43 protein-coding genes, 1 tRNA gene and 3 CRISPR repeat arrays (1 of these 47 running past the window's edge) are annotated in these 57,671 nt (G+C 45.4%); of the genes, 23 read left to right on the top strand and 21 right to left on the bottom strand.

Annotation, left to right across the window (positions count from 1 at the left end):
- The 3 genes from B9N78_RS08750 to B9N78_RS08740 form a co-directional block, all read left to right on the top strand.
- On the top strand, nt 1-1,687 hold the 3' portion of the coding sequence (locus B9N78_RS08750) for an anaerobic carbon-monoxide dehydrogenase catalytic subunit (protein ID WP_085101402.1). Its footprint begins 326 nt before the window's first position; 1,687 of the gene's 2,013 nt are visible here — the last part of the coding sequence; its start codon lies off the left edge, out of view; the stop codon is at nt 1,685-1,687.
- 138 nt (nt 1,688-1,825) lie between these two features.
- On the top strand, nt 1,826-2,593 hold the full coding sequence (locus B9N78_RS08745) for an HPP family protein (RefSeq protein ID WP_085101400.1): 768 nt from the start codon (nt 1,826-1,828) through the stop codon (nt 2,591-2,593).
- A gap of 154 nt (nt 2,594-2,747) precedes the next feature.
- The gene (locus B9N78_RS08740) at nt 2,748-4,385 is read left to right on the top strand and encodes a sigma-54-dependent Fis family transcriptional regulator (protein WP_212637018.1); all 1,638 of its coding nucleotides are present in this window, start codon (nt 2,748-2,750) and stop codon (nt 4,383-4,385) included.
- A 114-nt stretch (nt 4,386-4,499) separates the two neighbouring features.
- Here the strand turns inward: B9N78_RS08740 and B9N78_RS08735 are convergent, their stop codons facing one another.
- The 3 genes from B9N78_RS08735 to B9N78_RS08725 are packed head-to-tail and all read right to left on the bottom strand — an operon-like array spanning nt 4,500 to nt 6,776.
- Nucleotides 4,500-5,231, bottom strand: coding sequence for an amino acid ABC transporter ATP-binding protein (locus B9N78_RS08735; RefSeq protein WP_085101398.1), 732 nt, complete (start codon nt 5,229-5,231; stop codon nt 4,500-4,502).
- 51 nt (nt 5,232-5,282) lie between these two features.
- Nucleotides 5,283-5,939 (bottom strand): amino acid ABC transporter permease, encoded by a 657-nt coding sequence (locus B9N78_RS08730; RefSeq protein WP_085101397.1) that lies wholly within the window; start codon nt 5,937-5,939, stop codon nt 5,283-5,285.
- Nucleotides 5,940-5,990: 51 nt separating this feature from the next.
- Complete coding sequence (locus B9N78_RS08725) at nt 5,991-6,776, bottom strand: ABC transporter substrate-binding protein (RefSeq protein ID WP_085101395.1); 786 nt, start codon at nt 6,774-6,776, stop codon at nt 5,991-5,993.
- Between the two features lie 679 nt (nt 6,777-7,455).
- Here B9N78_RS08725 and B9N78_RS08720 point away from each other — a divergent pair.
- The gene (locus tag B9N78_RS08720) at nt 7,456-8,847 is read left to right on the top strand and encodes an NAD-dependent succinate-semialdehyde dehydrogenase (RefSeq protein ID WP_085101394.1); all 1,392 of its coding nucleotides are present in this window, start codon (nt 7,456-7,458) and stop codon (nt 8,845-8,847) included.
- A gap of 48 nt (nt 8,848-8,895) precedes the next feature.
- Here B9N78_RS08720 and B9N78_RS08715 read toward each other — a convergent pair whose 3' ends face one another.
- Genes B9N78_RS08715 through B9N78_RS08685 form a run of 7 tightly spaced genes read right to left on the bottom strand, consistent with a single transcriptional unit; the run spans nt 8,896 to nt 17,534 of the window.
- Nucleotides 8,896-10,308 carry an NADH-quinone oxidoreductase subunit N gene (locus B9N78_RS08715; protein ID WP_085101392.1) on the bottom strand — a complete coding sequence of 471 codons (1,413 nt, stop codon included), beginning with the start codon at nt 10,306-10,308 and terminating at the stop codon, nt 8,896-8,898.
- Between the two features lie 15 nt (nt 10,309-10,323).
- The gene (locus tag B9N78_RS08710) at nt 10,324-11,781 is read right to left on the bottom strand and encodes a complex I subunit 4 family protein (RefSeq protein WP_085101390.1); all 1,458 of its coding nucleotides are present in this window, start codon (nt 11,779-11,781) and stop codon (nt 10,324-10,326) included.
- A 7-nt stretch (nt 11,782-11,788) separates the two neighbouring features.
- Nucleotides 11,789-13,693 carry an NADH-quinone oxidoreductase subunit L gene (nuoL, locus tag B9N78_RS08705; protein WP_085101389.1) on the bottom strand — a complete coding sequence of 635 codons (1,905 nt, stop codon included), beginning with the start codon at nt 13,691-13,693 and terminating at the stop codon, nt 11,789-11,791.
- A gap of 4 nt (nt 13,694-13,697) precedes the next feature.
- The gene (gene nuoK, locus B9N78_RS08700; protein WP_085101387.1) at nt 13,698-14,003 is read right to left on the bottom strand and encodes an NADH-quinone oxidoreductase subunit NuoK; all 306 of its coding nucleotides are present in this window, start codon (nt 14,001-14,003) and stop codon (nt 13,698-13,700) included.
- Nucleotides 14,000-14,611 carry an NADH-quinone oxidoreductase subunit J family protein gene (locus B9N78_RS08695; protein ID WP_085101385.1) on the bottom strand — a complete coding sequence of 204 codons (612 nt, stop codon included), beginning with the start codon at nt 14,609-14,611 and terminating at the stop codon, nt 14,000-14,002. Before B9N78_RS08695 ends, nuoK begins: the two co-directional genes overlap by 4 nt.
- Complete coding sequence (gene nuoI, locus B9N78_RS18555) at nt 14,608-16,152, bottom strand: NADH-quinone oxidoreductase subunit NuoI (protein ID WP_425429859.1); 1,545 nt, start codon at nt 16,150-16,152, stop codon at nt 14,608-14,610. Before nuoI ends, B9N78_RS08695 begins: the two co-directional genes overlap by 4 nt.
- A complete protein-coding gene (locus tag B9N78_RS08685; RefSeq protein ID WP_085101381.1) occupies nt 16,149-17,534 on the bottom strand; it encodes a cytochrome ubiquinol oxidase subunit I in 1,386 nt (461 codons plus the stop codon). Before B9N78_RS08685 ends, nuoI begins: the two co-directional genes overlap by 4 nt.
- A gap of 332 nt (nt 17,535-17,866) precedes the next feature.
- On the opposite strand from B9N78_RS08685, the gene B9N78_RS08680 reads away from it, so the two are divergent.
- Genes B9N78_RS08680 through nuoH form a run of 6 tightly spaced genes read left to right on the top strand, consistent with a single transcriptional unit; the run spans nt 17,867 to nt 26,127 of the window.
- Nucleotides 17,867-18,280 (top strand): NADH-quinone oxidoreductase subunit A, encoded by a 414-nt coding sequence (locus tag B9N78_RS08680; protein ID WP_085101379.1) that lies wholly within the window; start codon nt 17,867-17,869, stop codon nt 18,278-18,280.
- Complete coding sequence (locus tag B9N78_RS08675) at nt 18,256-20,703, top strand: NADH-quinone oxidoreductase subunit B/C/D (RefSeq protein ID WP_170921401.1); 2,448 nt, start codon at nt 18,256-18,258, stop codon at nt 20,701-20,703. Before B9N78_RS08680 ends, B9N78_RS08675 begins: the two co-directional genes overlap by 25 nt.
- An 8-nt stretch (nt 20,704-20,711) precedes the next feature.
- Nucleotides 20,712-21,212, top strand: a complete 501-nt coding sequence (gene nuoE, locus B9N78_RS08670) for an NADH-quinone oxidoreductase subunit NuoE (RefSeq protein ID WP_085101377.1) — start codon at nt 20,712-20,714, stop codon at nt 21,210-21,212.
- Between the two features lie 4 nt (nt 21,213-21,216).
- On the top strand, nt 21,217-22,578 hold the full coding sequence (locus B9N78_RS08665; protein ID WP_085101375.1) for a complex I 51 kDa subunit family protein: 1,362 nt from the start codon (nt 21,217-21,219) through the stop codon (nt 22,576-22,578).
- 2 nt (nt 22,579-22,580) lie between these two features.
- Nucleotides 22,581-25,136, top strand: coding sequence for an NADH-quinone oxidoreductase subunit NuoG (gene nuoG, locus B9N78_RS08660; protein ID WP_085101373.1), 2,556 nt, complete (start codon nt 22,581-22,583; stop codon nt 25,134-25,136).
- Between the two features lies 1 nt (nt 25,137).
- Nucleotides 25,138-26,127, top strand: a complete 990-nt coding sequence (gene nuoH / locus B9N78_RS08655; RefSeq protein ID WP_085101371.1) for an NADH-quinone oxidoreductase subunit NuoH — start codon at nt 25,138-25,140, stop codon at nt 26,125-26,127.
- Nucleotides 26,128-26,216: 89 nt separating this feature from the next.
- On the opposite strand, the gene B9N78_RS08650 is transcribed toward nuoH, so the two are convergent.
- A complete protein-coding gene (locus B9N78_RS08650) occupies nt 26,217-26,594 on the bottom strand; it encodes an IS3 family transposase (RefSeq protein ID WP_137982518.1) in 378 nt (125 codons plus the stop codon).
- Between the two features lie 261 nt (nt 26,595-26,855).
- Nucleotides 26,856-27,245: a CRISPR direct-repeat array (repeat unit 36 nt; unit sequence GTCATAACCCATACCGATATGGATCTCTCTTTTGAG).
- A gap of 380 nt (nt 27,246-27,625) precedes the next feature.
- Here B9N78_RS08650 and B9N78_RS08645 point away from each other — a divergent pair.
- Complete coding sequence (locus tag B9N78_RS08645) at nt 27,626-28,756, top strand: AAA family ATPase (RefSeq protein ID WP_085101367.1); 1,131 nt, start codon at nt 27,626-27,628, stop codon at nt 28,754-28,756.
- Nucleotides 28,757-28,826: 70 nt separating this feature from the next.
- Nucleotides 28,827-29,217: a CRISPR direct-repeat array (repeat unit 36 nt; unit sequence GTCATAACCCATACCGATATGGATCTCTCTTTTGAG).
- 240 nt (nt 29,218-29,457) lie between these two features.
- On the opposite strand, the gene cas1 is transcribed toward B9N78_RS08645, so the two are convergent.
- The 3 genes from cas1 to B9N78_RS08630 all read right to left on the bottom strand — a co-directional run bounded on the left by cas1 (nt 29,458) and on the right by B9N78_RS08630 (nt 33,354).
- Nucleotides 29,458-32,082 carry a CRISPR-associated endonuclease Cas1 gene (cas1, locus tag B9N78_RS08640; RefSeq protein WP_085101365.1) on the bottom strand — a complete coding sequence of 875 codons (2,625 nt, stop codon included), beginning with the start codon at nt 32,080-32,082 and terminating at the stop codon, nt 29,458-29,460.
- 5 nt (nt 32,083-32,087) lie between these two features.
- Nucleotides 32,088-32,366 (bottom strand): CRISPR-associated endonuclease Cas2, encoded by a 279-nt coding sequence (gene cas2 / locus B9N78_RS08635; protein WP_085101363.1) that lies wholly within the window; start codon nt 32,364-32,366, stop codon nt 32,088-32,090.
- A 115-nt stretch (nt 32,367-32,481) separates the two neighbouring features.
- A CRISPR array of direct repeats spans nt 32,482-32,798; the repeat unit is 36 nt; unit sequence GTCATAACCCATACCGATATGGATACCTCTTTTGAG.
- Between the two features lie 469 nt (nt 32,799-33,267).
- A tRNA-Leu gene (locus tag B9N78_RS08630) sits at nt 33,268-33,354 on the bottom strand.
- Between the two features lie 215 nt (nt 33,355-33,569).
- Here B9N78_RS08630 and B9N78_RS08625 point away from each other — a divergent pair.
- The 8 genes from B9N78_RS08625 to B9N78_RS08590 all read left to right on the top strand — a co-directional run bounded on the left by B9N78_RS08625 (nt 33,570) and on the right by B9N78_RS08590 (nt 44,780).
- Nucleotides 33,570-34,253, top strand: coding sequence for a DUF554 domain-containing protein (locus tag B9N78_RS08625; protein ID WP_085101361.1), 684 nt, complete (start codon nt 33,570-33,572; stop codon nt 34,251-34,253).
- A gap of 69 nt (nt 34,254-34,322) precedes the next feature.
- Nucleotides 34,323-36,518, top strand: a complete 2,196-nt coding sequence (locus B9N78_RS08620; protein ID WP_085101359.1) for a SpoIIE family protein phosphatase — start codon at nt 34,323-34,325, stop codon at nt 36,516-36,518.
- Nucleotides 36,515-37,363, top strand: a complete 849-nt coding sequence (locus B9N78_RS08615; RefSeq protein WP_085102325.1) for a hypothetical protein — start codon at nt 36,515-36,517, stop codon at nt 37,361-37,363. Before B9N78_RS08620 ends, B9N78_RS08615 begins: the two co-directional genes overlap by 4 nt.
- Before the next feature lie 38 nt (nt 37,364-37,401).
- Nucleotides 37,402-38,001, top strand: a complete 600-nt coding sequence (locus B9N78_RS08610) for an LOG family protein (protein ID WP_085101358.1) — start codon at nt 37,402-37,404, stop codon at nt 37,999-38,001.
- A gap of 250 nt (nt 38,002-38,251) precedes the next feature.
- Nucleotides 38,252-39,451 (top strand): ornithine--oxo-acid transaminase, encoded by a 1,200-nt coding sequence (gene rocD / locus B9N78_RS08605; RefSeq protein WP_085101356.1) that lies wholly within the window; start codon nt 38,252-38,254, stop codon nt 39,449-39,451.
- Between the two features lie 124 nt (nt 39,452-39,575).
- The gene (locus B9N78_RS08600) at nt 39,576-43,721 is read left to right on the top strand and encodes a hybrid sensor histidine kinase/response regulator (protein WP_245805504.1); all 4,146 of its coding nucleotides are present in this window, start codon (nt 39,576-39,578) and stop codon (nt 43,719-43,721) included.
- Nucleotides 43,722-43,729: 8 nt separating this feature from the next.
- A complete protein-coding gene (locus B9N78_RS08595; protein ID WP_245805503.1) occupies nt 43,730-44,251 on the top strand; it encodes a hypothetical protein in 522 nt (173 codons plus the stop codon).
- 106 nt (nt 44,252-44,357) lie between these two features.
- Nucleotides 44,358-44,780, top strand: coding sequence for a hypothetical protein (locus tag B9N78_RS08590; protein WP_085101352.1), 423 nt, complete (start codon nt 44,358-44,360; stop codon nt 44,778-44,780).
- A 15-nt stretch (nt 44,781-44,795) separates the two neighbouring features.
- On the opposite strand, the gene B9N78_RS08585 is transcribed toward B9N78_RS08590, so the two are convergent.
- Nucleotides 44,796-46,958, bottom strand: a complete 2,163-nt coding sequence (locus tag B9N78_RS08585; RefSeq protein ID WP_085101350.1) for a PAS domain-containing hybrid sensor histidine kinase/response regulator — start codon at nt 46,956-46,958, stop codon at nt 44,796-44,798.
- 153 nt (nt 46,959-47,111) lie between these two features.
- Nucleotides 47,112-48,149, bottom strand: coding sequence for a DUF1786 domain-containing protein (locus B9N78_RS08580; RefSeq protein WP_085101348.1), 1,038 nt, complete (start codon nt 48,147-48,149; stop codon nt 47,112-47,114).
- Nucleotides 48,150-48,269: 120 nt separating this feature from the next.
- Here B9N78_RS08580 and B9N78_RS08575 point away from each other — a divergent pair, with 120 nt between their 5' ends.
- Nucleotides 48,270-49,082, top strand: coding sequence for an esterase/lipase family protein (locus tag B9N78_RS08575; protein ID WP_085101346.1), 813 nt, complete (start codon nt 48,270-48,272; stop codon nt 49,080-49,082).
- A gap of 63 nt (nt 49,083-49,145) precedes the next feature.
- Here the strand turns inward: B9N78_RS08575 and B9N78_RS08570 are convergent, their stop codons facing one another.
- Nucleotides 49,146-50,735 carry a HEAT repeat domain-containing protein gene (locus B9N78_RS08570; protein ID WP_085101344.1) on the bottom strand — a complete coding sequence of 530 codons (1,590 nt, stop codon included), beginning with the start codon at nt 50,733-50,735 and terminating at the stop codon, nt 49,146-49,148.
- Nucleotides 50,736-50,771: 36 nt separating this feature from the next.
- Nucleotides 50,772-51,230 (bottom strand): chemotaxis protein CheX, encoded by a 459-nt coding sequence (locus tag B9N78_RS08565; RefSeq protein ID WP_085101343.1) that lies wholly within the window; start codon nt 51,228-51,230, stop codon nt 50,772-50,774.
- 298 nt (nt 51,231-51,528) lie between these two features.
- Here B9N78_RS08565 and B9N78_RS08560 point away from each other — a divergent pair, with 298 nt between their 5' ends.
- Entirely contained in the window at nt 51,529-52,770 is a 1,242-nt protein-coding gene (locus B9N78_RS08560) for a NupC/NupG family nucleoside CNT transporter (protein ID WP_170921400.1), read from the top strand.
- Nucleotides 52,771-52,772: 2 nt separating this feature from the next.
- The gene (locus B9N78_RS08555; RefSeq protein ID WP_085101339.1) at nt 52,773-54,512 is read left to right on the top strand and encodes a chloride channel protein; all 1,740 of its coding nucleotides are present in this window, start codon (nt 52,773-52,775) and stop codon (nt 54,510-54,512) included.
- On the opposite strand, the gene B9N78_RS08550 is transcribed toward B9N78_RS08555, so the two are convergent.
- Both B9N78_RS08550 and B9N78_RS18005 read right to left on the bottom strand, forming a co-directional pair.
- The gene (locus B9N78_RS08550) at nt 54,509-55,285 is read right to left on the bottom strand and encodes a substrate-binding periplasmic protein (RefSeq protein ID WP_170921399.1); all 777 of its coding nucleotides are present in this window, start codon (nt 55,283-55,285) and stop codon (nt 54,509-54,511) included. The genes B9N78_RS08555 and B9N78_RS08550 overlap by 4 nt on opposite strands.
- Nucleotides 55,269-55,454, bottom strand: a complete 186-nt coding sequence (locus tag B9N78_RS18005) for a hypothetical protein (protein ID WP_137982517.1) — start codon at nt 55,452-55,454, stop codon at nt 55,269-55,271. Before B9N78_RS18005 ends, B9N78_RS08550 begins: the two co-directional genes overlap by 17 nt.
- Nucleotides 55,455-55,813: 359 nt before the next feature.
- Here B9N78_RS18005 and B9N78_RS08545 point away from each other — a divergent pair, with 359 nt between their 5' ends.
- A complete protein-coding gene (locus B9N78_RS08545) occupies nt 55,814-56,878 on the top strand; it encodes an HD-GYP domain-containing protein (RefSeq protein ID WP_085101335.1) in 1,065 nt (354 codons plus the stop codon).
- 24 nt (nt 56,879-56,902) lie between these two features.
- On the opposite strand, the gene B9N78_RS08540 is transcribed toward B9N78_RS08545, so the two are convergent.
- Nucleotides 56,903-57,481, bottom strand: coding sequence for a hypothetical protein (locus tag B9N78_RS08540; protein ID WP_085101333.1), 579 nt, complete (start codon nt 57,479-57,481; stop codon nt 56,903-56,905).
- Between the last annotated feature and the right edge of the window lie 190 nt (nt 57,482-57,671).

The following is a 57,671-nucleotide window of genomic DNA, read 5'->3' as shown; positions in this document are numbered from 1 at the left end:
AACCTGCGGAGCCAATGCTGATCTTATTGTTGCCCGTAATCTGGTTCGCGCTGCGGCAGGTGGAGTTGCGGCCCATGGAGCACGTGCAAGAGAAATCATCCTGACTCTTAAAAAAGCAGCTGAAGGTGATGTGGATCTGCCCATAATTGGCAGAAATAAAGTCAAAGCAGTTGCAGATATGTTCAACCTTGATATAAAAACTAAAAGTATTGAAGAACTGGCCGGAGAAATTGCGGACATACTTTTAGAAGATTTAAGCAGAACCGTCCCCGGACCCCATAAAACACTTGAAGCTGTTGCAATCCCGGAACGCAAAAGAGTCTGGGAAGAGCTTGATCTGATCCCGGTCGGTTCATATCATGAAGTTTTCGAAGCCCTGCATCAGACAACAGTTGGTACGCAGGGAGATTGGCGCAAAGCAATGGACCAGTTCATGCGTCTTGGCATTGCTTTCTCTATGAACAGTGTTGTCGGCGGTTCCATCGCCAGTGACTGTCTATACGGCGTCCCGCAACGAACCACAGTCAAAGCCAATCTAGGCACATTAAAAACTGATACTGTTAATATTGCTATCCATGGACATGCTCCACAGATGGCAATGGAAGTGATAAAAGCTGGACGCAGTGAAAAATTTATTGAAATGGCAAAAGAAGCAGGTGCTACAGGGATACAGTTTTACGGCATCTGTTGTTCCGGACTTTCTACCTTATATAGGCTTGGCGGCGTAATCCCTCTATCCAACGCCAACGGATCAGAACTGGTCCTGGCAACAGGTGCACTGGATTTATGGCTGGCTGATATTCAGGAAGTCTTTCCCGGAATCATGGAAGTTGCCAACTGCTATAAAACCGTAGTCGTAACTACCAACGAATCAAACCGTCTGCCCGGTGCCGAGCATATCGGTTATAAACGCGATCTATCAGATCTCGATAAACTTCCTCAGCTTGCGGACCGCATCGTCACCAGAGCAATTGAAAGTTTTAAAAACAGGCGTGATGTCAAAAGACATATTCCTGAGCATGAAATTGAAGCTGAAGTAGGCTTCAACCTTGAAACCCTTATTCATCGCTATGGCTCTCTTTCTACGATTGCCTCAGCTCTTATCGATGGTAGAATCAAAGGAATCATCAACCTTGCCGGGTGCACAAATACCAGAATCGTATTTGAAAAAGCCATTGTGGATATCGTTGATATTCTGCTCAAGAACAACATTCTTGTTTTCACCAACGGCTGCGCTTCCTTCCCAATGGCCAAGCTTGGTTATTGCTCAATAAAGGGACAAGAAAAATGCGGAGAAAAATTACTGAAGTTTCTTGGTCCTAAAATGCCTCCTGTATGGCATTTCGGGGAATGCATTGACAATGCTCACAGCGTGGCAGTGTTCAGGGAAATTGCAAAATATACCGGGCGTCACATGAAAGACCTTCCGTTTGCCGAAGTCACACCGGAATGGTCCAATGAAAAAGGAGTCGGCGCAGCACTGGCATTCCGCATGCTCGGTTTCAGCTCCTATCACTGTGTTCATGCTCCTGTTCACGGCTCCCAGAAAGTTAAAGACTTCCTTTACCACGGAACAAAAGAATTAATCGGTTCATGTATGAATGTTGACACTGATCCGGCAAAAGTGGCCGAGATGATCATCAGGGATTTTGATGAAGCCAGATCAAATATATGCTGGCGGTCATAACCTTTAGAACGTAAGCGTTTACCTTTAGTCTTAATGACAGCCGCCGATCTTGGCCCGAAAAAATATAGCCTTGATCGGCGGCGTAAAAAATAGAATTTTAGTTCCATCACCGAACAGCCACAAAGCCTTGAGGGATAAATGAAATTAAAACCAGCTTCTGTTCAATTCAGGTTTTCCGGAATATGCCGCAATGATTTTTCAAAGGAATGGTACCGTCCCGGGGTAATTTCTCTGGCACGTTTAGTATGGGGATCACTTGGCGGAGGATTGCTTTTGACCTTCATTGCAATGCTTTCAAATAAAACAGGAATAGCTGTTCTCTATCCCCCTCTTGCGGCAACATGTTTTATAAACACTACTTGCGTATTTTTACGTGTTGCACGCCCCAAATCTGTCATTGTCGGTCATACGATAGCTTCAATTTGCGGTCTGTCCGGAGTCTGGATTGGAGATTTCATAAATCCGGGCGGGGAACTCATTATACCGTTAAAACTTGGAATTTCTATTTTGCTTGCAGCAGTCTTTATGCAGATTTTCGACGCCGACCACCCACCTGCAGCCGCTACTGCAGCTATTCCGGCAATTCTCCCGCTTCCCATGGCATGGTATGCACTCCCGCTGAACATGGCATGGGGAGCCACAATTACTGTCATCTTTGCATTTATATGGAACAGGATATGGTTCGAATTTCCCTCCAGAGATGCTGATAATTGTGTCAAAAACGCCGGACTGTATATGGAAAAGGCTCAAATCCTCGGTGTATCCATATGTATCGGAAGTTGTATCATTATGTGCTTCAGAATTCAGTCTCCTGCACTCGGTTTTATAGGGGTGTGCTCCATGGCTGCCGGAATCATTATTTTAGGAACACATCATTTTCGTAATGCTATTAAGTATCCAAATTAAAAGGAGGAATTATTATTAGAGAATAATTAAGGGCAGAGCATGGATTTTCAGATATTCGTAAACTGAGATATACCTACCAACCTCAAGGAATGCGCCATGCCCTGCCCTTACAACTGATCTCTAATTTCTATTCCTATTGTCAGTTGAGATAATTATGTTTAGTAATACATTCATGGCTGACGAAAAAACATTCCACTTCAGAAATGAAAAAATCCAATCTCTTTTGCTGGAAATGGGGCTGCAAAGATCCACGGATTCGCTGTTCTCGCTTATCGTAAATCGTCTGGCACAATTCCCGAACATTTCTCTCGCCAGAATATGGCTCGTTAAAAACGGTGACATATGTTCATCCTGTTCCTTGCGAAGCGAGTGCTGCAATCAGGAAAAATGTTTGCACCTGGTCGCCAGCGCAGGACAATCCGTATCAGACAATACTGTTGACTGGTCTCGGCTTGATGGCGATCACCGCCGTTTTCCCATAGGAGCCAGAAAAGTGGGCCATATTGCCGCCACAGGCTCCCCTGTAATTGTAAAATCAATTTCCAAAGATTCAAAATGGATACTTCATCCAGACTGGGCCAAACAAGAATGTATAAACGGATTCGCAGGACAGCCTATGGCTTTCCACGGGGAAACAATGGGAGTTCTCGCGGTTTTTACAAAAAGCGAAATTGCGCAGCCCGCCCTTGATATTTTAAATATTATCTCGAACCACGCAGCCGCTGCTCTGGTTAATGCAAGAGCTTTTGAAAAAATAGAAGAACTTACCAGACGGCTTGAAGCAGAAAACAACTACCTGCGCGAAGAACTTTTAAGCAGCACGACCTATGGCGGATTCATCGGCCAAAGCGCATCACTGCAAAGAATTCTCCAGCAGATTGATCTTGTTGCTTCAACAGACGCAAGCGTGCTGATACTTGGAGAATCCGGAACGGGTAAAGAGCTTGTGGCTCGTGAACTACACCAAAGAAGCGCACGCCGAAACAGACCCTTGATCAAAGTGAACTGCGCTTCCATTCCTAAAGATCTTTTTTCAAGTGAATTCTTCGGTCATGTAAAAGGAGCCTTTTCCGGCGCTGTTGCTAATAGAGTCGGGAAATTCGGCGCAGCTCATCAAGGAACACTTTTTCTTGATGAAATAGGTGAAATGCCCCTTGAGCAGCAGGCGCACCTTCTGAGAATTCTACAGGAAGGAGAGTACGAGCGTGTCGGAGAGGAAAAAACACGCAAAGCCGATGTAAGAATCATTGCGGCAACCAACAAAAATCTCAAAGAGGAAGTGGAGAAAGGGCGGTTTAGGGAAGACCTGTACTTCCGTCTTAATGTTTTTCCTATTACAGTTCCACCGTTAAGGAAAAAAAACGAGGATATACCCCTTCTGGCAAATCATTTCCTGAAGCAATTTCTTATAGACATGAAAAGACCGGTATTTCATTTCACTCCGGCACAAATACAAAGACTATCCCAATACTCATGGCCCGGAAACGTTCGCGAACTGCAAAATATTGTTGAACGTTTTGCCATTGCATCAAGTTCTGCGCCAACCAACCTTGATTTTTTTAACTGCTTGGGAACCGAAACACATCCAACTTCACAGACTCATTCATTTCTTCCAAACGAGCAGATATTAACCGAAAAGGAAATGATTCAGCTCCAGAAAAAAAATATTGAAGAAGCCCTTAATCAATGCAGAGGTAAAATTTACGGAACAGACGGTGCGGCCAAATTGCTGGGCTTAAAACCGACCACACTGACCACCCGCATAAAAAAACTCAATATTGCACGTGACTGAACTTATCATTGTTGATCAAACTGATGGCGAAGCGAGAACCCTTGCAGAAAAGTCATTAACACTGTCAAGCCCGACATTTCGTTCAAACAGTTGCAACTTTCTGCAAGTTTATAATTATAAGATTTGAGCGAGAAATTCCTGAGTTCGTTCCTCATTAGGAGCTGTGAACAATCGTGAAGGAGCATCCTGCTCAAGAATGACGCCCTTATCCATAAAGGCTACGGAATCAGCAACTTCATTTGCAAAATTCATTTCATGGGTCACGACCATCATGGTCATCCCGTCATTTGCAAGGTCTTGCATAACGGTAAGCACTTCGCCAACCAGTTCAGGATCAAGGGCGGATGTAGGCTCGTCAAAGAGCATTACTTCCGGTTCCATTGCCAGAGCACGGGCAATGGCCACCCTCTGCTTCTGTCCGCCGGAAAGAGTTTCAGGATAAGCATCCGCTTTTTCAGCCATGCCGACTTTATCCAGAAAGGACATACCAAGCTCAACGGCTTCCTTCTTCGGTGTTTTCTTGATCTGTCTAGGCCCTTCTATAACGTTACCCAAGACAGTCATATGCGGGAACAGGTTGAAATGCTGAAAAACCATACCGACTTTACTTCTCATGGCGTTGATTTCTTTCTCAGTGCTTGGAGCCTTCTTACCATTGAGACGGATCTGTCCCTTATTGTATGTCTCCAGACGATTCACGCACCTGAGCAGTGTAGATTTTCCGGAACCACTAGCCCCGATAACCACAACAACATCGGAGTTACCGACATTGAGATTAACTCCTTTAAGCACGTGATTGGTATCAAACCACTTATGAACATTTTCAATATTGATAGTATCCTGCATAAACTCTCCTGTGTAAAAAATGATGAGCATTAATCTTTAAAAAATTGAGTTCTACGCACCGCTGGTGTCCAACCTTCTTGCAATTCGATGAAAAAGAAAGGTGAACACACCCGTGTAGAAAAGATAAAACATTCCGGCGATAGTCAGCATTTCCATCATCATAAAGTTCGATGAGGCAAGTTGCTGAGATTTAAGCAGCAACTCGTTGATTGTGATGGCACTGGCAAGGGATGAATCCTTCAAAGCAATGATGAACTGATTACCAAGGGCCGGAATCGCTCTTTTAAAAGCCTGCGGCAGAATGATCCTGATCATTGCGCGGGGATAACTCAGCCCGATACTGCGAGCCGCTTCCATCTGCCCCTCAGAAATGGAGCTGATCGCGCCCCTGAAAATCTCTGCAAGGTAGGCTCCGTTATGAAAACCGAGAGCCAGCACAGCTGCTGGTAATGCTGACAAACCGATCAGACTGCGCATACCGAAATAGATGAACAGCAATTGCAGCAAAAGCGGAGTTCCGCGAATTATATAAATATATGCATGAGCCGGGAGATTGAATATTTTCCTATCTGAAATGCGCATAAACACGGTAATGAGGCCGAGGACAAGCCCCAGAAGAATACCAAGCATGGTAATCTCAAGGGTCATCCATGCTGCTGGAAGAAAATACGGAAAATACTCCAGCAGGCTTGAAAAATGAAAATACATCTTGTTTCCTTTTATAAAAGAGTAAGGAGGCTTTAGCCCCCTTATCCTTATTTATTTCTTAGTAATATCAACATTAAGCCACTTCATACTCAGTGCAGTCAGAGTTCCGTCTTCATGCATCTGTGTTAAAATCTTATTCACTTCGTCGGTAAGGGTCTTGTCTTCTTTGCGGAAAGCAACGGCAATGTCTTCCCTGCGTAACGGAGAACCGAGAGGCTTGATATTAAATTTGCCGCTATTCATAGCATTTACGCCCACAACACGGTCGGTAATGACACCTGCAATAACACCGTTTGAAAGTTCGGTCAGTGTACTGGTGTCGTCTTTATAAAGACGGATATCAGTGACTCCAAGATTCTTGGCATCCTGCTCAAATGTGGTTCCGGTCACCAATCCGACAGCGTGATCTTTGAGTCCCTGAACAGATTCAAACGGGCCATCTGCACGAACGAACATCTGCGCGCCGGAGTAGTAATAAGGGATGGAAAAATCTACGACCTCTTTACGCTGCTCAGTAGCGGCCATACTACCCAGAATACCACTGTAGATACCTGAACGCAGTCCTTCGATAATACCGCTCCACTCGGTGGTAACTGGTTTCAGCTTCACACCCAATCTTTTGGCGACTTCTTTAGCCACATCAACATCAAAGCCAACCAGCTCATTAGTTTTATTGTAAAAATTAAATGGAGGATATCCTCCGCTCATAGCAAAGCTGACTTCACCGGTTTCTTTAACTTTCTCAAGTCCTGTTTTTTCCTGCTCGGAACATCCTGCGATGGCCACAGCAATAAACAATGCAAATACCGCAAGATATAACATCTTAAAATGTCTCATATTCTCTCCTAAAGTTGTAAGTCTATTTTTTGATATATACGCTTTTAAATTTCAACACGACGCAGATAAGAGAACGCAGTATGAAACAATGCGTCCTTAAGATTAATTCTTGCAAGCTCTTAAGAGTCCATGTGTACCCAGATATGTGAGATTGTAGTTAACAAGATCATCGATAGGACTAATTAAACCAGAACTTTCATATTCCAACAAGGCGACTTATCGGGTATACAATAGGTATTAAGTATACCCAGTTTGATTATGATTGAGTTTAATTTTGAAGAAAGAAATAAATGGAAGGGTTTTGAGCTGCCTATAGAATACTTTAACCTGTCCGGCAGTGAACCTGAGAGCGGCTCAATTGTGTCTAATCGCCTGAGTCTTTTCGTTACTCTGTTTACATACTTTAGTATTCAATTTCTTGTATCCATTTGACAATAACAACTATTTAGCTTTTAGTGTATTAAGGTTTCTTCAACATTTAATACAAAAATTTCTGCAAACTACTGCACCAATCGTGGTTAATCATTTTGGTTGGTCATTAATAAATTCGATGTGTTGATTTAGGGACTACAATAATACCGCGAACGATATGTAAACTGTATTTGATTGTACAAAGTTGACACACTCCCTGTCAGCACATTGTCAAGACTGGGTTAAATTTAACCCAAGGAGATTCTTCATGAGTTACGCTACTGTTAATCCTTTTACCGGTAAAACGGTCACTACCTTTAATGACTCTACAGATGCTGAGGTAAATCTGGCATTGGACAATGCCCAGAAGGCCTTTGAATCTTGGAAAAACTCCAGCTTTGCAAAGCGGGCTGCCGTCATGCACAAGGCTGCAGAGATATTGCGCAACGAAAAAAGTGAATATGCCAAACTGCTGACCTTAGAAATGGGCAAAATCACGGCCGAAGCCGAGGGAGAAGTAGACCTTTCGGCAGACATTTTCGACTACTACGCCGAGCACGCCGAGTCTCATTTGGCCCCACGCAAACTTGATGTGAATCCTGCCACCAAGGGCGAATACCATCTGCTGGCCGAGCCTCTCGGAGTTCTGTTGGCCATTGAGCCTTGGAACTTCCCTTACTACCAAGTTGCAAGGATAATAGCTCCACAGCTTTCCGCAGGTAACACAGTTCTGCTTAAACATGCCTCCATCGTGCCGCAGTCCGCAGCCGCCATGGAAAAATTATTAACCAGAGCAGGTCTGCCTGCCGGTGTATTCAAAAACCTCTATGCCACCCGCGATCAGCTAGACACCATTATCAGTGACCCCAGAGTCCGGGGCGTTGCCCTGACAGGTTCAGAAAGAGCCGGGGCCGTGGTTGCAGTTCAGGCCGCCAAGGCCCTTAAGAAATCTACATTGGAGCTGGGCGGTAACGATGCGTTTATTGTTCTGGCCGACGCTGAGCTGGACAAGACCGTCAAATGGGGCGTGTTCGGACGCCACTTTAACGGCGGCCAAGTCTGCTGCGCTTCCAAGCGCATGATAATCGTAGACGAACTTTACGATCAATATCGCGAAAAATACATTGAAGGAGTGAAGAACCTCAAGGCAGGCGATCCGTTCGATCCAGAAACTACTCTGGCCCCTCTTTCTTCTCAGAAGGCCGCTGACCTGCTTAAAAAACAGATTGCCAAAGCCATAGAATTAGGTGCAACCGCCACGGAAGTCGGTCCCAAGATTCCGAAACAGGGTGCTTTCGTGCAGCCTGTTATTCTGGAAAATGTGACTCTGGACAATCCTGCCCGCTATTGGGAATTCTTCGGTCCAGTGTCTATGCTATTTAGGGCCAAGGACGAAGAAGACGCCATCGCCATCGCCAATGACACCCCATTCGGTCTGGGCGGATCAGTCTTTACCTCCGATCTGAAACACGGTGAAGAGGTGGCCCGCAAGGTTTCCACCGGCATGGTTTTCGTCAACCACCCAACCGTGGTCAAAGCGGACATTCCATTCGGAGGAATCCGCAACTCCGGTTACGGCCGCGAGCTATTGGATCTCGGCATCAAGGAATTTGTCAACCACAAGGTGGTAGGCGTGACTGACATCGACGGTGACTTCTAGCCGGTATCCACACGAAAATATCAAGGCGGCCCTCATGGGGGTCGCCTATTACGGATGTATCGGCATGAATTGCAAGATGGGCGAAGGCATAAGTCCAAGCCCGATGATCAACAGTAGGAGAAGGAAAATGGCCACACCACCAGAAACTGTCAATCGTTCGCGGGCTGCCGTGATTTCACGCTCTTCAAAATAGAGTGCAGCCAGAGGGCGCAGATAGTAAAACACAGACAAGGCCGCACCCAAAATACCAATGACACCCAGCCAAGGGTACCCGCCCATGATGGTGGACCTGAAAAGAAGCAACTTGCCGGTGAAACCGGCGGTTGGAGGCAATCCGGCCAATCCGGTTAAACCGACGGCCAAGAGAATCCCTCCCCAAGGACGAGCCTTGCCGAGCCCGCGCAGTGATTCAAGGCTGTCCACCGGTTCAGCTCCGGCGTTCAGCAGGGACAAGCCGCCAAAAGCGGCCAGATCCATTACTGCCAACGCCGTTGCATAGAAAATAACCGGTCCGGGCCCAGCCTCATTGATACAAAGCACACCCATAATCAGATACCCCATGTGAGCAGCCGAGGAAAAACCGAGCATCCTCTTAATACTGGTCTGAGCCAAAGCGGCCAGATTCGCGGCCACCATGGTCAAAGCAGCCAGTCCCCAAAGAACAGGAGCCGTGGCAGGCCAGAATTCCGGCCCCAGTGCCAGAGCAATACGCAAAAGCCCCCCTACGACTGCGGCTTTGACCATAGAGGTCAACAAAGCCGACACCGATTCCGGAGCCCCGCGGTATACGTCCGGTGCCCAAAGATGAAACGGAACAAGAGAAAGTTTGAAAGCCACTCCGGTCAGAACCATGCCCAGACCGAGAAGAACAGTGCCGCTCCCCTGTGGAGCGCGAAGGCTGGACACGATGTCCAGCGTGCCTGACCCGGCATAGATCAGCCCTATACCGAAAAGCAGCACTCCGCTGGCCGTGGCACCCATGACAAAATATTTAACTGAAGCCTCGTTGCCGCCGCTATCCTTGCGCAGTCCGATGAGAATATACAGAGGCAAAGACAACAATTCCAGTCCCAGAAAGAAAGCCAGCCAGCTCTGTCCTCCGGCCAATAGCAAACCACCGAGCACAGCAGTGAGAAACAGAGCGTAAAGTTCGTCATCATGATTTCGATCTTCCTGCTTAAGTTCGGGACCGAAGAAAAGTAACGCTCCCACCCCCAAGCCACAGACCAAAGGAAGAAAATAGGAGGTCAGTGCTCCTGTTGCCAGAAACGGTTTCAATGCCGCCATTTCCGGTCCGTGCGCAGGGTAAAAGATCAGCCCCATGATTCCTGCCGACAACAAAGATATCAGAGAGACAGCATAAAGCCCTGCCGGACGTTTAAAGATCGTTCCCGAAACAAAACAGACCAGAATGCCCAGGGTAAGCAACAGATGCGGTGAAAATAACTGTATATCGTACATGTTCACTCTCTTTGCCTATCGAGGCCAATTAGTTGCCAAGGCACTTAGCGGTTCATTGATCAATTTCAATAACGGTGCCGGATGAATTCCAATCAGCAGAACAGCAAGGGCAAATACAGACAGAATCAAAATTTCTCGACCATCTAGATCGAGGACCTGAGCGGATTCGGTCAGCGGACCGGGTTTTCCGAGAATCGTACCTTGAAGCAAACGGAGCACATAAGCCAGCCCCACCACAATGCCGAAAAAGGCCAGAGAGGCTCCAACAGGGTAGACCCGGAAAGAACCGAGTAGAATCATCAGTTCACCAACGAAATTGGACAGACCTGGCAATCCGGCTGAGGCCATGGCAAAGAAAAGCATGAATCCGCCATACACTGGCATCTTGGTCCAAAGTCCACCGAAGTCAGAGAGTTGCCTTGAGTTAAACCTTTCAGCCAGCATGCCCACCATGACGAACAGGGCTCCGGTAGTCAGAGCGTGGCTGACCATCTGTACCACGGCTCCGGACAAGCCGATCCGGTTATGAGCGAACATAGCAAACATGATAAGCCCCATGTGCGCCACACTGGAATAAGCCACCAGCCGTTTGGCGTCCTGCTGAGCCAGCGCAACCCATGAGGCGTAGAACAATCCAGCAAGACCCAGCCCTGCGAGCCATGGGGCCGCCGCAGTCATAGCTTGAGGAAACAGCGGGATAGCCCAGCGCAGCATGGCATAAGCCCCGGTTTTAAGCAAAACCCCGGCCAATAACAGACTGCCTGCGGTCGGAGCCTGAGTATGAGCATCCGGCAACCATGTATGCACCGGCAGCATGGGAGTCTTAACCCCGAAGGCCAGAACGAAAGCAGCTGCACACCAGATTTGCACGGTTCCTTGCACAGGAGAAGCTGTGAGCGCGGCAAGAGAGGGATCAACCCCGGTCAACATAAGCCAGATGATGGCCAGCAGCAGAGGGAGTCCTCCGACCATACTGAAAACAAAAAATTTAAGGGCTGCATATCGCCGCCGCTCATGTCCGAATCGACCGATAATAAAAAACATGGGAATGAGCTGGGCTTCCCAGAACAAATAAAAAAGCAGCAAATCACGGGCCAGAAACACGCCTATGGCTGAGCTAAGTGCAGCCAGTAACAAAAAGTGGAACACAGCTACGCCTTCGCGGATCTCCCGCCAAGACGTAAGGATGCCGAGTACACCCAATAGGGCAGTGAGCAGAACCAGAACATAACTCAGTCCGTCCATGACCAGCGAATACTGCACATGCAACAGCGGAATCCAGTCAAACCGATCCGCCAGTTCATTCGAATTCATGACCAACGGCAGGAGCAGGAGCACTAACGCCAATTCAGCCAAAGCAGTTATCAGACAAATGAACCGTGCCTGATCTGGACGGTGATGAAAAAATAAACCGACAAGGCCGCCAAAGATCGGAAGTAGAATCAATGAGGTGAGTAAAGGAAAATCGTTCATGCTAACCTCACCTGATTCCTATAGCGGCCATAACGATAAGCATGGCAACAACACCCAGCAGAAGCCAAAACAGATATGAGGAAAGCCGATTAGCACCCCATTGGCATATTCGGCCACCAGCTCGCAGGGCCGCTGACCCCAGACTTAAGGCCGCACCATCCACCGATTTATCCTCCACATTTTTCCAGAGTAGCGTTGCCGCCGAACGATAGGGGTAGGCCACCGCCGTCATGTAGAGCCTGTCGAGCCTCCAACCATCAAGCAGAAAACGAGACAGCCCTCGATCAGAAAAGGGATTACGGAGTTTACGCCAAGGGCCGTACAAGAACAGGGCAATGCCCAGCCCTGATACAGCCAACACAGCATCAACCCATTCGGACAAATCACCAGTCATGACTTGCTGCGTGGCCGGGGACATACCTAGAAAATGATCCAACCAATCAGTCTGCATCCCGAGTAGATTGGCAATATGCTCCGGCAGATTCAGGATTCCGGCAGTTACAGCCAGCAAAGCCAACGGCCAGAGCACATGAAGCATGAGGGCGGGCGTTTTTTTCGTTCCCGTTTCAGGAACAAGCGCCGGACTACCGGTAAAGGCCAGTAAAAAAACACGAAAACTATATACAGCTGTAATCAGCGCCGTAATCGTGCCTGCAGCCCAGACAAATACCCAAACGCCCTCGCCGGTTCGAGCCATAGCCATAGCATTTTCCAGAATGCGCCCTTTGCTGAAGAATCCGGCAAAAGGCGGTAATCCGGCCAGAGCGGCAGCGCCGCAGAAAAATGCCGGAGCCGCTCCGGGTACGACTTTACGCACCCTTGCGCCCATTCGGAAAATATTGTGTTCTTCATGCAGAGCCTGAATAACAATACCCGCCACCATAAACAACAATGACTTGAAAAAAGCATGCACAAGCAGGTGGAAGAAACTCCCCGAAGGGTCACCTGCACCAACGCCCAAAACCATGTAGCCTACCTGACTGATGGTGGACCATGCCAGAACACGCTTGATGTCATGTTGGACCAGAGCCGAACAGGCTGCCACAAAGGCCGTCAGGGCTCCTACCACCGCCACTGTTTCCAAGACGAAAGGTTGTGCGTACAGCAGTGCCGGAAACGTACGGATAAGCAGGTAAACTCCGGCAGTCACCATGGTCGCGGCATGGATCAGGGCCGAAACAGGAGAAGGGCCTGCCATAGCATCAGGAAGCCAGACCAACAGCGGCAACTGGGCGGACTTGCCGGTGGCGGCCACCAGCAGGAGCAACCCGACCAGAGTCAGTGTGGCCGGCTCCATGCCCGGAGCTGATGCAGAAAGATGCTGGATACTCAGGTTGCCTGTAACATTAAAGAGCACCGCCAGTGCTCCCAGAAAGGCCACGTCACCGATACGAGTGATCAGAAAGGCTTTCTTGCCCGCCATGACGTTTTGAGGATCAGTATACCAGAACCCTATCAAAGCGAAGGAACAGAAACCAACGCCCTCCCATCCCATGAATAGAAAAACAAGATCGTCTGCCATGACAATGGACTGCATGAAAAAGACAAACAGATTCAGGTAACAGAAATAGCGGATCCATCCGTCATCATCCCGCATAAAATACAGGGAATGTATATGGATAATCAGGGAGACGAAGGCCACCATAGTGGCCATGACCGCGCACAGAGGATTGTAGAGCACGGTCGCCGAAACATGAAGACCACCGGCTGCGAACCAGTCGAAAAGATGAATGCTTAAATCCTGAGTACCCTGCAACTGGCCCCATCCCAAAAGCGCACCGGTCAAAGAACAGGCCACAGCCATACAGGCAAGCAGCCCTGACAGCCTGCGCGACATGATTCGCCCCATCAGGGCCAGTACCACGGCTCCAGCGAGCGGAGCGAAAAGAGTCAGACAAAGAATACTGGTCATGCACTCATTCCTTGAACGTTTTCAACGAGTCCGGGTTCAAACTCTTATTTTTCCGCCATACCCTGAAAACCAGAGTCAATCCCACTGCGATCTCTGCGGCAGCAACTCCCATGATGAACAACACCATTCCCTGTCCTGAAATATCCCACCAGCGCAGGGATGCGGCTACAAAAACCACGCCCGCAGCATTGAGCATGACTTCCACGCCGAGCAAGATCATAATCAGGTTACGCCGAGCTACCACCGTGACCAGACCGATGAAAAATAACATCGCTGCAAAGAGCAGGATATGCTCTAAGGGCACGATCATAGCTGTTCCTCCGCATCATCACCATCCGCGTTCACAGGACAGGAAGGCAAGTCAGAGTTCAGACTCAGTCCTACATTGTCCGGCCGATCTGAACGCACTAAAGGTAACCCCAGATAACGAGCCCCGGCCAGAGCGGCTAGAAGAAGCAGAGATATTGCTTCCACAGCGGGCCATGCATTATTAAAGACCCAGGCACCGAGATCGTGCGGCGAAACCCGCCCCGGAGTCAGCGGTGTGGAGTTGGAAGGGTCAAAAGAAATAAGGGCCATACAGGCAAAAACCCCGATCAGCCCCCAGATGGCAGGCCAGAACATACGGGAACGCAGTCGGCGGAGGATTAAACCTTCCACTTGAAGCTGTTCGCTCGGTTTCTGAGCCATCAGCATAATGACAAACAGAAAAAGAACCATGATGGCTCCGGCGTAAATAATGACCTCAAATCCGGCCAGCAAAGGAGCACCGAGCAACATAAAAATCAGGGCCGTACAAATGAGAGCGCCCACCATCCATACTACGGCATGAATCAAAACTCGCCGCGTCACTGCCATCAGAGAGCAAAGCAAGGTCGCTGCGGCCAAAATATAAAAAAGTACAGCATACATGGTCATGGCAGGTTGCTCTTGAAGTTTACAGGTGGCTCTTCGCCATCGTGTTCATTTTGAGGATACTTCTCTTCCACCCCGGCATGGCTGTAGAAATCATAATCCATGTCTTTGCCGCCATGATCCACCAGCAGGTCTTCCTTTTCAGCCACCAGATTAAGGATGGAGTCCGAGGCAAACTCATACTCCGGTGTAAGCTGGATGGCCAGTGTCGGACACGCTTCCTCACACAGCCCGCAATAAATACAACGGGCAAAATTAATGCGGAACCATGCGGCGTACCGCCGACCGTCCGCGCGGGTATCGGCTTGCATAGAGATACAGCTGACCGGACAGGCTGCGGAACAAAGATAACAGGCCACGCACCGTTCATCGCCGTCCGGAGAGCGTGTCAGCACGATGTGCGCACGGGACCGCGGCGGGGGCGTGCGTCTTTCCTCGGGATACTGCACGGTGATGGGCCGGGTAAACATAGCCTTAAAGGTCTCTGCGTACCCCTGAAACAGCCCTAGTGCTCCTTGTATCATCGTGTTCAGCACTTCTGTCAGCTGAGCAAAAGATATCCCTACTTTCGCATTGCTGGCAGGAGCAGGAACTTTCCAGACAGGTTCCTGTCCGCGTCGTTCCAGACGGTATTGAAAAATCTGGAAAGCAAGTAGCGGCGGCAGCAGTACACACATCGCGATGGTAAGAAATGTCAAATCTCCGCTGGCGAGTTCAGACAGAGTTGGACCCGTCTTTACGTAAATAAGAACCCCGCAAGCGGTCAGGACCAAGCCTGTCAAAGCAAGTCCCCACGGCAACGGAGATCCTTGCCACGAAGGCCGAAGGCTTGCGAACAGGATAGTCAGGTCAGCCATGACGAGCACGGTCAAAACGAGAAAAGGTCTCCAGACAAGTGGCAATTCAATTTCGCCGGTCTGCATCAACTGGAAGCAGCAGAAAAGGCCGCTGAGGACAACAAAAACCCCGCTGATCTGGACAATTATTCTGACATTTCTATCAGCTCCGCTGCGGTCGGAAGAAGTCAGCCACCAAGAACCGCCCATAAGTAATCCGCTAGATAAAAGTAGGAGTACTGCCGAAAAATATCGTGGCTGAACCAAAGATTGCAAACCGAACCATGCAGAGGAAACATTCCCGCCTAGCACAATGTTCCAGAGTAGAATTCCCTCGGCAACCAAAACAGCAGTCCCACCCCAGCCGGCAAGACGCAGCCAGAAAACCGAACGCTTTGCACGGTGCCTGTATTCCATTCCCAAACCGCGTAACCCGAGGGCCAGCAACAGCAGCACCACCAGCCCGTAACGGGTGGATAAAACTGCACCGTAAATTTTGGGAAAGGCGCCGAAAAGCACTGCGCCGAGCACCACCAGCCAAGTCTGATTTGTATGCCAGACGGAGTCCACGGAGGCGAGCATTGACTCGGCCTTTTCCGCGTCCACAAACAGAGAAAAGAGGCAGAGCCCCAAATCAATGCTCCCCAGACCAAGATGCATAAAAAGGACAAAGCCAAGAAGAACGAACCATAGGTCAACGAGAGTCATGACGGCCTCCTGATAACACATGATTCAGGCGGCAATGTCCCGTTGTCAGGACCTTTACGCAAAATCTGACGGGCAAAGAACAAAAACACTCCAAACAAAAGCAGGCCCGCAACAATAAAAATGAAAAGTGATAAGCCAACAGCCTCCGAAGTAAGGGGCGAGGCCATGTTTTTTGTACGCAGCATTCCGTAGAGCACCCAAGGCTGCCGCCCCACCTCACGCATAATCCACCCAGCCCAGATGGAAACTATGGACAACGGAGCCAGCCAGATGAAGAACTTGAGCAATTTACGGTTGGAAGCTATGCGCTCAGGATGAAAAAGCCCTCTACGCCAAGCCAGAGCCGCCAGAGTTCCGGCCAGAATCATCAACATACCGATGATAACCATAACTCTGAATGAATAGAAAATCAGCACGATAGGCGGACGCTCATTCCTAGGAATATCCTTAAGGCCGATCACTTGACCAAAAGGATTATGGGTGGCCAACATACTCAGCACGTAAGGGATTCGAAGTTCAACCGAATTGCGCTCATTCTGCACATCCGGCCATGCGAAAATTGACCATGCTGCGCCCTGCCCTGCTTGGTTGGTATCCCAGAAAGCCTCTGTGGCTGCCAGTTTAGCCGGCTGGTATCTGGACAGATTCTGTCCTGACAGGTCGCCTGTTCCAGCCTGAATCAACGCCAGAAAAAGACCGACCGCGACCATTGTTTTAAAGACCCGCAGGTAAAATTCCGTGTGCAAGGAACGCAGTAGATGCCATGCAGCAACCCCGGCCAAGACAAAGGCTGTACCGGTCAGACAGGCGAGCAGCATATGAGGAAAGGAAGAGAACAGATCAGGATTGAAGATAGCGGAGAACCAGTCGGATACCACGAAAACACCATTCTCCACCTGCCCGCCCCTCGGGGTCTGCATAAAGGAATTGGCAACCATAATCCAAAAGGCGGAGAGGATCGAACCGAGGACAACCATACCTGTGGCGAAAAGATGCAGCTGGGGTGAAAACCGTTGCCAGCCAGCAACCATGAGATACAGAAAAATAGATTCCAGCAGAAAACCGGACATAGCTTCCACTGACAGTATTTGGCCCAGGAAACCGCCTGTGGCCTCGGAAAACAGTGACCAGTTAGTTCCGAACTGAAATTCCAACGGAATGCCGGAGATCACGCCCATAGCGAAGATGAGCGGAAAGAACCGACTCCAAAACCGAGCCTGCTGATACCATTCCTTCCGGCCGGTGCGTACCCAGACCAGCTCGGTCAGAAAGATATACATGGCCAGACCGATAGTCAAAACCGGCCAGATGATATGAAACATAGTGACCAGAGCAAACTGAAGTCTTGAGAGGAATATGTGATCCGTAAATAGTGGTTCCATTATCCCCATGCCATTATTGAAGTTCAACATTTTTTACAGACAAAACACTTTTATCATAGCGGACTGACCTCATACAATCCGGCGGCTCAGTCAGTCGCCTTTGTGACTATTCTTTAGGCTTCAACAAATCAGCTACAAAAGCAACTTGTTATTTCGACCAATTACCATACCATAAACACTAAATACAACCTGATTTATAAAATTTTACGCAACACCCTTGTTTAATAAACTGTATCGCATTACAAAAAAGGGTGTAGACTACCTGCCGGAACGCAGGGAAAACACATGCAACGTCCCGATACCAAAAGAACTCGGGCAGGGATGAACGTCTGATGCAGAATACGCCGGAACACATATCCGCTTCTTTCAATGCTTGGGATCCAAGTGTTTTTTCCTTCATAGTCTTTGCCGTGCTAGCAGCCGGGCTTGTAGCAGCACTGCTTGCCCTGTCCACGATCATAATGCGCAGGAAAGATGAAGGAGAAAAAGGGCGACCCTACGAATGCGGAGTGATCCCATCTGGATCTGCTCAGCTCAGCTACCCTGCACCCTTCTGGCTTGTAGCCGTTTTTTTTCTACTCTTCGATGTTGAAGCTGTTTATGTGGTTTCCTGGGCTGTATCGTTCAAAAATCTGACATGGGCCAGCTGGGCACAGATGACCTTTTTCATAGGTGTACTGCTGCTCGGACTCTTCTGGGTCTGGCGCAAAGGAGGCCTTGAATGGGGCATGAAAAAGAAGCACTAGACCGGGCTATACAGGCCGCCGTCAACGGCGAGTCTGAAGCTCCGTTCATGCTGCCGCAAAAGGCAACCCTTGGCGATATTGTTCTCAACTGGTGTCAGAAAAACAGTCTCTGGCCTCTGTTCTTCGGACTTTCATGCTGCTTTGTGGAGCAGGCTACCGTATTTACCGGGCTCTATGACATTGCCCGCTTTGGTGCTGAAGTGCTGCGCGGTTCCCCCCGTCAGGCCGATCTCCTTGTGGTCTCGGGTACGGTATTCAAGAAAGCCGCGCCCATGGTCCAGCGAATCTATGAACAGATGCCCCGGCCTAAGTGGGTCATTTCCATGGGTTCCTGCGCCAACACCGGCGGCATGTATGACGTATACAGTGTGGTTCAGGGCGTGGATCAGATTATTCCGGTGGACGTGTACGTCACAGGCTGTCCGCCTAGACCGGAAGCCCTGATGCACGGGCTGATTACCCTGCAGGACATGATCAGCCAGAAAAACCGTCCCTTGCGACCAGCGTTCAACCTAAAAGGCGGACATGCCGGAGGCCGAGACGACATACTCGTTCCCGGAGACAGCAAAGACCGCGACACCCGCGGCCCGGGCATGGCCGGAATTCCGGCTCGCGGAACCTCAGTAACCCCGCCGGAGTTCGCGGATTCAAGATCCAACGATATGTGGGCACCGCCGCCGCCTGTTTTCAATTTTTCCAAGGTTCACGAATCCATTCGCCAAGCTCTGGCAGACCGCTTCGGTGACCTGATTGTCTGGCATAAAACCCCCGTGGACATGCCCACGCTCACAGTCACGGCCAGCCATATAGTGGAAATTCTGGACTTCCTGAAGCACGAAAGCCCGGTCCGCTTCGAAAGGCTCGAAGACTTAACCGCAGTGGATGAGAGCGCACGCAAGGTACGGCCGGAACACGATTACACGGTGATCTATACCCTGACATCCTTGAGTTCTCTGGAATATATACGGCTGCATGTGCCAGTTAGCGGACAGGAACCTGAACTCCCGAGTGTCACCAGGGTTTGGCCCAGTGCCAACTGGTACGAATGCGAAATATGGGATATGTTCGGCATCCGCTTCAGCAACCATCCGGGCCTGCGTAGGTTGATCATGCCCGAGGAATGGTCAGGCCATCCTCTTCGGAAAAGCGAACCCCAGCGCGCAACGGATATGGAACCGTATCTGGCCGAAGATGCCAGACGGCACGAACCGGAAGATGCTGCCAGTTTGTTGAAAAAAAGCCATGCCGCCACGCCCACCAAACGCGAATTCGTACTCAATATCGGCCCTCATCACTACAGCACCCACGGGTTAGTCCGCTTTATCCTCGAAATGTATGGCGAAGAAATCGTGGATATGACCGCAGACATAGGTTTCCACCATCGCGGAGTAGAAAAAATTGCCGAGCACCAGTCTTGGCATCAGTTCATTCCCTACACAGATAGATTGGACTACCTGAGCGGTGCGGCCAACAATCTGACATACCTTCTGGCCGTGGAAAAACTCTGCGATGTAAAGGTGCCCGACCGCGCGCAGTGTGTACGTGTGATGCTCGCCGAATTCTATCGCATCTCCAACCATTTACTCTGGCTCGGCACAATGGTTCAGGATCTGGGCATGATCACCCCGGTCTTCCACACCTTCCGTGAACGCGAACAGGTTATGGACATCATGGAAACCATCACCGGAGCGCGACTCCATCCGGCATGGTTGCGCATCGGTGGATTGGCCATGGACCTTCCCGAGGGCTGGGACAAACTGGTGAACGATTTTGTACGCGTGTTTCCGGAACGGATAGAAGGTTACAAACGAATGATCTCCGGTAACCCCATCGTCCGGGCCAGAATCAAAGGCATCGGGAATCTATCTCTGGAAGACGCCATAGACTACGGTATTTCAGGGGCGAACCTGCGGGCATGCGGCTCCACGCGCGACCTGCGCAAAGTAATGCCCTATTCCGGATACGAACAATACGAATTTGATGTACCAACAAGAGACAATGGCGATTGTCTGGCCCGCTACGAGGTCCGTTTTGACGAGATGCTCCAAAGCAATAGAATCATTGCCCAATGTCTGCAATGGATGCCTTCTGGCAGATTCAAATCCAAGGACTACCGATACTGCATCCCTGACAAGCGGGAGACTTTGCATGACATTGAAAGCCTGATCCATCATTTTATCAACACCACCCGCGGCCCCAAGGTTCCCGCCGGAGAGGCTTACGCCGCAACCGAAGCCCCCAGAGGGGAACAGGGATTTTACATTGTCAGTGACGGAGGCAACATGCCCTACCGATTACACATGCGCTCACCGGGTTACACTTCGGTGCAGGCTCTGCCGCTTATGGCTGTAGGGCACACGCTGGCTGACTTTGTCGCTATCATGGGATCAGTGGATTACATCGCGCCCGATCTGGACCGTTAGGGGAAGAAATGCTGCCACAAGAATTGGAAACCACCATACAGGACCTTGTCAAAAACGCTGAACATGTCGAGGAGAAACTCATCGACATCATCTTCCTTCTCCAGCGTCACTACAGCTATTTTTCCGACGAAGCCATGGCTCACGCAGCGAGGCTGACGGGAAAGACACTGGTAGAACTTGAAGAACTGGCCACCTTCTACGACTTCATCTACCGAGAACCTCTGGGGCGGTTCGTGATTCATGTCTGTGACGGTGTTACCTGCTGGATGCATCACGAAAACGGACTGTTCGACTATCTCTGCCGCAAACTTAGTGTCAAGCTTGGGGAGACCACTGAAGACGGATTATTCACTATTTTACCTACAGCCTGTCTAGGCAACTGCCACAACGCTCCGGCCATGCTCATCAACGGAAAACACTACGGCAGATTGACGCCTGAGAAAGTAGACTGCATTCTGGACGAACTACGGGAAAATCACGACACAATAGAACTCAGCGTATGCAGGTAATCCTATGAGTGAACAGGTTCTCTTAAAAAATCGACGCGCTGACTGCCGCCCCGCCGGATTTGACGAATACCGGGCGAACGGCGGATACAAAGCACTTGAAAAAGCTGTCCTGACCATGAGCCCTGACGAAGTCATCAAGATTGTCTCGGATTCCGGGCTACGCGGGCGCGGCGGTGCAGGTTTCCCCACAGGGCGCAAATGGAGCTTTGTACACAAGGACGCGCCTCATCCACGCTATATCCAATGCAACACAGATGAAATGGAACCAGGCACTTTCAAGGATCGCATCTTGGTCAATACCGATCCTCATTTGGTCATCGAAGGCATTCTTATGGCCGGTTACGCTATACAGGCAGACCACGGCGTTTTTTTCATCCGTCCATCCTACGATTCGGACGCAAAACTCCTTGAGCAAGAGCTGAAGGTTGCCCGCGAAGCGAACCTGCTTGGCAAAAACATCCTCGGCACCGATTTTTCTTTTGACATTCAGGTTCACCGTAGCGCCGGAAGGTACATTTGCGGCGAAAGTTCTGCTCAGGCAAATGCCATCATGGGTAAACGCCCCAACCCTGACAAAACAACGCACATGACCGATTCTGGTTTGTGGAATCACCCGACTGTAGTCAACAACGTGGAAACTCTGGCCTCCACACCTTTTATCGTCAAAAACGGTGTGGACTGGTTCAAATCCCTTGCGGCCTCGCCGACAGGTGACGGCACCAAACTTTACTGCGTCAGCGGTGAGGTGGTAGCCCCCGGCTGTTTCGAGTTGCCGTGCGGAACCCGCCTAGGCGATATTATCTTCGAATCTGCCGGAGGCATGCTTCCCGGAGCCGAGTTTAAAACATGTCTGCCGGGCGGCACTTCCACCAGCTTCGTACCTAAACGACTCCTGAACACAGCCATGGACTTTGATTCCATGAAAAAAGAGGGACTCTCCCTAGGCACGGGCAGTGTTATAGTCTTCGATCACAACACCTGTCTGGTGCAGGCCACCATCAATATTATGACCTACTTTTCTCGTGAATCCTGCGGCTGGTGCACTCCGTGCAGAGAGGGTATTCCCTACATGCGCCACATCCTGCAACGCATTGAGCAAGGCGACGCAGGAGAAAGCGACCTCGAACTTCTGGAACAGATAGCAGGCGGATTAGCCAACGCTTATTGCGGATTTGCCCCGGGTGCTGCCACACCGGTCAAAGGACTGCTCACGCATTTCCGCGACGAGGTGCGCGAACATCTGGACGGAAGAGGCTGCCCCTTCAAAGCCAATACAAACAAGCCCGGCGACTGGCGAAAACTTGACCGCAGCGAAGCTACACCAAGAACAGCCGGACAAAACGACATGCTCGGCGAGGGGAAATAATAATGCCCAAACTGATCATCGATGGACAGGAAGTGGAGGTCGAACCCGGGACAAAGGTTATTGACGCGGCCGAACGGCTCGGCATCATGATTCCACGCTTCTGCTATCTCAAATCACTCGGGGCGGTGGGGGCCTGCCGCATGTGCGCGGTAAAATTTCTGAAAGGCAACAAAAAAGATTTAGATATGAGTTGCATGGTCGAAGCGCGGGACGGCATGATAATCTCCACCGACCACCCCGACGCTGTAGCTTTCAGAGCTCAAGTCATAGAATGGCTCATGCTCAGTCATCCACATGACTGCCCCGTTTGTGATGAGGGAGGGCATTGCCTGCTTCAGGATATGACCGTGTCAGGCGGACATGGACGGCGCAACTTCCGCGGGCTCAAACGAACCTATAAAAATCAGTATCTCGGCCACCTCATAGAACATGAAATGAACCGCTGCATCCACTGCTACCGCTGTGTCAGATTCTATCGTGAATATGCAGGCGGGACGGACTTCGGCACCTTCGGCATCGCCGGGCGGGTAACCTACCAACGATTCGAACCCGGCAGCTTGGAAAGCCCGTTCAGTGGTAATCTCGGCGAAATATGTCCCACCGGAACCCTCACAGACAAACCGGCCAGATACCGTGCCAGACGCTGGGATCTGGAGCGCAAACCTTCTATCTGCGCCCACTGTTCACTGGGCTGCAACACCCTTCCAGCCGTACATTACCGTGAAGTTTTACGCGTGGAAAACCGCTACAACGAAAATATCAACGGCGATTTCCTGTGCGACCGGGGCCGCTACGGATTCGAATATGCTTCCCTTACCGAACGTCCCAGACAGACGAGAGTAAAGGGAACACCGACCACGCCGGAACACGGAGCCGAAGAAACAATCAAGCGGATACGAGAGATACTTGAGCAGCACGGACCTCAGTCCGTTGGCATTCACGTTTCCTCCCGCTGCACTTTGGAGGACATGCTGACTGCCGAAGAACTGGCCGCAAACCTCAAACTGTCCGGACCCAGTTTTTTTATGACCGAGGAAGAACGGATAGCCTGCCTTGAAGCGGCTTCCCTGCTCGGTACAGATATCAGTCGGTCCCTGCGACAGGTGCGCGAGGCCGATATGGTGCTGATATTGGGATCAGATCCGCTACATGAGGGGCCCATGGCGGCCTTGGCCGTGCGTCAGGCGGCCCGTACCGGAGCAATTATAGGAGTGCTCGATCCACGACCAGTGAATCTTCTCTGCGAAACCATACACCTGCCGTTAACACGGCATCAACTCCCGGCGGCCATTGATGCGTTATTGGACAAGGCTTTCCCGGAAACCGAATTTCAGGGCGAACCATCCGTTTTCCGGCAGGAACTGCGGGAATTGGCCAGTTCTGAGACCGACAAACTTACTTCTTTAGCCGAACCTCTGGCAAACATTGCTGCGGCGCTGGCCTCAGCTCGTCGTCCGGTGCTGATCTGTTCCGCAGACACCATGCCCACCGGCTGGCTTTCACTTGTAGCCGGAGTAACCCGTCTACTTCGAGAAACTGGAAGTGAAAATAGAATGGATGCCGGAATGTTCTGCATACTTCCCAAAGCAAATTCTATGGGAGCTGGGATTCTTGGCGCAAAAAATTCCACCAGTCTTCAAAATTTTTTAACTCCTATGGACAACGCGCAACCCATCAAGGGACTGATCTGTATCGGGGATGATCCATTGACGGAATTTCCCGCTGAGCAATGGATCGCCGAATGTTTCGGTAAACTGGATCTGCTGGTCTGCATGGATTGCATAGACTCGGCCACTTGGAAAAAGGCTGATATAGCTATCCCGCAGAGTACTCTTTTCGAAACAGGCGGCTGCCTGATTAATAACGAGGGGCGGCTGCAACGTGCGATGCCGGTCTTTGCGGGCGGCACCCCGGTAACGCAGACAGGAAAAGGTTCTCACCCACCGAGGAATACCGACGCACCACTTACGGGCAACGGGCCGCAAAATGCCGGTCATTGGTTAAAGCTGTTGATGCAAAAAACAGATAAATCCGAGCACCACTCCCATGCAGCCCTACGCTCTGCCATGGACCAAGCAACGTCCGCAGAGAGCTTCAACATGCTTCCTGATGTACCTGTTTCACCTTTTCCTTCTCTTGAATCACTGGCCAGTTTCATTGAAAAAAATGACGGGAATAAATCTGGAGAAATATTGGTCACGGCCAGTACATTCGGTTCTGACAGGCTAGCTAACGAAGGACCGCTCGGAGAAAAATTACTGAATGCGCCTGTCCTGTGGCTCCATCCGGACGAAACAGCAAGGCTGGGAATTGAGGAAGGACAGACTGTACTTGTCCCGTTAAGTCAGGGCCTAGCCAGCGTGAAACTACAAGAGAGCATGGACATGGCCCACCGCACAGCCGTCCTGTCCAAAACTCCTGAATCCGGCTGGCAAAATGTAGGAGGACTGGCGGCTCCATTTAACATCGAACACCTATGGCGTGAACAAGCCGACGAGGAAACAAAGGCTGCCGCCGATATCGATCCGGACAACAGCTGTCCGAACGGGAGAGTATAAAATGGGTACGGACTTCCTGCTTGGTCTGATTGTGCTGATCATCAAAAGCGCGGTAGTACTTCTGGTGGTATTGACTCTTGCCGCCTATCTTGTGCTTTTCGAGCGCAAGTTGCTGGGACGCATGCAACTGCGCTACGGGCCCAATCGCGTCGGGCCGTACGGATTGTTCCAGCTCGCGGCGGATGGGGTAAAATTACTTCTCAAGGAAGACCTTGTGCCTGACGGAGCAGATAAATTACTATTTCTGATCGCTCCCGGAATTCTGACCTTCACGACTCTGACGGTCTTTGCGCTGATTCCCTTTGGCGGAGAAATCCATCTCTTCGGGCATACTGTTCCGCTGGTCATAGGTGACACGGATATCGGTGTGCTCATCTTTTTAGCTCTTTCTTCTATCGGAGTATACAGCGTGGCCCTAGGCGGCTGGGCCTCAAACAATAAATTTTCCCTCATCGGAGCTGTGCGCGGAGTTGCGCAGATGATCAGCTACGAACTGCCCCTGTCCTTGTCTCTGGTTCCCATATTCATGCTGGCAGGTTCACTGAGCCTTGTAGACATCGTGGACGCGCAGAAGGGCTACCCGTTCATCCTTGTCCAGCCCGTGGCCGCCCTGATATTTTTTATATGCGGTCTAGCCGAATCCAAGCGAATTCCATTCGACATCCCGGAAGGTGAAAACGAACTTCAGGCCGGATTTCATACTGAATACAGCGGCATGCGGTTCGCCCTGTTCTTTCTGGGAGAGTATATAAACATGCTGCTGCTGGGCGCGCTCATGGCCGTCTTCTTTCTGGGAGGCTGGCATGGTCCTTGGCTTCCCGGTCCGGTCTGGCTGCTGCTCAAAACAGCCATCATCCCCTTCCTGCTGGTATGGACCAGAGGCACCTTGCCAAGGCTGCGCTACGACCAACTTATGCACTTTTGCTGGAAGGTGCTCATGCCTCTGGCACTGGTCAATATAATCATCACCGGAGCCGTCATGGCCGCCTAGGGAGAAGCAATTTAATGAACTGCTCTATAGATGACGGACAGCCCGTTTTAGGTTAGGCAGCTATTTTTTGTTTACGGTAATATTCTTGTTCAAACTGTTCCGGTGAAACATAAGCGATAGATGTACGTTATATCCGAAACCCATTTCTGGTTTGGCTCGAGAGCCGTAAAGTTACGAGAAAGAACATTTGGAATGACACTTTTAACTTTAGCTGTTTTCGGGTAGCGATGTCTGCGGATCGTTTTAGATTTCAATCCTTCGGCAGCAAGTAGGGGGCTTACGGTTTCAGCACAGCAATAAAGACCTGTATTTTCAAGCACATCATGGTGCACTTTTCGATACCCATACATCTTCCCACTGTCCAAATAAGACTGACGTGCAGCCTCAATAATTATTTCCTGTCGTTTCTCTTGCTTACTCGTAGATCTCTTTTTCCAGTCGTAATAGCCGCTTCTACTGACTGACAATACTTTGCACAAAGAAACCAAAGGGTAGAGTCCTTCATGAAAGGCTATCCAAGCGTACTTTAGAGGGACTCTTTTGCGAAGTACGCCGCTGCCTTTTTTAGGATTTCATTTTCAATGCGAAGACGGGCATTTTCCTCGCGTACTTTTTTCATTTCATCGGAAGCAGAAATTTTTTGAAATTGAGGTGGAACATCCTTTAATTTGCCATATTTTTTAGACCATTGCCGGATTGACCACGAACTGCGTAGCTATACGCAAAAAGTCATAACCCATACCGATATGGATCTCTCTTTTGAGGCTGAAACTGCCGCTATTAATAGAGCTGGTGAAAGTCAGAACCCATACCGATATGGATCTCTCTTTTGAGAAATATGAATGTAAATTAAAGTTTAATGAAAAGAAGTCATAACCCATACCGATATGGATCTCTCTTTTGAGAATTCAAATGGATTTATGTGGATTCTCTCACTGAGGTCATAACCCATACCGATATGGATCTCTCTTTTGAGAAGTTGGAGTTACTTTTGAATTAGTATTTAGATATGTCATAACCCATACCGATATGGATCTCTCTTTTGAGTTTGCTTGGCAATGGCGGCGGTAGTTTTTTACGAAGTCATAACCCATACCGATATGGATCTCTCTTTTGAGAGGATGGTTTTATTCTACCCCATTTCCAGATAGTTGCAAAGCCGTTTTCAGCTACGTCTGCAAAGTGAGCACTTTTCCACACCCTTTTTCAGGACGTAGCAAAACGTTTTAGGTTTTGATTTTTTTAGCACGCCATTTCAATGAGTTGCATGATGGCAAAAATCGTTAAAAATACTTTTCCACAGCAAAAACAGCTCAAAAAAGTTGAGAACGCACTCAGTTTTTTACAGCTGCAAAAAACCAAATGATTTCAGCATCTCAAACCCCAAATATCCGCTACGGAAAATTTTAAGCGGCCTACTACCTTTAACTATTGTATTACGATAATTTCTTTACAATAGTTTTGACTATTCCTTTACAATAATTTAATAACAATAGTTATGAAAAACCCATTCCATACAGACACACTGGAGCCGGACCAGCCTTTCTGCAATCGCGTGGCTGAATTGAGCGAATTGGCAAGCCATGCCGGAAACGGCATGAACGTTGTTATCTTTGCTCCCAGACGTTATGGTAAAACATCCCTTGTCCGGCGCGTGCAGCACCAGCTTCGCACCGACGGGATTTGTGTTATCTACGCTCAGTTTATGCGACTTGTATCCGTGGAAGACTTAGTGCATCGGCTGGCCAAAGCCATCATCAGCGGACTTCACGAACATGAATCGCTGCTGGAAAAAGGAAAGAGATGGCTTGGATTATTCCCATCTATCCAAACCAGTTTTACCATAGACCCCGCAACCGGATTGCCATCGGTTGAAATCCAGATGACCAAACGTCAGGTAGATCCAATGGTGGCCCTAGAGAACATATTAGAAGAGGTCGGAAAATTCCTTGAAAAAGAAACTTTTCAAGTTTGTATAGCTCTGGATGAATTTCAAGATATCGTGGACATCAAAGAGCCCCGAGTTGAAGCCCTGCTTCGTGAGCACATTCAGCGGCACAAAGCATCCTACATATTCTTAGGAAGCCGTCGCCGTATACTGCTGGATATTTTCAACAACAGGGGCAGGCCTTTTTATCAAAGCGCAACAATGATGGAGCTTGAACCGCTTCCAGAAAAGGAATGCATTGATTTTATCATGAGCCAGTTCGAGCAGTCCGGCAAACAATGCCCGGAAGACGTTGCCCTTGCTGTATCTCAGAGGGTTGAATGTTATCCGTACTATCTTCAAGCTCTGGCTTACCGAGTATTTGAATTATGCGAAAAAGAATGTTCGATAGAAGACGTTGCAAAAGCATCTGAAGCTCTCATAGCTAATGAACGCTACGGATATCAGGCTATCATCCAAGGGATCAGTACCGGACAATTAAAACTACTGCGCGGAATTGCAGAAGAGGAGAAAGCGTCACTAACCTCAAACGATTTTATGCAAGCCCACAACCTAACTCTCGGCGGAGTTCAGTCAGCCCGCAAATATCTTAGTGAGCAAGATCTCATTGAAAAGAGCAAAGACGGCCAGTGGAACATAGTAGACCCAATTTTCCGAATATGGCTGCTTAACGCCTTTTAATTTAATACAAAGCTTTATTGCACCACACAAAAAAACCGCAGCTCCGATTGGAGTTGCGGTTTTTCTTTTTGCAAGGATTCATACCGATATGGATCTCTCTTTTGAGTGACAGAAAGAACTTCCCCTACTCCCTACTCATTTGGGTCATAACCCATACCGATATGGATCTCTCTTTTGAGCTGATCAAGAATTCAGTGATATTGTCAATATTTGGTCATAACCCATACCGATATGGATCTCTCTTTTGAGTTTAATAACTAGTGTTATTACCTTAAATCCAACAGTCATAACCCATACCGATATGGATCTCTCTTTTGAGATGTGACCAATTTCCCAGAGAAAGTATTGATATAAGTCATAACCCATACCGATATGGATCTCTCTTTTGAGTCTGATAGCGAATTAGTATTGAGGACAAATTATTGGTCATAACCCATACCGATATGGATCTCTCTTTTGAGAGGATGGTTTTATTCTACCCCATTTCCAGCTACTTGCAAAGCCGTTTTCAGCTACGTCTGCAAAGTGAGCACTTTTCCACATCCTTTTTCGGGACGTAGCAAAACGTTTTGGGTTTTGAAAATTTTGACATGCTATTTCGGCCAGTTACAATATCACAAAAATTGCCTGAAAAAGTTCTCCACAGCAAAAGCGGTTAAAAAAAGTTGAGGTACCACTCAGTTTTTTACACCTGTATAAAATCAAATAATTTCAACTTCTCCCATAACCAAATTCCTTTCTCCGCTACGGAAAAATTTCAATTTATCCCGTCCCATAACCCAGCTTTGCAGGTTCTGAACCTGCGCATCCAGCAACTGTGCAAATGTTCCGGATTCTGTTGCTATGCGGATGCACATTTCCCTTTCAAAATGCTCAAGAATCTTACCCATACTGCTACCGATCAGTTTAAATTTTGTAGCAGTAACGGCTTCAAAATCCTTAGAAGTTATGATGTTTTTATTAAGCAACCGTAATGTAAAACGGTCCATTCTGGCCCGGAAAGGTTCCTGCAAATCGGCAACCAGAGATTCATAGTCATTTTTGTTGCTATGCAAAATGCCAAGATACGGATTCAATCCTCTCACCCGCAGCAGAGAGTTTATGCGGTTGAACAACAGGGTGTAGCAAAAATCCAGCAGTGCGTTGAGTTGGTCAGGCTTTGAACGGGGAACTCTCTCCTGACTGCACATGGAACTATCCAGAATAAAAGAATTGAAAATTGAAAAACACAATTTCGCGGCATTACCCTCAACTCCCATCAGACTACCTTTACTTAAAGCAGTATGAACAGCCTGTTCCGCATGTTCAAGTTTGTGTAATAAATTATCCGGCAGATCACGGGTGGAAAGCCACTGAATGTAATTATTGATCTTCGCGCTTACCAGAGCTTTGGCGGCGTCCTCCCTTTTCGCCTCACCAACGGATTCATAACGGGACATGTGAGTGCCGGATGTAATATGGTACTGCCGGGAATCTGGGTAGAGAGTATTTATATAATGACCTGATGGAGTACAAAAAGTAATAGGAATCTTTTCATAGCTGCACTTCTGAATCAGCTTGGTCGAGACCGCGCTGTTTCCATAAACGACAATTTCATTGGTACGGGCAAACGGAATACGCGCAATGACAATTCCGTCTTTCCTGATTGCCAGACAGTCAATATCCACACCCAGTGAAGCAAAATGATTGCACACGTAAACTGTTCTTTTAAGCTGTGCCTGTTCGATGCTTTCCCATGCAAGATCACTGTCCAGATCAATCCCGAAAAATTTAAATCCCGGGTCAATATTGCTGATGCGGGTCTTTTCCGCCTTAAGCCGCAAACCGAGCGGTTCAAGTACTGTACACATATCCTCAAACGCCTTGCTACACTCTTCTTCACTGCGGGCTAAAACGATAAAGTCATCTGCGTATCGGATAAAACGATACCCGAGTTCATCCATACGCTCATCAACACTGTCCAGATAAAGATTCGAAAGCAACGGAGAAAGAGAACTGCCCTGCACCAGACCTTTTGTGTTTTGTCCCTCTTCATCAATCAGACCAGAATTAATGCACGACTCCAGAGCTTTAACGATCATTCTATCAGCTTGCGGCAGGACATTCCTGAGCTTGAGGATCATGGTCGGTCGGTCTATTTCATCAAAAAAGGAATCAATATCCGATTCAAACACATAGCGGCATCCCTCGCGAATAGCTTGCTGAATCATTCTCTTTGCATCATCACGGGAACGCCCTTTCCTGAAACCTATAGAAGAGTGTTCGAACATGCGATCCATTACAGGCGAAAGAAGCTGGTGCAACAATTTCTGGGTCAGCGTATCCTCCGGTGAACATGTCCCAATGACCCTGCTTCCACCATAAGGTTTACGCATCTCAAAAGGTACTGCCGGTGAACATGAAAATTTTCCACTTAAAAGACGATCACGCATTTCAAATACAGCTTTTTCTATCGATCCGTAATCCCGCTCAAGCTCAGCTGAAAAATCACTGTCCCTGTTAATTCTGGAAGCAGCAACACCAAGTGCGTAATCATTTTTCAAAAGCACATCAAAATATGGCTCGGCAGTTTTCAACTCATAATATCCCTGTCCCGTAGCTACCCTCCGCCCTGCGTGGATACGTGAACAAATCAGAAGCAGGGGCATAATCTTTGTCAAATTACCTTTTAAATATAAAGGTCCGGTCATACCGTTAAGATACTGCGTCCCCCTGCTGCTCTGAGACTTATGCCCGTATTGCTCGTAACTCCAAAAGTATGGATGGACAGTAATGCCTTCCAGAAATTCATCACTAAGCTTTAGATCCAGATCAAAAAAAGTATTGGCCCGCCTACAGAATGCATCAAAAAATTTCCATTTTCCAACCATCCAGCGACGCTTGCTGTCAGTCGGTTTAAACGGAAATGGAGTCACAAAATCAAGGCACACTTCCGCCGGAGAACCGGAACAGTCCGGCTCAGCAAGATCGGCCAACGTTTCGTGTCTGATATCACCGGCACAACTCAATTCAAAATTATTAGCAGGCTCGGAAAGATGATCTGAAAGACCTTGAAGAAAGCAATTTATCTGATCTGGCGTGGCGAACGGGAAAATAAATTCCAACTCATACCGTAAACCTTTACTGATCCGGCAGCCGAAAGGTTTATCGACCGGATGAAAACAATATTGCAGCCCGCGCAGACCAGCCCGCCCGAGGGCGAACTTGAAAATAGCATCCAGAACAAAGAGCGGATGCTGCTTTGCAAAAGTATTGCGGGTATTAGTCAGGGATATTTGAACGCAGTACCAACTGAGAGAAGAGAGGGAACTTAGATCTGTTGTCATATTTATTAGATAACGAAGGCGTAATTTTCATTAAAACGAGGCGGGGCATTGCCGATATCCTTGGGCTTATGGCTACCCACAAGATAGATAGAAATAAATCCGGTTTCTACTTCAAGATTCTCAAGTTTTGATATGAGTTTCCTTTTCAGACGAGTATTTAAATCACATTCAAAAACGCTCTCCTGAACCCGGAAACCAAATCCCTCAAGCACCTTAGAAACCTTATAGCGTTCCTTATCACAAGAAATATCGTAAGCAATGAGGTGGCGTGTGATTTTACTCATAAGACAAATTTGCCCTCAACACTTCGTTGCGTCAAGAGCAAATTTAATTTTCTGCCATACCGATATGGATCTCTCTTTTGAGTTGTTAAACCCTACGCAACCGACATGAATTGCGGTCATAACCCATACCGATATGGATACCTCTTTTGAGTTGTTGGGGTTACAGGAAGGCTCCTCTGAAAGTGGTCATAACCCATACCGATATGGATACCTCTTTTGAGGAAATCGGGCGGGATGCGACTATCCAAGTAGGGCAGTCATAACCCATACCGATATGGATACCTCTTTTGAGAGTGGTGCAATTGTATTTGATAAGAATATCCTCAGTCATAACCCATACCGATATGGATACCTCTTTTGAGTTTAACACTCCGCCACTTCCCGTTGGGATTGGGGGTCATAACCCATACCGATATGGATACCTCTTTTGAGAGGATGATTTTTATCTACCCTATTTCCAGCTACTTGCAAAGCCGTTTTCAGCTACGTCCGAAAAGTGAACACTTTTCCACACCCTTTTTCAGGACGTAGCAAAACGTTTTGGGTTTTAAACTTTTTAACACGTTATTTCGACGTGTTGCAAAATTACAAAAATCGCCTGAAAATTTTTCCACAGGATATATTGCAAAATAAAGTTGAGGATGCACTCAGTTTTTTTTACAGCTAATATAGACGACGCATTGAATTCAAAAAAATTGATAGACCAATTATGATTTCCAACAAAACGTAACTAAGATGTTCATTGAATAAGAATGATAGCAAAGGTTTAATACAAGATGTGCAAAATAGAACTACAGCCAATATAATTAAAAATTCAAATAAAAGCGGGAGAAAAGCGGGAGAGATTTCACTCATAACAAAAAAGGGTTTACAGCTGATTGCTGTAAACCCTTGATTTATCTGGTACCGGGAGAGAGACTTGAACTCTCATGGCGTTGCCACCGGCGGATTTTGAGTCCGCTGCGTCTACCAATTCCGCCATCCCGGCATGTCGAGAGACAGTTAATATTAGATGAACAAGAAACTGTCAAGAATATTTAATACACGGGCCACATCTTTTTAACCGTTTAATATCCTTTTACTCTTCACGCCGTAGACTAAACCGACCGCCCTTTTTTTTGATCATTCTCATATTGTAAACCTAAATGCTTAGTGATAATCGTATCGATCTACATATATAATATTACCATTGTGAGATTCTTCATGATTCCAATCGGCTCGCTCGTCAACGCTGCCGCCATTATCGGCGGATCACTTATCGGAGTCATGCTCCACAGCAGATTTCCTGAACGTATCAGGCAGATTGTTTTCCAAGGGCTGGGCCTCAGCACCATGGTTATAGGTATGCAGATGGCCCTCAAAGTTCAGGACATTCTTATTCTCATATTCAGCATCTTAATCGGCGGAATAATTGGAGAATTACTTAAGCTTGATACTCTTTTTGAACGGCTTGCCAGTAAACTTAAAAAAATGACCGGATCAACCGACGCAGGATTCATTGACGGTCTTATCACTGCGTCTCTTATTTTCTGCATCGGGGCGATGGCTATCATAGGCTCCTTTGAAGAAGGAATAAAAGGCAATACCACCATAGTTTTCACAAAATCAATTCTCGACGGCTTTGCGTCCATTGCTCTGGCCTCGACTTATGGAATAGGAGTTCTTTTCGCTTTTATTCCGGTTCTTCTTTATCAAGGGGCGCTGACAATTTTTGCAAACTCGTTTCAAGAATGGTTTTCGCCAATGATGATTGCGCAGCTTACGGCTACAGGCGGAGTTCTAATAATCGGCATCAGCATGATTCTGCTTGATGTTAAAAAAATCAACTTGTCGAACCTGCTCCCTTCTCTTGGAATAGTCATTTTACTCACTGCTTATTTTAAATAATTCTATCTCTTATTATTTTTTTTTGCTTTTCTTGATTGAATAATTTGAGCGGTTAGGTTTTAATATATTATGAAAATCCGGTGGAAAATACTTCTTATCCTTCTTACATTTGCGATGTTGCCACTAATCCTTATCAAGGCATATGGATTAGATACTCTCAGAGATCTCGGTTCAGACCTTCAAATACAAACCAGAGTAACTCTGCTTGAACGGGCAAGAAGCTCCCTTGCGGACATTGCCGAAGGAACAGCAGCAAGAATTAACCTTGAAGATCTCCTGTACAGAACAAGTATCAAGACCATGCAGGGAGAAGCAGAAAATCTGCTGTCTAAAAAAGAAATCCTGACACTGGCTCATCCTCCATTCATAACTAGTCCGGAAGGCGTGGAAAACATGCCTACACTTTATACTCACCCGGATTATAAAAAATCAACTCTGAGAGGGCGCGGCATGCGTTCCTCCCGGGAAAACAAGACTAGTCACGTGAAAAAAGGAGCTCTTGTAGATATCCCTATTTCATTAAATCACATATCTTTCTGGCTGCCGCAGGGGCTGTCGAAACGTGCAGCAATGCCTTCAATACGTAAACTGGCACCCATGTTGCCGACATTTCAATCATGCAGTCAAACACTGAACAAATTAGCTCTCTGGCAGGAGATTACTCTTGAAAACGGTCTGCAGGTAAGCTACCCGGCACACAACGCCTTCCCTCCGAGATACGATCCTCGCATCAGCAGCTGGTATAAAGAAGTCAAAGACACGCTTAAAACATTCTGGATGCATCCAGTTCCTGAACCGGCGACAAAATCACTCTGCTACCGGCTTTCCAGTCCGTTATTCAATGAGAAAGATAAATTTATCGGCGTTGTTTCCCTGGTCGTTCCGGTGGGCATTGCAATTAACAGTGCGCTACTCATGAGCACTGAGAAAAATGTTAAAATAATGATGGTCGTCTCAGACCATTCAACGACCTCAAACAAAGAGAAACTCCTTGTCATCGGTCGGAATAAAGGTTCCGCCGAGGAAAACATCTCAGCAAATTCAAAAGGCCATCTCTGGCAGGCTCCGCCTAAGCCGGAATGGATTTATGAGGATACCCCTGAATTTGCCACTCTTGTTGATGATGTAGACAATCAGCGATCCGGAGTTCTTCAGATGGATTGTGAGGGAATACCTTCACTTTGGACCTACAGCCCCATCAATAAAGACATGGCTCTGTTAATTGTAACTCCTGTAATAGACTTCACAGCCGAAGCAGATAAGGCTGAGCAATATGTAAGTAAAAGCATCGCGAGGCAAATCAAGGATACAACCCTTATTGCTTTAGCCATAATTTCTGCCCTTGGAATTGTTGCTTATTTTGCATCACAAAATTTTGCATCCCCAATCCGCAAGATATCAGAAGCTGTAACCAAAGTTGGGCAAGGCGACTGGGATGCCAGAGCAGACGTAAATTCTCATGACGAATTAGGAGATCTGGCTGACAGTTTCAACCTGATGGTGCCGCAGCTCCGAGAACGATCCTCCATACTTCAGGCGTTGTCACTGGCTGATGAAGCCCAGCAGAATCTGCTTCCTAAATCGACACCGCAGGTTTCCGGAGCGGAAATCGGAGCCAAGTGTGTTTTCTCAGAAAAAACCGGTGGAGACTACTTTGACTTCATAGGCTGCGCAACATGCGGAGAAGATATTTTTGCAACAGCAATTGGGGACGTGTCCGGACATGGAATCAGCGCGGCACTGCTTATGACCAGCGCAAGGGCTTACATCCGCGCCCTGACCGGACAGGGCAGACCCCTTGTTGAAATAGTAAGCAAAGTTAACAGTCTTGTAACAACAGACTGTGCACAGACAGGTCATTTTATGACATTGTTCACTGCTATCTGCGACACCAACAAGAAAACTCTGAACTGGATTAGAGCCGGCCATGATCCGGCATTGATCTATACTCCGGAAACTGATGAATTTGAGGAGCTGATAGGAACAGGACTAGCTATTGGAGTTGATGAATATTATCTTTACAAAGAGAATTTTACCCAGTTAAAATCAGGGCAAATTGTTGTTCTTTATACTGACGGCATATGGGAAGCACACAGTCCGAAGGGTGAACAATTCGGCAAATCTCAACTCAGAGAAATTATTAGAGATTATTATGACAAACCGGCTCAGCAAATTGCAGAAATTATTCATAAACAAGTTTCAGACTACAGGAGAGGTCTTCCTCTTGAAGATGATTGCACCGTCATCATTATAAAATTCTTATGAGATACTCTATTTATGAATTGGCAACTTATGCCTTCGACCCTCTTCATACTTTCTGGGAAAGCGAGAAAACACAACGAACCGTAGCCGGAATTCTGGTAGCATGCTTTATTGCTGCATTAATCGGAATAGAGCTGGGAAATAGAGGGTTATTGCCTGATTTTATAGCAATAAAAACTCCTGACAACCATTACCACGCCATAGGAATAGCTTTTACACTTGTTCTTTTCCTTGAGGTTATCGGATTGATCTTTGTTCTGCCATGCTCTTTTGCAAAATCTGTGGGAAAACAGTTCGAGATTCTATGCCTCATCCTGATAAGAAGTTCATTTAAAGAACTGGTAAACTTTCCGGAACCGATTACCCTCACCGGCAACATGATCCCGCTGTATCAAATACTGTCAGACGGGGCAGGAGCTTTTGCTGTTTTTGTTCTACTTGGTATCTACTATAAAATTCAGCGGCCAACGCCGAACCTCAGTCCGGATTTCAAATTCAGATATGTGGCGTCAAAAAAGCTGGTTGCCCTTTTACTGCTTGCAACTTTTGCAGGACTTGGAATTTATAATCTGGTGTGCCCGTTACTAGGAAAACATCATTTCGACTTCTTCAGCACCTTTTATACAATACTTATTTTCAGTGATATTTTATTAGTTCTTATATCTCAAAGATTTCTGCCATCATTCCACGCGGTGTTCAGAAACTCAGGTTTTGCCTTAGTGACTCTGCTTATAAGACTTGCTCTTGCTGCGCCGCCTTTCTACAATGCAATTCTTGGCGTAATTTCTGCTGGATTTGCCGTTCTGCTAACTCTTGCATACACTACATTTTATCAAAATAAACAATAAATTAAAAACATAACACTACATTTCGGAGAAATATCATCATGAAAAGTTTGTGTATTTTCCTTGGAGCAAATCCGGGAAATGATGAAAAATACGCAAAGGCGGCCCGCGATATGGGTCGCGAATTAGCTAAGCGTAAAATAACCACTGTTTATGGTGGTTCGGACATGGGGCTCATGGGAATTCTAGCTGAAAGTGCGCTGGAGGCAGGAGGAAAAGTTATCGGGGTTATTCCTGAAAATCTTGTAAAAAAGAATGTGGCTCACCCGCTGCTGACGGAACTGCACGTTACGGAATCAATGCATGAGCGCAAGGCTTTGATGGCAGAACTTTCTGACGGCTTTATAGCCATGCCCGGCGGAATCGGAACGATGGATGAAATTTTCGAAATATTTACATGGGCGCAACTGGGATTTCATAGCAAGCCATGCGGATTGCTTAATATTGATGGTTATTACGATACACTGTTAAGCTTTCTAAATAGCGTTGTAAAAGAAGGGTTCTTAAAAAGCGTACACAAAGACATGCTTTTAACTGCGGATTCTCCCGCAAAAATTATTGATTCCTTTGCGGGCTATGAAGCTCCCGTTGTTTCCAAATGGGTAGAAAATGCAAAAGTTGAAACTAGAAAGCATCAATAAAATATAAATCTTTTCCAGGCTCTTTTCGTAAAAATGCGAAAAGAGCCTTTTTAATTTGAATACCCTCTTCCCTCACACATTTCATGATGCCCTCCCTTTAGTTCACACAAAATACTCTTTTGCCGATTATTTTAAAGAAAAACACAAATATTAGAGCAATCCGCATTTAAACACTCAAAATATTTTCTATACCTAGTCAACACGTACTATTTGTAGTATTTTGAAATATATTTAAATATCAGGAGATCTAATGCGACAATCCGACTACATGGCACTGGAAGAAGAATTCGGAGCGAAAAACTATAAACCTCTTGAAGTAGTTCTAGAACGCGGGGAAGGTGTTTGGGTTTGGGATGTTGAGGGTAAAAAATACATGGACTGCCTCTCGGCATATTCAGCAGTTAATCAAGGTCACTGCCACCCGAAAATTAAAAAAGCCATGATTGAACAGGCTGAAAAGCTTACGCTGACTTCGCGAGCCTTCAGAAATGATCAGTTGGGCCCTTTTTATAAAGAACTATGCGCCCTAACCGGATCGCACAAGGTCCTGCCCATGAACAGCGGGGCTGAAGCTGTTGAAACAGCCATCAAAGCGGTTAGAAAATGGGGTTATCTTGTCAAAGGAGTACCTGAAGATCGAGCTGAAATAATAGTATGCGCCGATAATTTTCATGGAAGAACTATTACGATTGTAGGATTTTCAACTGACCCGGTATCCAGAAAGGGATTCGGACCTTTCACCCCCGGGTTTAAAATTATTCCGTTCGGCGACTTTGCAGCACTTGAAAAAGCAATCACCCCGAATACCGTCGGCTTTCTGGTTGAACCCATACAGGGCGAAGCAGGAGTAATAATTCCACCGGCCGGATATTTTAAAAATGTCAGAGAAATCTGTACTGCAAATAATATAAGTTTAATTCTGGATGAAATCCAGACGGGACTTGGACGCACAGGAAAGTTATTTGCTGAAGAACATGAAGGTATTGAAGCTGATTTAACACTCATAGGCAAAGCTCTTTCCGGTGGATTCTATCCGGTTTCAGCGGTACTTTCCAATTCTGAAGTTCTGAGCGTTCTCAAGCCTGGCGAACATGGATCAACCTTTGGAGGAAATCCTCTTGCGTGTGCTGTTGCCCGTGCTGCTCTTAAAGTGCTTACGGAAGAAAACATGATTGATAACGCACGAAATTCTGGAGCACTGTTTTTAGCAGGGTTGCAGGAAATAAAAAACGATAAAATAAAAGAAGTCAGAGGGAGAGGATTGCTGCTGGCTGTTGAATTTAAGCCGGAAGCAGGAGGAGCCAGACTTTATTGCGAAAAGCTGAAAGAACAAGGACTGTTGTGCAAAGAGACACATAATAATATTATAAGATTTGCTCCGCCGCTAGTGATAACAGCTGAACAGGTGGGCTGGGCTTTAAAAATGATCAAACCCATTCTATCCCAATGATAAACTAAGAATGTGATTAAGCAAAACATGAAATATATAATATACATTCACATGTGGATGTTGCGCTTACGGCATTGAAATAGTATATTTTTTATGTTTTTAAAATTCACCTTAACAAACCCATATGATGAATACAAACTTCCCCTCCAAAAACAGCTTCAAAAGTGCGATCATAGTTCTCACCCTTTTTTTCTGTTTTTGGGGAACTGTTCCTGCATCAGCTTTTCAAGAAGAACTTAGATTTGAACGACTTTCTTTGGATCAAGGATTGTCGCAATCTTCTATTTTATGCATGTTGCAGGATTCCAAGGGATTCTTATGGTTCGGAACATATGACGGCCTGAACAGATACGACGGCCGTCATATGAAAATTTATACAAAATCAAAGTCGCCCGGTTCTATTTCAGATGGAAATATCAGGGCCTTATATGAAGACAGTTCAGGAATCCTCTGGGTCGGCACAAAAAGCGGCGGACTGAACACGTATAACCGCAAGACTGATACATTTTCATATTTCACACCTGATAAAGATAATCCTCATTCTATTTCAGGAAAAACCGTCACCTGTATCTATGAAGATTCTAAAGGGCAGTTATGGATAGGCACTGAAAGCGGGCTTAATCTCTTTGATAGAACCACACGTGCCTTCAAAAATTTCCAGCATACAGATGAACAGACCAGCATCAGCAGCAATGAAATACGTTCTATTTACGAAGACATGCAAGGAAGATTATGGGTTGGAACAGCTAAAGGTCTGAACCTTTTTATTGAAAAAGATCATCAGTTTAAACACTATTTCAACAATCCCTCAGACTCCGCAACGCTTTGCGGAGACACCGTTCTTTGCTTTTATCAGAACAAAGAAAATCAACTCTGGATAGGAACCAAGAAAGGGTTAGCCATTCTAGATACTGCAAGCCAGACCTTTAAAACAATATTCAACACACTAGAAATAAACGATATATTCAAAGACAGATCCGGAAACCTATGGATTGGAACTCTCGAAGGACTTGCCAAAAGGAATCCAGAGACAGCCGGGGCTGAACCTGAAAAAATGAAATTTTCTTTTTTTAAGCATAATCAGCTTGATCCGCAAAGCCTCAGCGACAATAAAGTTACTCAAATAATAGAAGATCTTTCTGGGGTTTTATGGATTGGAACCTACGCGGACGGACTGAGTAAACTGACACCTAAAATGCAGGCTTTCGAAATTCTTCGGTACCAGCCGAATAAAAAAGACTCACTGCCGGGAAAAGAAGTAAGTGCAATTCTTGAAGATCAGGAAGGTCTTGTCTGGATAGGTACTTATAAAGACGGCTTAAGCTCCTACAATCCACAAACTGGAGAGCTTAAAAATTTTAACGCCAAATCTCCAAAACCATGGAACCTTCCCGGGGACAGAATCAACTGTATTTTTCAGGATTCTAAAGGGTTCATATGGGTTGGAACACGTAAAAACGGTGTGTTCGTTCTTGATAAAAAAAATGGAATCAAAGCCACGTATCAGCGCGACAAAGGAGACAAAAATTCTATCAGTCAGAATAACATCTGGTGGATTAATGAAGGCAGCCAAGGATATATCTGGATAGGAACCAGCAAAAAAGGGCTGAACAGACTCGATCCTGAAACCGGAAAGTTCAAACACTACACCCACTCGGTATCTGATCCGAAAAGCTTAGCACATGACAGGGTGCGCAATATCTTTGAAGACAGCAAAAACAACTTCTGGATCTGTACAAATGCAGGACTGGATTTGATGGATAGAGACAGCGGAACATTTATCCACCACAAGAGCATCTCAGATGACCCCAGTTCGATATCCAACAACAGGGTTACCCCCATTGCGGAAGCAGCCGACGGCTCTCTTTGGATAGGAACAGATGAAGGACTCAACAGGTTTGATCCTGCAACAGGGTTCTTCACCAGATACACGCAAAAAGACGGTTTTGCGAACGACGGCATTCAGGGACTTTGTCTGGACAGCTCAGGAGATATATGGGTTTCCACCTTCAAAGGAATTTCCCATCTGGATCCCAAAACCGGCAACATATTAAACTTTGGAATTTCTGACGGATTGCAAGGCATAGAATTCTGGATAAATTCTTACAACAAAGGTCAAAGCGGCAGAATGTACTTCGGCGGACTTAACGGGATGAATATGTTTTATCCAAGCAATATTAAAATAAATCCCAACCCGCCGCCAGTCGTTATCACAGCTTTGGATATCCTTAACAGCCCGGCAGAACTGCCGACAAACATTACGGAAACTAAAGAGATTACGCTTTCATGGAAAGATGCAATGTTTACTTTCAGTTTTGCGGCTCTGGATTACCAAAACCCGAAGTTAAATAAATATAAATACAAGCTGGAAGGGTTTAACGACCGCTGGCTTAACGCCGCTGACGGGACCGCAACTTTTACGAACTTCAACCACGGCAGCTACATTTTTAAAGTTAAAGCTTCTAACAGTGACGGAATCTGGAATGAAGCCGGAACATCCATCATAATAAATATAACTCCGCCGTTCTGGAGAACATGGTGGTTTATAACCGGAGTTATCCTTCTAATTCTTATAAGCATTTTTGCTTTTACACACTTCCGTATAAAAGTAATCGAAAAGCAAAAGAAAAATCTGGCTGCACAGGTGGCGGAAAAGACTGCTGATCTGAACACTGAAATTGCAGAACACATGAAGACTGAAGGCGAATTAGAGAAAGCCATTATAAAAGCCGAAGATGCCAATAAGGCTAAAAGTGCATTTCTGGCAAGTATGAGCCATGAAATACGCACGCCACTAAACTCTATTATAGGGATTGCCGACCTGCTCAAAGATACTGAGCTTAATGATGAGCAGGAAGAATACGTCCATATTTTCGAATCTTCAGGTGAAATACTGTTATCGATCATCAACGATATTCTCGATTTTTCAAAGCTGGAAGCAGAGCACGTTGTACTTGAAGCCATTCCCATTGACTTGCTGCAGGAAGTTGAATCAATTCTATACCTGCAATCAGCAGCAGCAACGGCACGCAATATAGAGCTCATATGCAGATATAAGCCGGACGTTCCTGAATTTGTTATCGGCGATCCGACGAGGTTACGCCAGATAATCCTGAATATCCTTTCCAACGCTGTTAAATTCACATCAGGCGGAGAGGTCAGTCTTACTGTTTCCCGTGCTCCCAATACAAACCATCCTGATAATCTGATCTTTTCTATTGAAGATACAGGCGTCGGAATATCTCCTGACAAATTAGATTATATCTTTGCGCCGTTTTCACAGGCTGATTCATCTACCACTAGAAAGTTCGGAGGATCCGGACTTGGCCTTTCTATCAGTAAAAAACTGGCAGACCTCATGGGTGGAACAATTTCGGCCAAGAGCGTTCAAGGCAAAGGAAGTACTTTTGAAATAACTCTTCCACTGCCTAGAGACCGTGAATCCGAGTCTTTCCTTAAGCCGGACCTGGCCAGCATCAATATCATTGTTGCATCTAATAATTATAAAACGCTTGATTCTATCTGTGAAAAACTCAACTACTTCAAAGCAACTACAACCCCGTGCACTAATGCAAATTCATTAAAAGCACTTCTGTTATCTCCGCAAGCTGATAAATCTGACATGATAATTCTTGACCTTAATATTGAAAACGGAACCAACACACTTCAGTCGCTTCAAGCCGCAAACGAATCAGTTCCTCCGGTGATGCTTCTCGGGCGAGGTCCGAGTTTTGACAGAAAACTTATTGATCGAAAACTTATTCTGGCAGGAACAACGAAACCTATAATGCAGAGACCATTCCTCCGCACGATCATGGATATACTGAACATAACCCCTGATGATCCTCAAAATGCGTCCAGAGGAAGTAAAATCATTCTTCCCCAGATGAAAATCCTTCTGACAGAAGATAATATTCCTAACAGGGAATTAATCCGGCACTTTCTAAAGAACTCCCATGCAACTTTGGTGATGGCCTCCAATGGTGAGGAAGGACTCAAACTTGCCCTGAACGATAAATTTGATATTATTTTGATGGATATGGAAATGCCAGTGATGGATGGCTATGAATTCTTAAAACAGTTCAGAATGGTTGAGAAAAACACTCATGGTAAACGTACCGGAGTAATAGCTCTAACGGCTCATGCTTCTGCCGAACACAGAAGCAGATGCATAGAGGCCGGTGCTGACGAATTCCTGTCCAAACCTATCAAGCAGGCAGTTCTTACTCAAAAGATTCAGGAATTATATAATAAAATGAGAAAAGAGTAATAAAAAATATGACACCGCAATCGACAAAATGGGTCAGAGCATTTCATATGCTGAGTGCATGCCTGTGGGGAGGCGGCGCGCTATCTATGGTTCTGCTACACAGCGTGTTTACACCGAACTCCGGCGGGGAACTTTATGCCCGGGACATATGTCTTAAAATAATTGATGAGTATGTCGTAACATCCGGAGCTTTCGGATGCCTTATTACCGGATTTATCTTTGCGTGGAAAACCTCATGGGGCTTTTTTAAGTTCAGGTGGGTTATAATTAAGTGGACTGTTAATGTCGGATTCATAATCTTCGGATTTCTCTTTTACATGCCTTGGCTCGAACGGATGAGTGAAATTTCCGGAAGTATTAAGCTGATGGCTTTGCAAACACCTGAATACTTGAGAAACCAGCTTTTAAACGAAATAACAGCGTTCATGGTTTTCGGATGTCTTTTACTGCTGGTATTGATTTCAATTTTTAAACCGTTTGGCAAAAGCAGCATAGAGAACAAATTTACTCAAACATTCTTAAAGTCTTGACATGCACACCTTGCAAGTGATTGATTTCTTTTCCGGAGCACCGCTATGGTGTGCCTAAATAAAACCAACAAGATTATAGAAATAATTTTTTTCGGAGGGTGAAAAAATGGACCAAGGTTACGCAGAAAGTATTGCTTCAGACATAATGAAGATGCTCGAAACAACTAAAGCCAGCGGCCTCGATATGAACAGCGGCTTCCAAAATGATGCTTTTAAAAGTGATCATTTCTTATTCGGTTATATTTTCTACCCTAGAGAAAGCCTTCTTAACGTTCCTAATCTTCCTCAGTCTGTCAGAAAAAAAATTAAAAAATCTAACATATTAGGAACTGTTGATGTCGACGGTAAAAAAATAGGAATTCACCTTGTCTGTTCACTTCCTGTCGGTTTTGACGAAATTACTTCAGAAGAACAAATTATCTCAGGAATCAACGAAAAAGAATTGATGGAATTTAAAGAACAGATAGCGAAAATTCTGCACAAGGATCTGGTTGGAAATATTGATAAAGAGCAAGGAACTGAACAATAGCAGTTTATGATGAGATCATTTTTTGACAGCTAAATATTTGTTTATCAGAAAAACAAGTTCATCAATGTTAACGGGTTTGGAAGCGTAAGCATCCATACCGCTATCCAAAAACTTTTCTTTATCTCCTTCCATCGCATACGCAGTCAAAGCAATTATAGGGATGTCGTTACCGGCATCCCTTATCATTTTAGTGGCCTGCACCCCGTCCATCTCAGGCATTTGGACATCCATTAATATCACATCGAACTGGTCACGGCTTTCCAGCATCTCCAAAACTTCTATTCCGTTCTCAGCGGTTTCTATTTTAAACCCGCGCTCAGTAAGAAAATGCGAAATGAATATCTGATTCGTTGCATTATCTTCAGCCAGAAGAACTCTGGCAGCAGCAGTTGACCTGGTTAAGTCTTCCTCTTCTTCTACCAACTCGGCAACGTCTTCAACACATGATCCCTCGCTGAACTGAAGCTTAACTGTGAATATAAATTCACATCCCCAGCCTACTTTGCTGGAAAAAGAAATTTTACCACCCATCATCTCAACAAGTTGCCGCGAAATAGCAAGGCCAAGGCCGCTACCGGGATGTTTTTTGGAATACCCGGCATTGAGTTGTACAAAACTTTCAAAAAGCTTCTCCGCTTTATCTTCCGATATGCCTATCCCGGTATCCTTGACGGTAAACTGTAAAATTTCTCCATCTTCCCAGCTACCGATATTATCAACCGAGACTTCCACATACCCTTTGTCAGTAAATTTGATAGAGTTACCCGCAAGGTTCATTATAATCTGGCCCAGTCGCAAGCTGTCACCTATATAACACCGGCTTACGGTATTGCTTATAGTCGTTCGAAGCTCAATTCCTTTTTCTTCCGCCTGAACACGCAAAACGGACCTCTGCTTTTCAAGCATATCAAACAAATCAAAATCTTCGAGCCGCAATTCCATCTTACGGGCTTCAATCTTAGAAAGATCTAAAATATCATTAATAATGCTAAGCAGAGACTCAGCAGCTTTTCGTACAGTAACCAAATAACCTTTCTGCTCTTCATCAAGATCGGTACAAAGTGTCAGTTCGCTCATCCCGATTATCGCGCTGATCGGAGTTCTGATCTCATGGCTCATATTAGCGAGAAACTCGCTCTTTGCGCGGTTTGCTTCTTCCGCTGCATCACGGGCTTCACACAGCTCTGCTTCAAAAATCTTGCGATCCGTAATGTCCTGTCCGACTGCAAGCACTCCAAGAGAATCCCCGGTGGTACCAAGCAATCTTGACAGCGACCATTGCATAGTCAGCCCCTTACCTCCGCGAATTCGAACTTCATTCTCAAACAATCGCAGCGGAGTACCGCTAAGAACAGTTGATAATTGCTGTGAAGCTTCACCCCAGGATTTTTCCGGAAGAAAAAGTTCAAAAAAGTCACGCCCTAAAACCTCATGCCTGCTCCACCCGAAGAGATCTTCAGCCAGTCGGTTAAACTCTAAAATTTTTCTGTCGGGGGAAAGAAGAATGATCACACTTTCTGCGGTCTTAACTAATGACCTGAATCGATAAGCACTATCCTTCAGAGCTTCTTCAACTTTCTTTCTAGTCGTAATATCTTCAACAGTAGCAACAACTTTTTGGATATCACCATTGGCACCGAAAAGAGGTGAAGCATTGATTGAAAGTAAAACCTGCCGCCCGTCATCCCAGTGGATGGCATGCCGAATATCTAAAACAGCATTTCTGATCTTCATTACCCTGCTGAAAGCAAGCCGTTCTTCTGGGAAAGCCGAACCGTCAGGTGCCGTAATTCTCAGACTGGGATCATTATATTTCAACCCGATCATATTATCTTTGGAAAGTCCGTGGACTCTAGCTGCCTGATCATTGGCAAAAACAATCACGCCATTCTGATCCATCACAATGATACCCATAGGACTGGTTTCCATTATGCTGCCCATGAGATCACGTTCACGCTGCAATTCACGCTCTACCATTCGCCTTTTTACAATGTTCTGAAATAAGAACACTATAAAAATCAAAAGGACTGAAATAACAATTCCAGCCATAAGATTTAATAATCTGTCCAGATTAGCAGTGCCTACTTCAGCAAGGGCAGTAGAAATCCATCCTTCCGCAAAAGAAGGAGTATAGCTGAGAAGCACCATGGACAATGCAAAGGATAAGGAACGCAACATAATTTTAATCTATAGTTGAGTAAAATTGCATAAATTAAAAACACCATGCAATATGCAGATCATTTGAGTTCTTAAAATCATAAAATGCTTTCACGTAAAACTTACTAACTATGGGTAATAACAAATTCGTGCAATACTGCAAGATGTAATTATTTATATAGCACCTTTCAGTGCAAGCCCTTTTATAAGTCCAAAACAACCTGCAAGCATCATATCACCGCCGGGTGCCGGAAATTCAACAGGATATTTTTTTAACATAGCCCTGCGCGGCCCCATCACATAAGTCGGGATAAAACCGCCGGCCTCTGCAGGGAGATCAAGCGTTGCACAGCCATGCCCGTAATCGTCAAAAACTTTCTCAAAGCTTAGATCACCTTTTCTGAACAGCTGAGAATCGAGCCATAACTTTTCAGAAGTCATGTTGCCGGTATGATGTTCGTAAATGCCGTGCACACGACCTTCAAACAGCAGGAAAGCAACTGTATGGCTATTCCCTACGTTAATCAGGCATAGTCCTTCCTTAAAGCTGCGCTGGACTATTTCATCGACAAAAAAAGCACCTAAAACAGCCGCGGCTCCGGTGTCACATACAGCTCCGCCGCCTATGCTGATCTGAAGCTCAGCAAGCCGTGTAAATTCTTCCGGCACAGTTTCAAAAAGCAGCTCTTCCGGTTTACCTTTGTTTTCCAATAAAAAACGTTTCCATAAATTGAACCGCCCCATTCTATTACTCTTACCGGGGTGAAAACCATGATCCTGCACTGAGGCGACAACAAGATCAGGCTGTTCAAGGCCTGCTGCGGACAAAAAACAATTCCACCACCCAGAATTATAATCTTCTAAATGAACAGGGACACATCCGGATGGCAGACTTTCGCTTAGCATAATCCCGTTTTGTTTAAGCCTGTCCAAATCGTCTCCCAACGCAAGAGCGGCACGTGGATGCGCAAATACTTTATACCCGGCTTTGATATGTTCATTAACGGCCCAGCCAAAACCTCCGCCCATATTTTTACCGGTAAGATAAATATCAGATCCCTTAACTGTCAGTTCTTTTATCAAAGCGGCTACAACGCGAGCCGGCGAAGGCAATACAAATTTAAAGCAATTTTCGATCTCGACACCTTCAATATAATATAAAACATCCTGAGTACCGCTGCCGATATCAAGACTTAATATTTTACGACTCATTTTAAAACTCCGCTAAATACAACTTTAAGTTACGATTAAAAGACAACACGATTCAGAATAAAAACAGACAGGATAAAATTGAATACTTGACGAGAACAAGTAATTTACTGCAACTCAAATATGACCGAAATATTAATAACCATTTTATTCACCATCCTGCTTATTCCACTCCCCCTGATCTTAGTAATGGGCGCAGCAAATTGCAAAGAACTTATGGGCCGTGGATATAAACAAGTTATACGCGACCTGCTTATGTCTTTCGCAACTATTGAAGTAAGTGTTCTCATCGCCGGACTGACACGTCCATTAGCTTTTCTATGTGCGGATAGAATTCCTAAAAAAGCAACCGGAACAGTGCCGATTCTTATGACCCACGGGCTTTACCACAACAGAACTGCGTGGCTTATGATGAAGCCGAGACTGAAAAGAGCGGGGTACGGCAATCTTCATACATGGTCATACAACAGCTTCACCACTTCGTACCCGGAACTTGTACTTGAACTGCGCAGACGTATTCTTAGACTTTACGTTGAAAACAATAATCAGAAAATTGTACTTATAGGCCACAGTCTCGGAGGGCTGCTCATTAAAGGAGCCGTATCAGATCCTGTTGTCGCGGAGAAAATCTCCCGAATAATCACTTTGGGAACCCCGTTTCGCGGTAGCCTGTTAGCGAAAATAGCTCTTGGCAGATTAGGACGCAGCCTGCACCCAGAAAGCTCGCTTTTTGAAACTAACCCCGGCAATTCAGTGATGAATGAAATCCCAAAAACAGCGATATACTCGCCTGTAGATGAAATGGTCATACCTTGGAAGAATCTTAAGCCGCTTGAAAATGGATGGCAAACTCTACCATGCTCGTCAATGGGCCATGTTGCAATGCTCTACAGTTCACAAACAGTCAGCATAATCATTGAACTCATAAAGCAATAAAAAAGGGAGAGGATGAATGTCCTCTCCCTTATTTTTAGCGGATAATTAAGCATGTTGTGTTTCTTAGGAAACGAATTGCTCAATTTTTGATTTAAGCTGTTCCGGAGTAAAAGGCTTGGTAATAAAATCGGTAACACCGGTTTTCTTAGCAAGTTCAAGCTGGGAGACTTCTGACTCTGTTGTAACCATGATGATCGGAATTGTTTCAAATCCATCAGTCATTCTGAGTTTTGAAACAAGCTCCATACCATCCATCACCGGCATATTCATATCAGTGATGACGATATCAAACTCTTCACCCATTTCGGCAAAGGAGTATGCTTCCTGCCCGTTAACTGCAATTGTAGGCTCAAATCCGATATTTGTAAGGATGCTGCGATAAAGCGCAAGCATTGATTTAGAATCATCAACAGCGAGGGCTCTTTTGCTTCCAGTTTCCACAACTTCAGGAAGTCGGGCTATGTCAGCTTCGGCAACATCTCCGCCTATTTCAGCAAGTTTTGAGCGGAAAGCTTCATGAACTTCTGGGTCCTTAGAAGCGACTACGGCGTTCATCATAAACCGACCGATTTTGCCTTCATTGTAAAGCCCTGCAAAAATATTCAAAGCTTTTGCTGTAACCACAGCTCTGATAATTTTTCCGGCCTTACTGCCGCCGCTACCTACCATTTCAACCATTTTTTTTACAACTCCGGGATTAACCTGATGATCCAGCCCGGTAAGAACTGCAAGAGTTATCAGTTCATCTTCATTATCAAGACCGTCTATCAGGCTGACAACGCCCTTCATTGTTCCGATGTTGCCAATGGCTTCATATATAGCGTATTTTACGCTGGAATCAGAAGAATACTCTTTCTCAATAGCATTCATAAGGACTTCAAGTCCGCTCTTGTCGCCGATAAAGCCGAGGACATTTGCCGCTAAAATCATATCATCCTTATCTGCTCCGGGTACAATTACCATTTGCAAATAAGGAACTGCAGCAGCTCCTAGCGAGGTCAGACAGTCAGTAACAATTCTACGCACAGTAGGATTTCTATGATGCAGATTTTCAACGATAAAAGTCATGGAAGATTCACTGCCTATTGAAGTTAGAGCTTCAACAGCTTTCCATGTAGTTAAATCGCAAACTTCATAATTAGCATCTTCATTGTTCCGCTCTACAATAGGTATAAGCGTCCCGACAGAGCTCTCATCTTTTAACTCACCGACCACTTCAATACACATCGAAGAAACCAAATCATCTTCGTTGGTGACGTTAGCGCGGAAAAGATCGATAACTTCTTCAGCTCCGATCTTTGACAGTGAGGTTAATAATTCAAAAAGAAGATCTGAATCTTCTGTCTGCTCAGCTAAGGCAGACAAAACCGGAATCGCGGTTTTAAACTTATATTCTCCGCACAACCTTATGCAAAGAATTTTGAGTTTTTCATTTTCACTTTCCAGGAGTTTAACCGTGCTGGCTTCATCAGAAGAAAGCACTCCGTTAACTGCACTGACAACCATATAATCTACCGAAGTATCTCCGAGGGGGTTTTGGAACAGCTCAAGAAGCGGTTCAAGGTCCGCAATATCTTTCCCCACTGAAACTTCATTTAGAATATTTATTTTGTCCAAAAAGGACTGTTCTCTAAATCCTATCAAACTAGACATACTTGGTGACTCTCTTTTTTGGGTAAGGCAGAAGAACTACTCGAAACTGAATTCGATAGTAAACTCCCCAGCTTCACTACTGAAAGGGATGGCCATAATCGGAGTAGAGGCCATATGTGAAATGGAATGATTATCCCCCATAATAACTGAAGGAGTAGATCCGGAAAAAGTCAATCCCTGTTCCACAAGCCCAGCTCTGGCCTGACCTGATATCATGTTAGTGATTTCACCAACAGCATCTTGGACATCTTGCACAACATCTTGAATATCATCGCCAAGCATGTTTTTAACAATTGTCACAGCGCAACTTTTAGTAAACGTGATAGAAATAGTCCCATTCATATCACCAGTTATACCAACCAGACCGGTAACATCGCCGACTGCAGTTTTACCTTTTTTAACGTAAGGCTTACCCGGCTTCGGAGTAATCATCGCCATCATAGATAAAACATCTATCGCAGCTTTGATAAACGGTTTTGCTAATTCAACTTTCATAAAGCTTTCCCTTTATCAGACGTCATTCCCTAAGCGGGAGTGCCTACCTAAAGTTGCAAGTTTTTCACACTGTAAAGACATAATTTTTCAGAATACTACCTATAAAGACGAAAAGGTTCAAGAACCTTGCAAAGAATAATAAAAATTTCATTTACAAAATTGCCCCCCCACAGGGTAAAGTATAGCCACTTTTTAAATCTAAAAACAAGTTGATTCCGGCTAATGTTGCATGAGATATAAGGACTATGTAGTTTGATTAAATACATCAATAATTAAAAACTATTATATGGAAGGAAATATGATTCAAAGCTGTTTCGGTTTATTAGGATTAATACTCATCGCGTGGGCGATCAGTGAAAACAGACGCGGTGTACATGTTAAAATAGTTTTTATGGGCCTCTTTCTTCAAATTTTAATAGCAACCCTGATGCTTAAAGTTTCAGCATTCAGTAATGCTATGATGTTTTTGAACCATGCAGTTGATGCATTGCAACTCGCGACAGAAGCAGGAACAAGCTTTATTTTCGGATATCTTGGAGGCGGTCCGCTTCCGTTTGCGGAAATTTCTCCAGGCGCAAGCTGGACTCTGGCATTCAGAGCGTTGCCTCTTATTTTAGTGGTCAGCGCGTTATCGGCTCTTCTTTTTTACTGGCGTATTATACCGGTTATCGTCAAAGGATTTTCATTCATTTTGCAAAAAACAATGAACATCGGCGGAGCATTAGGCTTAGGAGTTGCAGCAAATATTTTTGTAGGTATGGTAGAAGCTCCCATAATTATAGCTCCTTATGTAAGCGCAATGAGCCGCAGTGAACTTATGACGCTTATGGTTAGCGGCATGGCAACTATTTCAGGCACAGTTCTGGTGCTTTACGCATCAATTCTTAATCCTGTACTCCCCGGAGCTATAGGACACATTCTAACTGCGTCTATCATAAGTGCGCCCGCAGCCATTTTGATAGCACAGCTGATGGTTCCTGAAACAGCCACCGCTCTTGCAGAAAACAATGCTAAAATTTCAAGTACGGCTTCAAGCTCAATGGATGCTGTCACTCAGGGAACTTCTGACGGAATTAAACTGGTTATTTCAGTTGTTGCGTTGCTTCTTGTTCTGGTCGCCCTTGTTTCTCTTGCAAATCAAATTTTACATTTTTTACCGGATGTCTACGGTGAACCTATCACACTTCAACGCATATTGAGTATCGTCATGTGGCCGATTGTCTGGCTCATGGGTATCCCCGCATCTGAAGCATCAACAGCCGCAGGACTTATGGGCACCAAAACAATTTTAAATGAATTTCTCGCTTATCTTCAACTGGCGCATCTATCCCCGGGATTACTTTCTCCAAGATCCACAATCATCATGACTTATGCTATGTGTGGATTTGCAAACTTAGGAAGTCTGGGTATTTTAATTGGAGGCCTGACAACAATCGCGCCTTCACGCAAAGAAGAAATAGTAGAAATGGGAATAAAATCAATTATCGGCGGAACTTTAGCAACCTGCATGACTGGCGCAGTCGTTGGGATTCTATACTGATAATGGACACTATTGAACAAACTCCGCGATTAAAAAGTTTCCTGCATAAAAGATTACCTGCGAAAAATGCAATCTTGATTTTTGCTGCAGTTATCGTCGGAGCTTGTTCTGCACTTGCAGCTGTGGCATTAAACTCTGCGTTGGAATTTCTAAATGAACTCAGAATGGCAAATTCCAATCACTGGTGGATATTCATGCTCCCTGCTTTGGGCGCAGCAGCCGCAATAATATTAAGCAAGAATATTTTTAAAGAAACAGGAGCGCACGGAGTCGGAGAAGTTATTGCGAAAGTCGGCCTCAAACAGGGAATACTTCGTCCAATATCTATCTTCAGTGCTCTTATTACCAGCCTGCTCACAATTGCAAGCGGAGGCTCAGCCGGGCCGGAATCCCCTGTAGTTGTCAGCGGATCATCTATGGGGTCCAACTTATCCAGACTTTTACGGATGAGCGGACAATCACGTATGACTCTGATAGGTTGCGGCGCAGCAGGTTCAATTTCCGCTATATTCAATGCCCCGGTCACAGGAATGATTTTCGCTGTAGAAATTATACTCGGTGAATGGACACCATACAATCTCATTCCTATAGCTATCTCATCAGTTGTAGCCACGCAGACATCAAGAATTCTTGAAGGAAATATTATTCCTTTTAGCGAACAATTCCCTCCGATGGCTTTTACGGATTTAGGAATATCTGTATTTTTAGCAATACTCACTTCTTTACTATCAGTAGCACTTGTGCGTTCAATACGGCAGGCAGGCTCTATTTCAACTTCCATCACCAGCTCTCCATGGCTGCGGGCAGCTCTGGGAGGACTTGCAGTAGGTCTGGTCGGTTTAATTTTTCCATTAGCATTAGGTGAAGGATACAAATCGATTAGAATGGCTATTCACGGAACCATGCCCACGGGAATAACTTTCATAGCAGCTTTAGTAATTGCTAGAATACTGACGACATCGCTCACACTCGGCAGCGGAGGGCTGGGAGGAATATTTGCTCCATGCCTCGTCATAGGTTCTCTTTTCGGTGTTTTTTTTCACCGCACTTTATCATCAATAATACCTGCTGGATGGATTGCAGGAGAGTCCGCATATGTTATGCTCGGAATGGCCGGAATTGTCAGCGGAGTTATGCAGGCACCGTTAACAAGCGTATTTCTTGTGCTGGAAATAACTAACGGTTATCAGGCTGTAATCCATATCATGACTGTCACATTTGTCTCATCAATGCTGACCCATACATTTGAACCATCTTCATTTTATTTCAAAGACCTTGTGGAAAAAGGACAACTTCTGAGACCTAAAACTGATGAAAAAATATTGTCCGACATCAACCCTGAAAATTTAATCAACACAGACTTAACGGAAGTTAACCCGCAAATGACAGTGACAGACTTTCTAAAGGTTCTCAAAACAACAAGCCAAACCCACGTACCGATTGTAGACAGTGACACAAAAGCTTTTATTGGAATGGTTGATGTAGTTTCTGCACGCTCGTCAATATTAGATCCTGAACGGAAAGACAGTAACATCGGAGAAATAGCAATAGATCGCAGCTCTCCTAAAATTGAAAATGGTATGGGAGCGGCTGAAATATTAGAAATAATGACTAGAAGCGGCAAGAGGACGTTGCCTGTAATGAAAAACGGAATTTTTATAGGGTTCATTACCAAAGAAGATATTCTATCAGCGTACCGTGGCGAAATGAGAAATTATGGACGCAGCGACAACTTATTCTAATTTAATTCCAGGGAATTCTTTTTTGCAATCTGTTCAACTTCACCAGTTTTTTTTAAATAACGTATTACTGCGCCAATCTCATCTGCTTTTTGAGCCAGAGGTGATTTACGGGAAATACCTATATAAACAGGCATCAATTTGGGCGAATATTTAAACGTGCATTCTTCAAGTTGAGCCTTAAAGCCTAATTTATTAATAAAAAATGTTCCTACGAATTCTGTATTTATAACAGCCTGAACTTCACCGTCAGCCAACGCTTGAAAACTTTCAACTGCTGTTGCGTAAAAAACCTTCACGATACTGTCATCAAGATCAAATTTAGGAAAATATTTTGCTCCCTGAGAAACTCCGACCCTTAAACCTACTAAATCTCTATAACTATTAATTTTTATACCACTTCCCCTTCTTACGTAAAAGCTTTTAGCAGATTTCGTTTTATATGGTGGAGAAATATATCTAATATATTCGTTTCTTTCATTCCTAAACAGTAAACTTGAAATAATATCAAGTTCGCCTGTTTCCATTTTCTCTAAATTATTCACGATTGTTCCTGGAATAAATTCAACCCTTAATCCCATATGCCCAAAAATGGATCTAAGTAAATCACAATCAAACCCCTTGTATTCTCCGTCTTCAAGAATCATCCAAGGAGGAAAATAAGTGAAACCGACTTTAACGACATTTTCAAAACAATGTCCTGAATTAGCGTATAGAAAAAATATCATACAAAACAAACATAAACTTTTTATCGTGATCTTAATCAACTGGCTCATTTTCACCTTTGATCTTTTCTTCGGTAATGCTATTTTTAACATACTTATTTTTAACAATGTTATCAGCAACTTTTCCCATGATTATTTGGAGTTTGTAGAAAACATCAGGATTATCTGAAATTATATGTTTTGAACTGTTCATGAATTTAGTTGGTATTTTTTCTTTCACGTTAACCTCAGCTTAAACCATTTCGCTTTAGGATATTACCCTACGGCAGGACATCATAAGTTTTACCCTCATACTTAAACACTAGCGGATATATATAATCACAGCAAGTGCATAGAATAGTGCAAAATTTATAAATTATGACTATACAATCTTTACTATAGAAGCGCACAGCATTCACTTAGCGTCAAAAAGGCTGTACTGCTTGTTAATAAACAGGCAATTGGGAACAAATAAATTTCACAGTCAGTAGTACAAAACTTATCCTTTATTTACTTTTATTTATCATTGTAATAAATTACTTAATATTAGAAAAAAATGTAACCTGATTTATTTATGAACAACGCATAGGATATAAAGAAATGAGCAATCAAACTAAACACGAAAACTTAATTCCAGAAGAATTCCTGCAAATTAGTTCAAACATTGTCAGTACATTCGGAAATAAGCTTCCTGTATCATTATGTATATATGATGATGAATTTCAGCGAGTTGCTCCTCTTTTTGCTAAAGAAACAAGACTCACTCCTAAAAAGAAAGATCAAATGGAAAAGGAATGCCAAAATGGCAATCTATTCATCACAAAAGAGGAATACGCGGGGCTGGCCGGACATATTAGTCAAAACCTCGGAGCATTGCTTACTGAACATTATCTAGATGAAGCGGCGGCAGCAGAAATTTTTTACTCTGGAATATTGAAAAAAGTTCGCTCATTTTTTGGCAATCCGATAGCAGAGACTCTTGAGCAGCTAAAATCAGTTTTAGCTATTTTCAGTGAATATGTATGGGTAGACAGAAATCGCTGGTCACATTTTTTTAACACTTTGCAAAGAACAAACGACCTTTCATGTCATTCTGTTAATACTTTATTCGTAGGTACGGCAGTTTACCTTAAAACGGTGCATAAGGGAGATGAAAAACTTGAACTTAATTCACTGGGATTAGGTTTGATTTTGCATGATTTAGGCATGACACAGATTCCAACGGCACTCTTAAGTAAAGCCGGACCTTTTCTGTATAAAGAAAAGCAAAGAATGCAAGAGCATATAGATATTGCAGAAAAAATGATCAACAGGCTAGAAATTAAAGATGCTATGGTAAGATCCTGCATCTTAGATCATCATGAGCGAATAGACGGGAGCGGTTATCCACGTGGCAAAAAAGCAGACTCGCTTTCTACGGAAACTAAAGTTTGCAGTGTAGCTGATGCCTTTTGCGCCATAATATCTAACAGATGGCACCGTAAAGGGTTAAACCCTATCCTTGCGGCTATAGTTCTAACTGAAAGCAGCAAGCGTTATGATAAAAACCTTACATCGGCCTTAGTTTCATTTATAATTTCCAATAATCCTGAGATGCAGGCTTTAATCCAAGATAAAGAGAAAATGCAGCAATTAAGATCCTTAGCATTGAAACAATGTGAGTAAAATTAACAGAACTCATGAATTAACTTAAACTTTGTCGTCCTTAGTTACTGAAGAAGTGCGATCGTCATTTTGGTTTTCTTCTGAGTCCACATTATTGCTGATGGTATTTTCTTTATTATCTTCGCTTTTTTTATTTCCGTCTTTCGGTCCAAAAGTCATTATTCTTGTAATTTTCAAATTTCCATCTTCATCTGCTTTTGAAACAACAACCTTAATTTTTTCCTCTTTTTCAGGATCTTGAATTGTTTTAGATACTGTTTCTAGAGCATCAGGGTTAAAAATTTTCTTAGCTTTCTTTTTAAGTTTTTCTTTTTCATCTTCTAAGGTCGGCTCAATATTTTTTCTAGAACTCCGATCTAGTTCTTCGGGAGCTCCGTATGACCGTATGTATTTTTCTAAATAGGTAAGATATGCTTTCTGCTCTAATTCGCTTTCAGAAGGTTCGGGTCCGGCTGGTAAATTTTCCATAAGCGAATCTGTAGAACGTTCTGATACCGCAGAGTTAGCGTTATACAGGCTATTTACCTCAGAGTTCTTAATGTTCGCTATATCAAGTGGTTTATCATTTATGAACGAGCTTGAACCAATTGCAGATATGGACATTTCTTCCCCCTTACTCGAAATGAACATATTTAAGCAAGAATCACACCACTTGATAATTCACAAATCCCCCGCCAACGCAAGAAACCCCGTACATGTATTATGTACGGGGTTTCTTTAAAAATAAAGTCCTTGCGACGACCTACTTTCCCACTAGCTACCTAGCAGTATCATCGGCGATGGAGGTCTTAAC

Source organism: Desulfovibrio gilichinskyi, assembly GCF_900177375.1.
Classification (GTDB): Bacteria; Desulfobacterota; Desulfovibrionia; order Desulfovibrionales; family Desulfovibrionaceae; genus Maridesulfovibrio; species Maridesulfovibrio gilichinskyi.
This window is presented reverse-complemented; position numbering and strand designations above follow the sequence as displayed.

Excerpts from the sequence above, each read along its gene's own strand:
- B9N78_RS08745 (WP_085101400.1), top strand. The coding sequence starts at position 1,826 with ATGAAATTAAAACCAGCTTCTGTTCAATTCAGGTTTTCCGGAATATGC.
- B9N78_RS08740 (WP_212637018.1), top strand. The coding sequence starts at position 2,748 with ATGTTTAGTAATACATTCATGGCTGACGAAAAAACATTCCACTTCAGA.
- B9N78_RS08735 (WP_085101398.1), bottom strand. The coding sequence starts at position 5,231 with ATGCAGGATACTATCAATATTGAAAATGTTCATAAGTGGTTTGATACC.
- B9N78_RS08730 (WP_085101397.1), bottom strand. The coding sequence starts at position 5,939 with ATGTATTTTCATTTTTCAAGCCTGCTGGAGTATTTTCCGTATTTTCTT.
- B9N78_RS08725 (WP_085101395.1), bottom strand. The coding sequence starts at position 6,776 with ATGAGACATTTTAAGATGTTATATCTTGCGGTATTTGCATTGTTTATT.
- B9N78_RS08720 (WP_085101394.1), top strand. The coding sequence starts at position 7,456 with ATGAGTTACGCTACTGTTAATCCTTTTACCGGTAAAACGGTCACTACC.
- B9N78_RS08715 (WP_085101392.1), bottom strand. The coding sequence starts at position 10,308 with ATGTACGATATACAGTTATTTTCACCGCATCTGTTGCTTACCCTGGGC.
- B9N78_RS08710 (WP_085101390.1), bottom strand. The coding sequence starts at position 11,781 with ATGAACGATTTTCCTTTACTCACCTCATTGATTCTACTTCCGATCTTT.
- nuoL (WP_085101389.1), bottom strand. The coding sequence starts at position 13,693 with ATGACCAGTATTCTTTGTCTGACTCTTTTCGCTCCGCTCGCTGGAGCC.
- nuoK (WP_085101387.1), bottom strand. The coding sequence starts at position 14,003 with ATGATCGTGCCCTTAGAGCATATCCTGCTCTTTGCAGCGATGTTATTT.
- B9N78_RS08695 (WP_085101385.1), bottom strand. The coding sequence starts at position 14,611 with ATGACCATGTATGCTGTACTTTTTTATATTTTGGCCGCAGCGACCTTG.
- nuoI (WP_425429859.1), bottom strand. The coding sequence starts at position 16,152 with ATGACTCTCGTTGACCTATGGTTCGTTCTTCTTGGCTTTGTCCTTTTT.
- B9N78_RS08685 (WP_085101381.1), bottom strand. The coding sequence starts at position 17,534 with ATGGAACCACTATTTACGGATCACATATTCCTCTCAAGACTTCAGTTT.
- B9N78_RS08680 (WP_085101379.1), top strand. The coding sequence starts at position 17,867 with ATGCAGAATACGCCGGAACACATATCCGCTTCTTTCAATGCTTGGGAT.
- B9N78_RS08675 (WP_170921401.1), top strand. The coding sequence starts at position 18,256 with ATGGGGCATGAAAAAGAAGCACTAGACCGGGCTATACAGGCCGCCGTC.
- nuoE (WP_085101377.1), top strand. The coding sequence starts at position 20,712 with ATGCTGCCACAAGAATTGGAAACCACCATACAGGACCTTGTCAAAAAC.
- B9N78_RS08665 (WP_085101375.1), top strand. The coding sequence starts at position 21,217 with ATGAGTGAACAGGTTCTCTTAAAAAATCGACGCGCTGACTGCCGCCCC.
- nuoG (WP_085101373.1), top strand. The coding sequence starts at position 22,581 with ATGCCCAAACTGATCATCGATGGACAGGAAGTGGAGGTCGAACCCGGG.
- nuoH (WP_085101371.1), top strand. The coding sequence starts at position 25,138 with ATGGGTACGGACTTCCTGCTTGGTCTGATTGTGCTGATCATCAAAAGC.
- B9N78_RS08645 (WP_085101367.1), top strand. The coding sequence starts at position 27,626 with ATGAAAAACCCATTCCATACAGACACACTGGAGCCGGACCAGCCTTTC.
- cas1 (WP_085101365.1), bottom strand. The coding sequence starts at position 32,082 with ATGACAACAGATCTAAGTTCCCTCTCTTCTCTCAGTTGGTACTGCGTT.
- cas2 (WP_085101363.1), bottom strand. The coding sequence starts at position 32,366 with ATGAGTAAAATCACACGCCACCTCATTGCTTACGATATTTCTTGTGAT.
- B9N78_RS08625 (WP_085101361.1), top strand. The coding sequence starts at position 33,570 with ATGATTCCAATCGGCTCGCTCGTCAACGCTGCCGCCATTATCGGCGGA.
- B9N78_RS08620 (WP_085101359.1), top strand. The coding sequence starts at position 34,323 with ATGAAAATCCGGTGGAAAATACTTCTTATCCTTCTTACATTTGCGATG.
- B9N78_RS08615 (WP_085102325.1), top strand. The coding sequence starts at position 36,515 with ATGAGATACTCTATTTATGAATTGGCAACTTATGCCTTCGACCCTCTT.
- B9N78_RS08610 (WP_085101358.1), top strand. The coding sequence starts at position 37,402 with ATGAAAAGTTTGTGTATTTTCCTTGGAGCAAATCCGGGAAATGATGAA.
- rocD (WP_085101356.1), top strand. The coding sequence starts at position 38,252 with ATGCGACAATCCGACTACATGGCACTGGAAGAAGAATTCGGAGCGAAA.
- B9N78_RS08600 (WP_245805504.1), top strand. The coding sequence starts at position 39,576 with ATGATGAATACAAACTTCCCCTCCAAAAACAGCTTCAAAAGTGCGATC.
- B9N78_RS08595 (WP_245805503.1), top strand. The coding sequence starts at position 43,730 with ATGACACCGCAATCGACAAAATGGGTCAGAGCATTTCATATGCTGAGT.
- B9N78_RS08590 (WP_085101352.1), top strand. The coding sequence starts at position 44,358 with ATGGACCAAGGTTACGCAGAAAGTATTGCTTCAGACATAATGAAGATG.
- B9N78_RS08585 (WP_085101350.1), bottom strand. The coding sequence starts at position 46,958 with ATGTTGCGTTCCTTATCCTTTGCATTGTCCATGGTGCTTCTCAGCTAT.
- B9N78_RS08580 (WP_085101348.1), bottom strand. The coding sequence starts at position 48,149 with ATGAGTCGTAAAATATTAAGTCTTGATATCGGCAGCGGTACTCAGGAT.
- B9N78_RS08575 (WP_085101346.1), top strand. The coding sequence starts at position 48,270 with ATGACCGAAATATTAATAACCATTTTATTCACCATCCTGCTTATTCCA.
- B9N78_RS08570 (WP_085101344.1), bottom strand. The coding sequence starts at position 50,735 with ATGTCTAGTTTGATAGGATTTAGAGAACAGTCCTTTTTGGACAAAATA.
- B9N78_RS08565 (WP_085101343.1), bottom strand. The coding sequence starts at position 51,230 with ATGAAAGTTGAATTAGCAAAACCGTTTATCAAAGCTGCGATAGATGTT.
- B9N78_RS08560 (WP_170921400.1), top strand. The coding sequence starts at position 51,529 with ATGATTCAAAGCTGTTTCGGTTTATTAGGATTAATACTCATCGCGTGG.
- B9N78_RS08555 (WP_085101339.1), top strand. The coding sequence starts at position 52,773 with ATGGACACTATTGAACAAACTCCGCGATTAAAAAGTTTCCTGCATAAA.
- B9N78_RS08550 (WP_170921399.1), bottom strand. The coding sequence starts at position 55,285 with ATGAGCCAGTTGATTAAGATCACGATAAAAAGTTTATGTTTGTTTTGT.
- B9N78_RS08545 (WP_085101335.1), top strand. The coding sequence starts at position 55,814 with ATGAGCAATCAAACTAAACACGAAAACTTAATTCCAGAAGAATTCCTG.
- B9N78_RS08540 (WP_085101333.1), bottom strand. The coding sequence starts at position 57,481 with ATGTCCATATCTGCAATTGGTTCAAGCTCGTTCATAAATGATAAACCA.